The sequence below is a fragment of the Agathobaculum sp. genome, from assembly GCF_022775115.1.
Classification (GTDB): domain Bacteria; phylum Bacillota; class Clostridia; order Oscillospirales; family Butyricicoccaceae; genus Agathobaculum.
On record NZ_JALFLA010000010.1, the window covers coordinates 1 to 51,618 of the forward strand.

Sequence of the window (51,618 nt, forward strand, 5' to 3'; positions counted from 1 at the left end):
GGATATCACCGAGGAGACGATCACGGCGCGGCTCTATACCGCACATATGCCTGACCCCGATCTCATCATCCGCCCGTCGGGCGAGGTGCGTACCTCCAACTTTCTGCTGTGGCAGTCGGCCTATGCGGAATACTATTTTACCGATGTGCTCTGGCCGGATTTCAAAACGAGTGACATGGATGCGGCGATTGACGTGTTCAATCGACGAAACCGCCGGTTCGGCGGCGTATGACCGAGGAGTGGGGATGCAACGATATGAAAACAAGAGTGTTGTTCGGTGTGTTCGGCTTTGTTTTTGTGCTGCTGGCGTTGTATGTGCTGCCACCGGTGGTGCTCGAGCTGCTGCTCGCCGTGCTGTGTGTGCTGGCGACGTTTGAGCTGCTCGGTTCGACCAAGCTGGTGTCCAACCGGCTGCAGCTGCTGCTGTGCAGTGTGGTTTCGCTTGGCTTGGCCGCGGGGCATTCCTCGCTCGTGCCGTTTGACCTGACCGCGGTTTGGCAGGGGCTGGTGCTCGTGCTGCTGATCGGCTCGTTCGCCATCGAGCTGCGCTTTCACGACAGCATGAGCACCGCGCAGGTCGCGTGGAGCTTTTTCGGCGCGCTGATCGTGCCGTATCTGCTGCTCAGCCTGCTGCGTATTTTCCAGATGGAATACCACCACGGGCCGGTCATCGTGCTGCTGCCGCTGCTGGCCGCGTGGGGCGCGGACACCTGCGCGCTGTTTGCCGGCGTTTTGTTCGGCAAGCACAAGCTCGCGCCGGTCGTCAGTCCGAAGAAAACGGTCGAGGGCGCGGTCGGCGGCGTGCTGGGCGGTGCGGTGCTCGTGCTGCTGGCAAGCCTGCTGATGAACGCGATCTTCAAACTGCAGATACCGTTGTGGGCAGCGGTGCTGCTCGGCGGTCTGGGTGCGGTGCTGGGTGAGATCGGCGACCTGTCGTTCTCGGTCATCAAGCGGCAGGCGGGTATCAAGGATTACGGCAGCATTTTCCCTGGACACGGCGGCGTGCTCGACCGGTTTGACAGTGTGATCTTTGTAGCGCCGCTGGCTGAGATACTGTTCCGTATTATTTGGTGAGTGGCGGGGCGCAGCCCCAAAGGGCCGCGGATAAAGGACGGTTATGGATGAAAAAAATTGCAATTTTAGGATCGACGGGGTCAATCGGCACGCAAACTGTCGATATTCTGCCCTCAATTAATGCCGAAGTCGTTGCATTGACGACCAATAAACGCATAAAATTACTCGAGGAGCAGGCGCGCCTGCTACGCCCGAAAATGGTCTGCGCGTATGATGAGCAGGCCGCGCGTGCGCTCGCCATCGCCTTGGCGGATACCGATATCCAGGTGCTCTCCGGTATGGACGGCCTTGTGGCCTGTGCGGCCGCGTCGGGCGCGGATATCGTCGTGACCGCGGTGGTCGGTATGATCGGCCTGCTGCCGACGCTTGCTGCAATCGAGGCCGGGCTGGACATCGCGCTTGCCAACAAGGAGACACTGGTCTGTGCAGGCGAGCTGGTCATGCGCGCGGCGCGTGAGCGGGGCGTCAGGATATTGCCGGTCGATTCCGAGCACTCGGCCATTTTCCAGTGCATGCAGGCCGCGGGGTGCAACCGCGCCGATAAGCTGCTGCTCACCGCGTCGGGCGGGCCATTTTTCGGCAAAAGCGCGGCTGAGATGCGCAGCGTGACGCGCGAGCAGGCGCTGGCGCATCCGAACTGGTCGATGGGTGCGAAGATCACGATCGACTCGGCGACCATGATGAATAAGGGGCTGGAGCTGATCGAGGCGATGTGGCTGTACGACATGGCGCCCGAGGATATCGAAATCGTGGTGCACCGGGAGAGCATCGTCCACTCGGCGGTCGAGTTTGCGGACGGCTCGGTTATCGCGCAGCTCGGCCTGCCCGATATGCGCCTGCCCATCCAGTACGCGCTGACTTATCCGCAGCGCCTGCCCTGCAAGACGCCGCGTATGCATCTGACCGAGATAGCCAAGCTGACCTTTTACGCGCCTGACGAGGCAGCCTTTCCCGCGCTTATGCTGGCGAGGCGTGCCGCCGCGCAGAAGGGCGACCGGGGCGCGGTGCTCAACGGTGCGAATGAGGCCGCTGTCGGCCTGTTTTTACAGGACAAAATCGCCTTTGGCGAGATTGCCGAGCGCGTGGCAAAGGCGCTCGACGGCATATCATACCAGAAGAATGCCACGCTGGACGACCTGCTCGCGGCGGACAAAGCCGCGCGCGCGCTGGCCATGGCGTGAGCATCCGCAGACGGATCGGAGAGGAGACCTGAGTTGCTGCAAATCATTCTTGCAATCGCCGCGTTCGGTATGCTCATCATCGTGCATGAATTCGGCCATTTTATCACGGCCAAGCGCGGCGGTGTGCAGGTCAATGAATTCTGGGTCGGCATGGGGCCGACCCTGCTGAAAAAAGAATATCACGGAACGCTGTACCGCTTGAACCTGCTGCCCTTTGGCGGCGCGTGTGTGATGGAGGGCGAGGACGGTGAGAGCGAAAGCGAGCACGCCTTTGCCAAGGCCAAGCTGCCCCGACGTATTTTGATTGTTGCGGCGGGCGCGCTGATGAACTTTCTCGTTGGCTTTTTGATTTTTCTGGCGATCGTGCAGCCAAACGGAGCGAACGGCGGCTACATCATCTCGACGGTCGAGAGCGTCGACCCTGCCAGCACAGCGGCGGGCGCGGGCGGCTTGCAGGCGGGGGATGTGATTTTGAAGATCGACGGCTATCGCATCCTGCAGCGGCAGGATATCAGCACTGCGCTCGCCCGCGGGGCGGATACGGTATATGAGGTCGTCGTCCGCAGGGACGGCACGCGCGTGACGCTGCCCGGCGTGCGGCTGGAGGCTACGCTCGACGGCGCGGACGGACGCAAGCTGATCGGGCTGAACTTCGCCGAGCAGCCCGCGACTCTTGCGCTGCGGGTGAGTATGGCGGTGCGCACCTCGGTCAACTGTGCGCGGCTGGTTTGGTCGAGCCTTGGACAGCTCATCACCGGGCAGGTGGGCGTCGATCAGCTGTCCGGGCCGGTCGGCGTAGCCGAGGTGATGGCTGACACGGCAAAATACAGCATGCGCAGCTTTTTCCATCTGGTTGCGTTTATTTCCATCAACCTCGGCGTGATGAACCTGCTGCCGCTGCCCGCGCTGGACGGCGGCCGGCTGGCCTTTCTGCTGCTTGAGGGGGTTCGCCGCAAGCCGGTGCCGCCCAAGTACGAGGGCTATGTTCACGCCGCCGGTATGCTGCTGCTGCTCGCGCTGATGGTCTATGTGACCGGACAGGATATTCTGCGCATCATAACAAGAGGATAGCAAAATGAAACAGACAAAGCAAATCAAAATACGGGATGTGTTGGTAGGCGGCGGCGCGCCGGTCGCTGTGCAGTCGATGACCAATACCGATACCCGCGACGCAAAGGCAACGCTCGCCCAGATCGGTGCGCTGGCTGAAGCAGGCTGCCATATCGTGCGCTGCGCTGTGCCCGATATGCAGGCCACCGAGGCAATGAAGGAAATCTGCGCCAAAAGCCCGCTGCCGGTTGTGGCGGATATCCATTTTGACTACCGGCTGGCGCTTGCCTCGATGGAGGCCGGTGCGGATAAGATTCGCCTGAATCCCGGCAACATCGGCGGCGCGGAACGCGTGCAGGCGGTCGTCAAGCTGGCCAAGGAGCGCGGTGTGCCCATTCGCATCGGGGTCAATTCCGGCTCGGTTGAAAAGCATATTCTGGAGAAATTCGGCGCGCCGACGCCCGAAGCCATGGTCGAAAGCGCGCTTTACCACGTTGGTCTGCTGAACGACTGCGGTTTCGACGATATCTGCATCTCAATCAAGTCTTCATCGGTGCCGTCCACTATGCGCGCCTATCTGCTCGCACACGAAAGGACCGACTATCCGCTCCACCTCGGCGTGACCGAGGCGGGCACCGAATATATGGGTACGGTCAAATCGGCTGCGGGCATCGGCGGCCTGCTGGCGCTGGGCGTGGGCGATACGATCCGCGTTTCGCTGACCGATGACCCGGTCAAGGAGATCTACGCGGCAAACGCCATTTTGCGGGCGGTCGGCCGGGCGGAGGATGGCATAAACGTCGTCTCCTGCCCGACCTGTGGACGCACCCGCATTGACCTCATCGACATCGCAAAGCAGGTCGAGCAGCACTGCGCCGCCATCCATGGCAAAAAGCTCAAGGTCGCGGTCATGGGCTGCGCGGTAAACGGCCCGGGCGAGGCGCGTGAAGCCGATCTGGGCATCGCGGGCGGTGACGGCGTCGGTCTGATCTTCCGCAAGGGCGAGATCGTCAAAAAAGTGCCGCAGGAGCGTCTGGTAGACGAGCTGATGGCAATGATAGGAGAGACGTGACCACCGCTGCGCGGGCATGGCAAACAAATAGAAGGATGGGAGACTGTGGCTGGCAAACTAATCGATTTATTTGAAAACTGCAAAGCGATCGCCGCTGAACAGCACCTCGCCGCAGGCGAGGTGCGTTCGCTTGCGTTTGGGGATGATCGCACGGTCATGGTGGTTGAGGTGGGACTGAACGCGGTCGTCAGCCGCAGGACGCTGGCTGAGGTCGAAAAGCACCTTGCAGGACAGTATGGTCTGCACCGCGTCTGTATCGAGCCGCGCTATACCATGCCGGACGGGCCGACCACGGCCTATATCGAAACGCTATATGAGGATATGGCCGACCGTATGCCCTCGGCGCGCGGCTTGCTGGATTGCGCCGGGTGGCGGTATACGGATGGCGCGCTGCAAATCCCGATGGATGAGGTGAGCGAAAAGCATTTTGCTCATGCGCTGCAGCATCTGGAAGCGCGTATCCACCGTGAGCTGGATATCATCTGCCCGGTGCGGGCGGTGTGTATGGCGTTTCCGGACAGCGCGCCGTCCCCCGGTACGCCGGGGCGCGAGGAAATATTGCAGCAGGCGGCTGCCCAGGCGGCATCCGCCGCGCCGCGCGCGGCAAAGCCGAAAAAGCCGCGTCCCGCGCCCAAGCCGGAGAGCGGCGGCTACCAGCGCCCGCGCACGGAAAAGGTGCGCGAGGACGATTTGATCTTCGGCAAGCTGATACAAGATCCGATCGTATCGGTCAACGAGGCGATCGCAGCCTACGATATGGTCACCATTCAGGGAGAGGTATTTTTTACCGACAACCGGGAAATACACAGCAAAAAGACCGGCAAGGATTATGTCAAGCTCGCCTTTGACATGACCGACCGCACCAACTCGGTGCGCGTGTCCAAGTTCCTGCCTGCGGACAAGGCAGGGGACACGGCCGCGTCAATCAAGAACGGCCTGTACTGTACGGTGCAGGGCAGGATGACCTTTGACTCCTTCGCCAAGGAGATGGTGCTCGAGCCGACGGCTATCGTCAAGGCCAAAAAGCCGGTGCGGCAGGACAAGGCTGAGGGCATGAAGCGCGTCGAATTGCATCTGCACACCAATATGAGCGCGATGGACGGTATGTCGTCTACCGCGTCGCTGCTGTGCCGCGCGGCCAGCTGGGGACACCGCGCGATGGCGATCACTGACCACGGTGTGGCGCAGGCCTTTCCCGAAGCGCTGCACGCGCAGGAGGGCAAGCAAAAGGGCGTCATCGGCGATATGAAGATCATTTATGGTATCGAAGCGTATTACGTCAACGACGAGGACACGCTTTCGGTCGTGCGGGGGCGCTCGGCTGAGCCGCTGGACGGCACCTTCATTGTATTCGATCTGGAAACGACCGGTCTTAACCCCGCCAATGAGGAGATCACCGAGATCGCCGCCGTGCGCGTCACCGGGGGCGCGGTCGAGGATGCGTTCCAGACCTATGTCAACCCGCATAAGCCCATTCCGCCCCATATCACCGAGCTGACCGGCATTTCGGACGAAACAGTCGCAGACGCACCCGAGCTGAGCGAGGCGCTGCCGCGCTTTCTCGCATGGGCGGGCGAGGGCGCGTATCCGCTCGTCGCGCACAACGCAGGGTTTGACATGGGCTTTGTGCGCGCGGCGATGAAGCGGCTCTCCATCGAGCGGGAGCTGACCAGCATCGACACGCTGGAGATGAGTCGCATGATGCTGCCGCAGCTGAACAAATATAAGCTGAATATTCTGGCCAAGGAATTGCAGGTCGGCCCGTTTGAGCACCACCGCGCAAGCGAGGACGCGGCCGTGCTGGGGCGTATCTTTGTCAAGCTGCTCGCGCGGCTGCGGGAGGAGTGGCACGCGGTCACGACTGCGGACATCAACCCGGTGCTCGCAGCGGCGACCGACCGCAAAAACAAGCTCAAAAACCTGCCGCGCTACCATTTTATCATTCTGGTGAAAAATCAGGCGGGACTGCGCAATCTATATCAGCTTATCTCTAAGAGCTTTCTTGAATATTACAACAAGCGTCCGATCATGCCGCGCTCGGAACTGATCCGCCACCGCGAGGGGCTGATTTTCGGCTCGGCCTGCGAGGCCGGCGAGGTGTTCCGCGCGCTGACGGGCGGCGCGGAGGACGAGGAGCTTGCGCGGCTGGCCTCGTTTTACGATTATCTCGAGATACAGCCGATCGACAACAACCGCTTTATGATTGCCAAGGGCATCGCCCGGGACGAGGAGCAGCTGCGCGACTGGAACCGCAGGGTGCTCGCCCTTGCGGACAGGCTGGGCAAGCCCTGCTGCGCGACCGGCGATGTGCACTTCCTCGAGCCGGAGGACGAGGCGTTCCGCCGCATTCTGATGGCCGGGCAGGGCTTTGGCGACGCGGACAATCAAGCGCCGCTCTATTTGAAAACCACCGATGAAATGCTGCGCGAGTTCGCCTATCTGGGTGAGGAGCGGGCATATGAGGTGGTCGTGAAGAACACCAACCTGGTGGCCGATTGGTGCGAGGTGATCCGCCCCGTGCCGCGCGAGAATTACCCGCCGCACATCGATGGCTGCGAGGACGATCTGCGCAATATGTGCTACGAAAAAGCAAAGCGCATTTACGGCGATCCGCTGCCCGATGTGGTGCAGGCGCGCCTTGACCGGGAGCTGAACTCGATCATCGGCAACGGCTACGCGGTGATGTACATCATCGCGCAGAAGCTGGTCACCAAGTCGCTCGCGGACGGCTATCTGGTCGGCTCGCGCGGCTCGGTCGGCTCGTCGCTGGCGGCCTATATGTCGGATATCACCGAGGTCAACTCACTCGCGCCGCATTACCTGTGCCCGGATGATAAATATGTCGAATGGCATGAAGAGTATTCATGCGGCGTCGACCTGCCGGATAAGCGCTGCCCAACCTGCGGCAAGCCGCTGACCAAGCAGGGCTTCCACATTCCGTTTGAAACATTTCTGGGCTTTGAGGGCGATAAAGTGCCCGATATCGATCTGAATTTTGCGGGTGAATACCAGTCGCGCATCCATCATTACACCGGCGAGATTTTCGGCCACGACCATGTGTTCCGCGCGGGTACGATCGGCACGGTGGCCGAAAAAACGGCCTACGGCTATGTGAAAAAGTACATGGACGAGCGCGGCATCGAATGCTCGCGCGCCGAGGAAAACCGTCTGGCCGCGGGCTGCACGGGCGTGCGACGCACATCGGGGCAGCATCCGGGCGGTGTGGTCGTCGTGCCCAAGGAGATCGAGATTTACGACGTTTGTCCCGTGCAGCACCCGGCGGATGACCCCGATTCGGACATCATCACGACGCATTTTGAATATCATTCGATCGACGCCAATCTTTTGAAGCTCGACGAGCTGGGACACGACGACCCGACCATGATCCGCCATCTGGAAAACCTGACCGGCGAGAACGCGCAGCAGATTCCGCTGGACGACCCGGACACGATGAGCCTGTTCCACTCGTGCAAGGCGCTGCGGTATACGGGGGACAATCCCGATACCGACCCCATTCTGGGCGACCTCGGCTGTCTGGCTGTGCCCGAGTTTGGCACAAAGTTCGTGCGCGGCATGGTGCGGGAGACCCATCCCTCGACCTTTGCCGAGCTGGTGTCGATTTCCGGCCTGTCGCACGGCACGGACGTATGGCTGGGCAACGCGGCCGAGCTGGTGCGGCAGGGCATCCCGTTGTCGGGCTGCATCTGCTGCCGCGACGATATCATGAACTACCTGATTTTGCAGGGCGTACAGCCCAAGCTGGCCTTCAAAACGATGGAGTCCGTGCGCAAGGGCAAGGGACTGACCGAGGAGATGGAGAGCGCGATGCGCGCGCAAAATGTGCCCGAGTGGTATATTGATTCCTGCAAAAAGATCAAGTACATGTTCCCTAAGGCGCACGCGGTTGCCTATGTGATGATGGCTTTCCGCATCGCGTGGTTCAAGGTGCACCGGCCGCTCGCGTTCTATTCGGCGTATTTTTCCGTGCGCGCCAAGGGTTTTGACGCTTCCTGCATGATCCGGGGGGACAAGGTGTGCATCGACAAGATCAAGGAATTGCAGATGAAGGACCGCGAAAAGACGATTACCGCGGCCGAAAAGGAAATGATGACCACGCTGGAGGTCTGCCATGAGTTTTACCGCCGCGGTTTTACCTTTGCGCCGATGGATGTGTATACCTCGGACGCGGTCAACTTCCTTGTCACGGAAAACGGGCTGATTCCGCCGTTCACCTCGATGCCCGGCATCGGCGAGCAGGCCGCGCAGAACATCGTGGAGGAGCGGCAGAGGGGTAGGTTCCTCTCTGCTGAGGAGTTGGCCGTGCGCTGCCCCAAGGCATCCAAGGCGGTGATCGAGCTGCTCGACCAGATCGGTGCGCTCGGCTCGATGCCCAAGACAACACAGATATCGCTGTTTGCGTAAGGAGGTTTTGACACCATGGCAAAGTATGAAAAGCACCTTTCCGGCGATTTTGACGCGCTGCTCGCCCGGCTGAACGGAGGCATCTTGCACGGCAGCCTGTCCGCCTCATATGAGGATGGCTCGGACTGGCAAGCGGGCGGCGTGCGCTGCGCGGTGCGTGTGTATGAGCGGTACAGCATGATGGGTGGCAACCGCGTCAGCATGAACCTGACGCTGGTCGGCAGCGGGCGGTCGCTGTTTTTGTCGGCCATCACCGCGGGCGGCAGTCAGGCCGTGTTCTGGAAGCTCAACACGATCGGCGAGGAGAACTTTCTCGCCTGTGTGGAGGATATCGTGGAAGGGTACACCGGGGGAGTGTGAGCCGGTGTATTGGATCTGCTTTGGGGACAGTGCGAAAGGCTGTCTTTCGACGGTGCGCAAGGCGCTGGAGCCGGCATTGGATGCGGAGCAAATTCTTGCGTTGTCAGATGACTATGCACAAGGCGATATCTCTGACGTGACCGACCGCGCTGCGCGCGCCGATATCCTGATGCCGTGGCGTGGTGATCCCGCGCTGGACGGCGCGTGGGCGGAGGAATATCAGGCGCGGCATTGGCAGGCGCTGGAACAGTTGAATGAGGTTGATGAGGCGGTCGTTTGGTACGCGAGCGGCAGTGCGCGGGAGCAGTGCGGTTTGCGGTATGTGGTTGCCCGTCTGCAGGAAAGGCATATCCCGATATGGATGGCCGAGGTGGACGAAATACCGACGGAGGAGATTAAAGAGCCTGACAGCGCGCTCATCCGTGCGGAGACGGTCTGCGTGATTACATGCAGCCGCGCGCTCAATTTTCTTCTGCGCCTGCTGCCGCAGCCGCTGCTCCGGCGATATGCCGCGCGGTTAGAATGCCGCGACCGGGTAGAGCGTACCAGCGGCGGCAAAGTGCGCTATGGCCTCGTGGGCGAGATGGAGCCGGGTGCAGCGAGCTATTTCTACAGGCACCGCCGTCGGTTGACCGAAGCTGAGCAGGCTGCGCTTTTGGCCGAGTGGAAGCACGCACAGGCGGAGAATACGCCGCTGCGCGCAATGGTGAGCGGCAAAGTACGATCGGTACCCACGGATTTTTACGACCAAGCCATCCTGTCCTGTGTGCCGGAGGAGGAGAGCGTCGCCGCGATCACGGTCGGCAGGGCGCTGGCTTATATCGACCGGGAGATGGGCAACCGCATCGGCGATATGCAGATATTTGCCCGCATCCGCGCGCTGGGAGCGGCGGGACGGCTCGTGATCGTGCAGAGTGGCGCGAATTATCGTGAAATGACCATCCGCAAAATCAGGGATTGACAGCATAGGTCGAGTATGCTATCATTTTAATGCGATAAAGCAATAAAGGAGTTAACGGAGTTTACCTATGAACCGTTTGAGCATTTCCACCCCCGAAGGAACAAGAGACCTTCTATTCGCTTCCTGCCGCGCACTGCGGCAGACCGAGCGCGCCATCCGCGATTCGCTGGAAACGCGCGGCTACAGTGAGATCATTACGCCGGTGGTCGAGTATTTTGATGTGTTTGCGCAGGCTAATCCCGCGCTCGATCAGGAGCAGATGCTAAAGATCATCGACCGGTCGGGGCGCATCTGCGTGGCGCGGCCGGATAACACCACCCCGATTGCCCGCATCGCCGCCACGCGGCTGGACGACCGTGCACTGCCCGTTCGGCTGTATTACAGCCAGAAGGTGTTCCGCTCGGTCGCGGGCGGCCACGGCCACAGGGGCGAATTTCTTCAGATCGGCGCTGAGCTGATTGGCGCGGACGGGCTGGAGGCCGACCGCGATATCCTGTCGGCGGCGTTCGGCGCGCTGGCGGGTACGGGCGCGGCGCATTTTCGTATTGAGCTTGGCCACGGCGAGATATACAAGGCGCTGATCGAGGAGTTGGGCGTGGGCGGCGCGGTGGCTGAGTCCATCCGCCGTTTAATCGAAAACAAGTCGTTTGCCGCCTTGGGAGACGCGCTTGAGCCATACAGCGACCGCCCGGCGGCCAAGGCGCTCGGCGCGATGCCGCAGCTTTTCGGCGGCGTGGAGGTGCTCGACGAGGTCGAGACGCTGACCGGCAATGTGCGCGTGCTTGGCGCAGTGGCCTATCTGCGCCGGCTGTATCAGGCGCTTGACGGGGCGGGTTATGGCGACCAGATCATGATCGACCTTGGCCTTGTGCACGAGATGGATTACTACACCGGCGTGATGTTCCGCGGCTATGTCGGCGGCGCGGGCGCGGCCATTCTCGCGGGCGGGCGGTATAATGCGCTGTGCGCCAAATTCGGCAGGGATATGCCCGCGGGCGGCTTTGGCATCGACGTGGAAAGCGTGGCCGAAAGCCTGCACGGTGCAGCGCAGCCTGAGGCCGCTGACCGGCACGGCACGGTGCGCATCGCGCTGACCAAGGGACGGCTGGAAAAGAAAACGCTCGCGCTGCTGGGCGCCGCAGGCTATGATATCTCCGAGCTGGAGGCCGGTTCGCGCAAGCTGATCTTTGCCCTGCCGGGCACCAATGTTGAAATCGTACTGGCCAAGGCGGCGGACGTTATCACCTATGTCGAGCACGGCGTGTGCGATATGGGCGTGGTCGGCAAGGACACGATCATGGAAAAGGGCGGCAGCTTCTATGAGATGGTCGACCTTGGCTTTGGTAAGTGCCGCTTCGCCCTTGCCACCAAGGCGGGCAAGGATGTATACGGCGGCTATAAAACGCCGGTCATTGCGACCAAATATCCGGCGGTGACCAAGGCGTTTTTCAATAAGAAAAATATGGATGTGGAGACCATCAAGATCGAAGGCTCGGTCGAGCTTGCGCCGCTGCTCGAGCTGGCCGACGCGATTGTCGATATCGTCGAGACTGGCACGACGCTCAAGGAGAATGGCCTCGTCGTAATCGAGGATGTAGCGCCGATTTCAGCGCGCGTGATCGTCAATCTCGCCTCGGCGAAGATGAAGAAAGCCGCCATCCAAAGGGTCATTGCCGAGATGGAAAGCGGATTGGAGGGATAGTCATGTTTTTGAAAACTGTGCTGGCGGACGGGCAGGCCGAACAAGCCGTCATCCGCGAGATGCAGGCGCGCGCCGCGGGTGCGCGCGGCGACATTGAGCAGACTGTGCGCGGTGTGATGGACGATGTGCGGACGCGCGGCTGGGACGCGGTCGTCGATTATGCCGAGCGGTTTGACGGAAAAGCGCCGTATATTGTCGAGCCGGCCGCGCTGGACGAGGCGTACCACGCCTGCGACCCGGCGCTGATCGCGGCGCTGGAAAAGGCCGCGGCCAACATCCGTGATTACCATGAAAAGATGCTGGTCAAATCGTGGGAGTGGCAGCGGCGTCCGGGCGAAACGCTCGGGCAGACCGTGCGCGGGCTTGCCAAGGTCGGCATCTATGTGCCGGGCGGCACAGCGGCCTATCCCTCGTCTGTACTGATGAACGCCATCCCGGCTAAGGTCGCGGGCGTGGGCGAGATCATCATGGTCACCCCGCCCACCGAGAATATGAGCAACGAGGTGCTGGCCGCGGCCAAGATCGCGGGGGTGGATACCGTGATCGCCGTCGGCGGCACGCAGGCTGTCGCCGCGCTGACCTATGGCGCGGGGTTTATCCCGCAGGTGGATAAGATCGTCGGCCCGGGCAACGCCTATGTCGCAGCGGCCAAAAAGCTGGCCTTCGGCGTGGTCGATATCGACATGATCGCAGGCCCGTCCGAGGTGCTTGTCATCGCCGATCACACGGCTAATCCGACCTACGTCGCGGCTGACCTGCTTTCGCAGGCCGAGCATGACAAACTGGCTTCAGCCGTGCTGCTGACCGATTCTATGGCGCAGGCGCAGGCCATCTCATGCGAGATGGAGCGCATGGCGCGTCAGCTGCCGCGCTGGGAGATCATTCGGGAGAGCGTCGCTGCCTACGGCTGCGCCATTGTGTTTGACGAGCTGGCCGACGCGTGTAAGATGGCCGATGTGGTCGCGCCCGAGCACTTGGAGATCGTCACCGCCGCGCCGCGCGAGTGGCTGCCGCATATCCACAATGCGGGGGCGGTCTTTCTCGGCCCGTACGCACCCGAGCCGCTGGGTGACTATATGGCTGGGCCGAGCCATGTGCTGCCCACTGCGGGCACGGCGCGGTTTTTCTCGCCGCTCTCGACCGACACGTTCCTGAAAAAAACCAGCGTCATCGAATACACACGCGACGCGCTTGCGGTATACGCACCGGACATCATCGCACTGGCTGAGGCCGAGCATTTGCGCGCGCACGCGCGCTCGGTCGCGGTGCGGTTTGAGGAGGAGACAGACCATGCGAAAGGCTGAGATCACGCGCAAAACCAAGGAGACTGAGATCGAGCTGACGCTTGACTTGGACGGCGGCACGCGCAGCATCGAAACCGGCATTGGCTTTTTTGACCATATGCTGGACAGCTTTGCCGTGCACGCGGGCTTTGGCCTGGCGGTTCGCTGCAAGGGCGACCTTGCGGTGGACGGCCACCACACGGTGGAGGACACCGGCATCGTGCTCGGGCAGGCGCTCAGCCGCTGCTTGGGGGATAAGGCGGGCATTGCCCGCTTCGGGCAGGCGTTTGTGCCGATGGACGAGGCGCTCGGCTTTTGCGCGCTCGACATCTCGGGCAGACCGTTTCTGGTGTACAACGCGCCCATGCCGCAGCCGATGTGCGGACAGTACGACACCTGCCTGACGGTCGAGTTCATGCGCGCGCTGGCGGTCAACGCGGGGCTTACCCTGCATCTGAAGGCCGAATACGGCGACAATGCGCATCACATCACCGAGGCGCTGTTCAAGGCGCTCGCCCGCGCGCTGCGGCAGGCGGTCACCGTGACCGGCGGCGGTGTGCTGAGTGCAAAAGGGGTGCTGTGATGGGCTATATCGCAATCGTGGATTACGGCGCGGGCAACCTGATGAGCGTGCGCAATTCGCTGGATTTCCTGGGTTATGAAAGTAAAGTCGCGGACAAGCCGGATGTGCTGCGGCAGGCGGCGGGGGTCATCCTGCCCGGGGTGGGCGCGTTTCCGGACGCGATGGACGCGCTCACGCGCTCCGGACTGCGGGACGCGACCGTGCAGGCGGCAAAGGAAAAGCCCTTTCTCGGTATCTGTCTGGGTATGCAGCTGCTGTTTGAGCAGTCGGATGAAGTGCGCCCCTGCAAGGGGTTGGGGCTGCTGTCCGGCCGCATCGGGCGCATTGAGACCGCGCTCAAGCTGCCGCAGATCGGCTGGAACGCACTCGAGATCGTGCGCCCGAACGCGATGACGGCAGGCTTGCAAAGCGGCGACCATGTGTATTTCGTCCACAGCTTTATGGCAAGTCCAGCGGACGAGGACGACCTTGCCGCCGTGACCGACTACGGCGCACGTGTACCCGCCATGGTGGCGCGCGGCAGCCTGTTTGGCTGCCAGTTCCACCCGGAAAAGAGCGGGGACGTGGGGCTTGCCATGCTGAAAAACTTTGCCAAATTAACGGAGGTGGGGCAATGAGGATTCTCCCGGCGATCGACCTGAAAGACGGCCAGTGCGTGCGCCTGCAAAAGGGCGACTATGGCACGGCGCACAAGGTAGCCGAGGATGCGGTCGAGACGGCCAAAGGCTTTCTCCGCGCGGGCGCAAAACTGATCCATATGGTCGATCTGGACGGCGCGAAGGACGGCTCGCACGCAAATTATGCGGTGGTCAAGCGGGTAATCGAGCAGACCGGCGCGGCAGTCGAGCTGGGCGGCGGCATCCGTTCGATGGAGGGTGTCGAGGCTGTGCTCGCGCTGGGTGCCGCGCGTGTCATCATCGGCTCGGCGGCGGTCAAGGATCCGCCGCTGGTCAAGGCCGCAGTCGAGCAATACGGTGATAGAATTGCCGTCGGCATCGACGCGCGCGGCGGCACGGTGCGCACCGAGGGCTGGCTGCGCGACAGCGGTGAGGATTACCTCGCCTTTGCAAAACAGATGGACGCTTTTGGCGTGCAGACCATCATCTTCACCGATATCGACAAGGATGGTATGCTGGCAGGGCCGAACTTTGACCAGCTTGCCGCGCTGCGCGGGGCAGTGTCCTGCGGCATCGTCGCGTCGGGCGGTGTGTCGTCGATCGAGGATGTGAAAAGGCTCAAGGCGCTTGGTATTGACGAGGCCATTGCGGGCAAGGCGGTCTATACAGGCGCGCTCGATCTGGCGGCGGCCATTAGGGAGGCGGAATAATGCTGGCAAAACGTATCATCCCTTGTCTGGACGTCAAGGACGGTCGTGTGGTCAAGGGCGTTAACTTCGTCGGCCTGCGGGATGCGGGCGATCCGGTCGAGCTGGCCAAGGCCTACTCACAGGCGGGCGCGGATGAAATCGTCTTTCTCGATATCACAGCGACGAGCGATGAGCGCGATACGATAGCCGACGTGGTGCGCCGCACCTGCCGGGAGGTGTTCGTGCCGGTAACGGTCGGCGGAGGCATCCGCACGGTGGACGATTTTCGGGATATCCTGCGCGCGGGCGCGGACAAAATTTCGGTCAACTCCGCGGCGGTTAAAAACCCGGAGCTGGTCAGCGCCGCCGCCGCGCGGTATGGCAGCCAGTGTGTTGTCGTGGCGATCGACGGGCGGCATACCGGCAACACCCCCTCCGGGTTTGAGGTATATGTCGCGGGCGGCCGCACGCCGACCGGCATCGACGCGGTCGCGTGGGCAAAGGAGGTTTGCGCGCGCGGCGCGGGCGAGATATTGCTTACCTCGATGGACAAGGACGGCACCAAGTCAGGCTTCGATTTGGAGCTGACCCGCGCGGTCGTAAACGCGACGGATATCCCGGTCATCGCCTCGGGCGGCTGCGGCGCGCTCGCGCATTTTTCCGAGGTGTTCGAGCAGACCGGCTGCGACGCGGCACTGGCCGCCAGCCTGTTTCATTATGGGGAGCTGACGGTCGGTCAGGTAAAGGCGCATTTGCAGAGCAAAAATATTCCGGTGAGGTTGTGAAGAATGGAACTGCGTAAATTTTTTGTCAAAGCCGAACTGGTGCCGGTCATCTGTCAGGATGAGCGCAGCGGCGCGGTTTTGATGCTGGGATATGCCAACGAGGAGGCGCTGCGGCGGACGATGGACACCGGCACGGCGTGGTTTTTCTCACGTTCGCGGCAAAAGCTGTGGAATAAGGGGGAGACTTCGGGCAATTTTATTTTCGTCCGCAGGATATTGTCCGACTGTGACGACGACACGCTGATCTATGTCGGCACGCCCAAGGGGCCGGTGTGCCACACCGGGCATCCCACCTGCTTTTTTACCACTTTATGGGAAAAGAATGAAGCGTAATTTGTTGACAGCGTGGCTACTTTTTGATATACTGGCTGTACTATAAGGCATAGTACGGGAGGAAGCGCGTATGGCAATGCTGCCATTGATGTGGATTGTCGCGGCGGGTGTGGGTATAGCCGTTGTGATCGCGGCGATCGTGCTGCTGGTCAGCCGCCGGTAAGGAAAGGGGCTATGGGTTTGAATGCATCCTATCTTGTCGTCATGATCGCGGTGGTCGGGGCCGTTTCGCTTCTGCTGGTCAATCGCCGCCGATAAAGAAAGGAAAGGGATATTATGGATTCGTTTGATCGTATGGAAGCAGTCATTGCGCAGCGCCGCGCAACACCACAGGAGGGCTCATACACCTGCTATTTGTTTGAGCGCGGGCTGGACAAGATCCTCAAGAAGATCGGAGAGGAGTGCGCAGAAGCCATCATTGCCGCCAAAAACGGGGATAAGGCCGAGTTGGTCGGCGAGATCAACGACGTGTTCTATCACATGATGGTGATGATGAACGAATGCGGCGTGACGCTCGACGATGTGTGCAAGGAAATGGACAAGCGTGCGCAGAAGATATGCAATCTGAAGCAGTTTCATGTTTCCGACCACGATACATAACGCCTACAAACGCCACAGGGAGAGCAGGCCTCTTTCTGTGGCGTTTTTTTGCGCCGCTTGCGCTGGGGGCGAATGCCGGCAGCTTTGTCAGTAGTGAAAAACAAATCATAAAATAAATTACATGAAAAAACGGATTTCTGTAAAATAAGAATTGACAGACCAGAAAGAGGCGTGTACGATAAAAATAAAGACAAGGAGGGGATCCGCGTGAAGCAATTGGAACAAGAGTCGATCCACCTGACGAGCGAATGCCTGCGTCATTTTTGGCAGGGAGACTGCGGGTTCGTGCTAGAGCGCTGCGCGGAGGATGTGACGTGGGTTGGCGCGCAGCAGGAGCAGTTCCGCATCGGGCTGGCCGATATGGAGGCCGACCTGCGGGCAGTCACCCGCGAGATGCAGCCCTGCCATTTGGTCAGTGCGGAGTTTTTCCCGGCCGCGTGTGACCGGAGGTTCTGCACGGTCGTGGGGCGGTATCTGGTGACTACCGACCAGGAGGCTGCGTATTTTCTTCAGGCACAGCAGCGCTGCACGATGGTATGGGAAAAGCGGGAGGAGGGATTGCGGCTCAAGCACGTTCATATCTCCAACCCGATGAACGAGCTACAGGTGGCCGAGCAGGAGCAGTTCCCCAATCTTGTGGGCAAAATGGCGCACCAATACCTGCTGCACCACATCCGCAAGGCGGGTGAGACGGTAACGCTGGCCGCGCTGGGCGCAGGCGGCTCGCTGCATTTTGTGCGGCTGACCGACATCCTCTATATCGCGGCCAAGGGCAAATTCGCGGTGATCCACACGAGCTACCGGGATATTGCGGTCAAGTCCAGCATCGCTGAGCTGGCCGAGCAGGCGGGAAACGCGCTGGTGGCCGTCCACCGAAGCTTTTTGGTCAATCCGGATTATATGGTCTCCTTGGTGCGCTACAAGCTGACCCTGTTGGACGGCACGCAGCTTCCCATCCCGGTCAAAAAATTCAACGATCTGCGGGCAATGCTGCTCAGCCGTCATCAGCTGGACGAGACTTGAGCAGGCAAAAGGCATACCGGTCAGAATGCAAATAAGGCGGGGCGGCAAATTGCCGTCCCGCCTTGCGCTTTCTTTGGTCGTTTTTCTGCGCAGACCGCACCTGTGTCTGCGTGATTTGCACCTGTGCGGCAGTTGGCCGCATGGCACGGCTTGTCCTGCGTGCGGGACTGGCGGGATTGACAAAGACGCGGCGGTGTATTATACTATTTGCGATTGATTCGCAAATTGGAGGTGCGACAGTTTGTCAAGATACAGCACGAAACAACGTAAGAGCCTGCTGGCTTATTTGAGCGCGCATCCGGACGAGCTGCTGTCCACCCGCCAGATCGCGGATGCCTTGCAGCATGAAAAAATCAGTCTGAGCGCGGTATACCGCAACCTTTCTGAGCTGGAAGCCGAGGAAAAGGTGCGGCGGTGCGCCAAAAGCGGTACGCGCGAGGTATTTTATCAGTATATCGCGGCGGACGCTTGCAGGGGTGCGCTGCATATGACCTGCATACAATGTGAAAAAACCTTCCACATGGCCGATGAAAACGCGGCGCTGCTGGTCAAGCATCTGGCGCAGAGCGAAAAGTTCACGCTGGATATGGCCGATACAGTGCTGTACGGCACCTGTGGCGCTTGCAGGGAAAGGGGGCGGACAACATGACAAAGCGTCTTCGCGGCTTTCGGATGCTGCTGGCGGGAGTGCTGACTATCGCGGTGTTGTCCGCCGCTGTCTATATCGCGCTTGCGGCCGAGCATGACTGCACCGGCGAGTGCTGCACGGTCTGCCGCCAGTGCAGCATCTGCGAAAATATGCTGCGCAGCCGCGCGCCGGCCGCCGTGACTGTGGCTGTTGCGGCAGCACCGGCGGATACGCTGTGCGAGACGGCTTTGCCGCGGGCGGTGCACCTGCCGGCGGATACACTGGTCTCGCGTAAGGTCAAACTCTCCGATTAAAGCGGCGCGGCTGGCAGGGGTGCGGCGCTGATTCTAGCCGCGCCCGCTTGGAATAGATGATGATTCGGAGGTTTGATTTTACCCATGAAAAAATTGATTGCACTTTTGCTTTGCCTGCTGACGGTGGGCGCACTGGCGGGCTGTGGCGGCAAAGATGCCCCCGCCGCAGGCGTGGATGCCAATACGAACGCTGACGATCAGCTGCGCATCGTCACCACTATCTTCCCCGAGTACGACTGGGTGCGGGAGATATTGGGAGACAAGGCGGGTGACACGGAGCTTACCATGCTGCTCGACAACGGTGTAGATCTGCACAGCTACCAGCCCTCGGCAGAGGATATGCTTACCATTGCTGACTGCGATCTGTTCATCTATGTAGGCGGTGAGTCGGACAGCTGGGTGGACGACGCGCTGCGTTTTACCGCAAACGATAATAGAAAGATCATCAAATTGCTGGACGTGCTGGGTGAGCGCGCCAAGGAAGAAGAAATGGTCGAGGGCATGGAGGAGGAAGCTGACGAGCACGCCGATGAGCATGGCGATGAGAACCACGAGGAACATGCATATGACGAGCACGTCTGGCTGTCCCTGAAGAATGCCGAGACACTGTGCGCGGCTATCGCCGGTACGCTTGGGGAGCTTGACCCGGCAAACAAGGCGGTTTACGACGCCAACCTTGCGGCCTATACCCAAAAGCTGAAGGATATGGACAGTGCCTACCAGCAGGCGGTGGATGCCGCCGCGCGCAAAACTGTGCTCTTTGGCGACCGTTTTCCCTTCCGCTATCTGGCGGATGATTACGGTCTGCGCTATTACGCGGCGTTTGTCGGCTGCTCGGCCGAGACCGAGGCTAGCTTTGAGACCGTCACCTTCCTTGCCCAGAAGGTGGATGAGCTGCAGCTGCCGCGCGTGCTGACCATCGAGGGCACAAAGCACAAAATCGCGGAGACCGTCGTTGCCAACACGGCGGAAAAGAACCAGGAGGTTGTGGCGATGGATTCCATGCAGGCCATCATGTCGGACGATGTGGCAAATGGCGTAACGTACCTCGGCGTGATGGAAAAGAACCTTGACGTGCTCAAGGCAGCACTGAATTAAGGGGGCGGGGATATGGCGCAGCTCACTTGCCAAGACCTCTCGGTTGGATATGAGGGGGAAATCGTGCTGCAAGGACTGGATTTTGCAGTTCACGCGGGCGATTACCTGTGCATTGTGGGGGAGAACGGCTCGGGTAAGAGCACGTTAATGAAAACCCTCCTCGGCTTGCAGCCGCCGCTCGGCGGCAGGGTGCTGATGGGCGACGGCCTGACGGCAAACAGCATCGGCTATCTGCCGCAGCAGACAGTCGTGCAAAAGGATTTCCCGGCCTCCGTGCGGGAGATCGTGCGCTCGGGCTGTCAGGCGCGCTGCGGTCGCCGCCCCTTTTACAGCCGGGCGGAAAAGCGCCTTGCAGCGGACGCAATGGACAAAATGCAGATCAGCGCCCTTGCGGGGCGCTGCTACCGCGACCTGTCCGGTGGCCAGCAGCAGCGTGTGCTGCTCGCCCGTGCGCTGTGCGCAACGCAGACCATGCTGCTGCTCGATGAGCCGGTCTCCGGCCTTGACCCGCGCGTGACAGCCGAGATGTATCGCCTGATCGCCGAGCTCAATCAACGGGATAAAATCACCATTCTCATGATCTCCCATGATATTGCGGCGGCTGTGCGGTACGCCAGCCATATACTGCATATCGGTGAGACGGTGTTCTTCGGCACGACACAGGAATATCTGCACAGCCCGCAGGGGCGGATGTTTGCGACACAGGAAGGCGGTGAAGACGATGAGCGCGATCTTTGAAAAGCTGGCGCTGTACTGGCAGTATCCCTTTGTCCGCTATGCGCTGATTGTCGGCGTGCTGATCGCACTGTGCTCGTCGCTGCTGGGCGTTACGCTGGTGCTCAAGCGCTTCTCCTTCATTGGGGATGGATTGTCCCATGTGGCGTTCGGCGCGATGGCCATTGCCGCCGTGCTCGACCTGACCAACGATATGCCGCTGACGCTGGCAATCACGGTGCTCTGCGCCGTGCTGCTGCTCCGCACCGGGCAGAACACCAAGATCAAGGGCGATGCGGCGGTCGCCATGCTCTCGGTAGGCTCGCTGGCGATTGGCTACCTGCTGATGAATCTGTTCTCCACGTCGACCAACCTGTCGGGCGATGTTTGCAGCACGTTGTTTGGCTCGACCTCTATCCTGACGCTGACGCAGACCGAAGTGCTTCTGTGCGCGGTGCTGTCAGTGGTGGTCGTGGCGGTGTTTCTGCTGTTTTACAACAAGATCTTCGCCGTCACCTTTGATGAGAACTTTGCCCGCGCCGTCGGCACAAAGGCCAGCTTCTATAACCTTCTGATTGCGATTGTCGTAGCGGTGGTCATCGTGCTGGCCATGAACCTTGTCGGCTCGCTGCTGATCTCCGCGTTGGTGATCTTCCCGTCGCTGTCGGCCATGCGGGTGTTTAGGAGCTTCCGCTCGGTGACGATCTGCTCGGCGGTGCTCTCGGTGTGCTGCGCGGTGCTCGGTATCCTGATCTCGATCCTCGCCGGTACACCAGTCGGATCGACCATCGTTGCGGTGGATATCATAGCGTTTTTTGTATTTTATGCGGCAGGCCGGGTGCTTGGTGCTGCCGGGATTGGAGCTGTTGGAAAATGAAGCGATTGTTATGCTGCCTGCTGGCGGGCACGCTGCTGCTCGCCCCTACCGCGTGCGGAAAGAGCGGGGACCAGGCTGCCGCCCCGGCGGGCGACCGCGCCGCCGAGACCCTTTCGGCCGCGCCCGGCGGGAGCGCCGGGGTGGACGTTGACCTGACCGCGCTGAGCAGCACCATGGTCTACTCCGAGGTGTATAACATGATGAGCGCGCCCGATGGGTATATCGGCAAGTCGGTCAAGATGCGCGGCGAGTTTGCCATGTACCAAGCGCCCGGGCCGGACGGCGCCGAGGGAGAGGGGCCGATGTACTTTGCCTGCATCATTGCGGACGCGACCGCCTGCTGCTCGCAGGGGTTGGAGTTCGTGCTGGCAGGCGAGCCCGCCTACCCGGACGGCTACCCCGCGCTGGGCGAGGAGATCACCGTTGTCGGTGAGTTCCAGACCTACCCGGAGGATGGCTTCACCTATTACCATCTCGTCAATGCAACGATAGAATAAGCCAAAAGAGCGGCGCTTTACGCGCCGCTCTTTTTTCGTGCGAACGATGTTTTCCCATCCAAAAGAAAAAACATTGGAATTTTTTGGAGAACAGGCGTATAATAAAGGCAGATATTACGGTTATGCCCGCATAGCAGCAAGCACAGCTTGCATTGTGCGGGCGTTGTGGAGGTAAAAAATGCTGATATACGCCGTCGATGATATGAAAGGCTTTCTGGACGCACTCGTGCGTGCGGCGCAGGGCGCGCAGCCGCAGGCTGAGATAGAGGGCTTCACGCGCGGCGCGCAGGTGCTCGCCCGCATGGCCGAGCGACCCTGCGATATCCTGCTGACCGATGTGGACATGCCGGGGATGAATGGCATCGAGCTGGCGCAGGCCGTACATGAGCAGAATCCGGCAACTGAGATTGTCTTTGTGACCGGAGAGGCCGCATATAATCTAAAGCAGATGGGGGTGCAGGTAGAGCGCTGCGTTTACAAGCCGGTAACAGCCGAGCGCCTTGCGCAAAGGCTGGACGAGCTATCTGTTCTGCCGCCCTTTGCCATCATCCCGCCGCAGGAGGAGCGGCAGGCTGCGCGCCCGGCTGGCGGCCTGCTTGGCTGGCTGTGGCAGCATTTTCTGCACTGATGCAAGAAAATGAGAAGATATATCATCTTGGGAAAAGAAGAGAAGAAGCAGTGGAACGAACAAGCCCGAAAAATCGGGTGCCGGCAAGGCTGCTGGCCAATAACAGCTTTACCCGCGACAGGTATTATTTCACCGGCTGGGCGGCCAGCGCGGGCAGTGCGTGCCGGATATGCAGTGAAAGGAGCTTGTGAAATGGAGCTGAAAAGAATCGCGCACGACCTGACGGTATGTAAAGTGCGCTCTGCACAAGAGATTGATTGGAGCAAGGCGTTCTACTTTGTCGGCAAGACCGAGGACGAAATCTCACTCGTGTGCATCACTGAGGATACACCGGTGCATACCATCGCGCGAGAGGATGGATGGAGAGCCTTCCGCATACAGGGGGTGCTGGATTTTTCGCTGATCGGGATCCTTTCCAAAATATCCACCATCCTCGCTGAGAACAAGATAGGTCTTTTTGCGGTATCTACCTACAACACAGACTATATTTTGGTCAAAAAAGAGCAGTTCGATGCCGCCCTGGTAACGCTGGAGGCGGCAGGCTATACCGTTGTATGACGGACAAGGCGATATCGAACACACCGCGTATGATTTGCTATTTTTTTGTTTTCCGCAGCAGGAGGGTCACAGCGGTGCAGCCGAGCACATAGCAGGCCGCGCCGGGCAGCGGAAATAGCAGATAAGCGCGCGCGGCAAGCGCTGTGGGCAGCCGCAGCCACAGCCATTCCCACAGGTGCGCGGGCACGAGCTGCACCGCCAGCGCAGCCAGCCGGGTCAGCGGCAGCGGTGCGACCAGCCACACGCCCACGCGCCAGAAGGCGCGGATAAAGTCTATGCCGGACTGCTTTAGTCTGCGCCCGCGCAGATATAGGCCAAAGCCCATGGCGAACGAAGCGGCGAGCAGCTGCAGCAACAGGCCGCACAGCGCGGGGAGCGCGCTGGCTGAAACAAAGCGGCCATACAACAGCAGTAGCAGTCCGGCGGCGCAGACACCGAGCAGGGCGCACAGTAGCATCGGCGCGATAGCCTCCGCCCGCGCGGACGAGGAGGGAGTGGCCACGCCGGCAGGCGCGGCCTGCGGCGCCACATCGCGCAGCAGCCAGTCGGTCGTCACGCCGAAGTGGTCGGCCAGCGCGACCACCTTGTCGATATCGGGCATGGCAGCACCGGAGTAACAAAGTTAAAGAAGTCAATCAATCTTACCGACAAAGCGATAAATAATCTCTATTTCCTGTGTCCTGCTTCCGTCTGCCTCTTTTACCGCTTCATGGACAAGGATTTTTTCAATCAGTGTGTTTAATAGTTCAGCTGTCAGTTCGGACGGGTTAGAAAACTGTTTGATTAAATCAACCCATTTCCCTATGCCGTCCTCCTGCTCCTTTTCGCTGACAAGTTGAGCCGTTAACGCCTCTATCCGCTGTTCCTGTTCCTCCTGCTCCTGCTGGTACTTTTGGGACAGCATGGAGAAATTGCGCTCTGTGATTTTTCCGCTTACTCTGTCCTCGTATAACTTGGCTAACAGGTTATCCAAATCGGAAAGCCGTTTTTCAGCCCGCTTTTTCTCCTGTGCGGCCCGCTTGCTTGCGGTGGCCTGTTCTGCAAGATTGGACTTTGAAAGCCGCTGTATAATAGTCTGCTCGTCTTGGTGTACTGCTTTAATCCAGTATTGCAGACGGGAGAGGACAAAGTTATAAAGCACATCATAACGGATATAGTGCATGGAACACTGTCTAAGGCCCTGCCCGTTCTTGCTACAATGGTAATAACTGTACGGGGCCTTTTTCCGCTGGTTTGTGGCGTAGGCCAGCGACCACCCGCAATCCGCACATTTCACAAGCCCAGCGAAAATCTGCGTTGTTCCGTCCTTCTGCTTCCTGCGGCGGCTGGCGATCTGCTCTTGCACCCGGTCAAAATCGCTCTTGGATATAATCGCCTCGTGGGTGTTCTCCACTCTCCACCATTCTTCTTTTGGCTTGCGGATTTTCTTCTTGCACTTGAAAGATACATTGGTTTGCTTGTTGTGTACGCTGTTCCCGATGTAATTTTCATCCTGCAATATCTTTTTGACCTGTGCTATCGTCCATGCGTACCGTTTGCTCTCTGGCTGGCCCTCATAGACATGGGCAAACGTGCCGTATCTCTGGAAGTTCAGCCATGAGGGGGTGGGTATTTGTTCGCTTGCCAGTATGCGGGTTATCTTGGCCGCCCCCACCCCTTGCACCGCCAATGAAAAAATCTTTTCCACTATCCACCGGGTTTCCTCGTCTATCAGCAAATGTCCGGTTTGCTCTGGGTCTTTCCGATAGCCTAACGGGGCATAGGCTCCATAGTGCGCCCCGTTTTCAAACCGTGTCCGCATGGCCTTTGTCACCTTGCGGGAAATATCACGGGCATACCATTCATTTATCACATTGAGGAACGGGGTAAACTCGCTGGATTGCTGGTTGATACTGTCCACACCGTTATCTATGGCGATATAGCGTACACCGTGGGCAGGGAAATACAACTCTATATACTGTCCGGTCAACAGGTAGTTGCGGCCCAGCCGTGAAAGGTCTTTTGTCACCACACAGTTTATCCGCTTCGCCTCTATATCCTCTATCATACGTTGAAAATCCGGGCGGTCAAAGTTCGTCCCACTATACCCATCGTCTATATATTCATCTACTACGAAAAGCCCGTTTTGCTCTGCATAGCGTCGTAGCATCATGCGTTGTGTACTGATGGAATTACTTTCCCCGGCGTTTTCATCATCACGGCTCAAGCGGAGATAAAGAGCGGTGTTATATATGGGCTGTTTCATAAAAATCCTCCTTCCAAGAAACAGCCCCCGCACTTGTGGGTACACTTCCTAACAAGGATATTTTACCACAAATGCGGGGGATTTTCAATATTTTAAGACGATTTTGATGTATTTATCGCACCTTTTCTTTGATTTTATTTGTTACAAATTCTGCTATAAGTTCATCCATTTGCTTCCCAGCGGCGGGAAAATGTTCCGTTATTTTTATTCGTATATTGTTCAAAATGAAGTATTCTTGTCCATCTTTCTTTATCGTCTTGCCCCGTACCCCTTCCGGGGTGGGCTGGTTCATACTCGTACCCCCTTTCGCTTTCTCTTTTCAGCGGTGTGCCCTGCGGGGCACTCGTGGGATTGATAGGGGAGTCTGACTTGTCAGCCCCTACTTCTTATCCATCCGTGAAATATGTTAAGGCTTCTTCCAATGCGCGGACGGTTTTTATCTTTACATATTCATTACTGTAATCTTCATCTAATTCCCGGCTTAATGGCCCTTGATACAATTTTTCAGCCCGTTTCAATCCTTGCGAACAGTAGTATAAGTGGTCGTTCAAATCAATTCTTGTGTCGTTCAAATCTTTTGTTATATACTTCGTTATATATTTGGATACGGCTTCGCCGTTTCTTATTTTCGAGATTGTGATATAGCCAAACGCCTTTTCATATGCTGGCCAGTGATATATTTGATTTCCTCGTTTTAGTTCAATTAGTATTTGTATGGGTAATTTTTCTTCTTCTCTAAATGCCTCTAAATGCGCTTGTGGCAGGCCCATCATTAGCCCATGCATATGCCACGATATTTTATCGTTGTGTAATTCTGGTATCAAAAGATATTTTATAGCGGTCTGGTTCAATCTATTGTAGTTTTTCAAAAATGCGGATAGTTTCTTTTTATAACTTTTCAGGTCTTTTCTATCGTGAAATTCTGGATTTAAAGTCAGTGTAACAAACCATTCCCACGGATTACACAGCGCCAATTCGAAAATAGCCGCTCTCGTCCGGCTCAGGCTCTCAGAAAGTTTTCGCTTGTTCCCCGCCGTATTCTTTCGGCGTCGCTCTCCGTCTACTGCCTCATATCCTGCTCGGCGCAAGGTCTTGTGCAGAGTAATTTTGAAGTAGTCCGGTCGGTACTGCTCCAATACTGCTATGTCCCGCTCATAGACCTCGTTCCCGTTCACATACAGCCCATTCAATAGGCATCACCTCTCGATATTTGAATTTCCTAGAAATTCAAGCGTCGTTTTTGTAGCCAAATATGTTATTTAGTCAAGTATCCCGCCGCCAGAGGCGGCGGGACGCAAGGGGGCGGTTTCCGCTCCGCTGCACCGTCCCCCTTGCGCCTCTTATTCCTCCGGGCCGGGCTTTTGAGCAGGCGGCATATAATACACCTGGGTTTCTTCATCCCCTACGATGAAACGGCCTTTGATTTCAGTCGGTAGCTGTGTAGCCCGGTCATTGTCCAGGACAATCCGGGAGGCCGACGGATCAGAAAAATAACCGCAGGCACGCCATAGCAGGTTATTCTTGATTTGCCCATCAAGCACGTCAGCAGACGGGCGGATAATGTTCATGAGGATATGTATCCCTGCCGCTCTCGTTGTCCGGGCCAATGTACGGAGATCGTGGTCTATCTCGGAATACATTTCCTTTTCGGCTTTGTCTTTGGGCTTTACGTCCAGCAGTTCCGCCGCCTCGTCTATCACGACCAGCCACGGGACAAAGTGCCCCTGGCCGCTCTCGTTGTACTCGTCAATATTTGCTACCCCGGCTTTTTTGAATATCTCCAATCTGCCTTTGGCTTCAACGGTGAGCGCCATTAACAAATCACGAGCCTTCTTCGGGTCACTGATGAGAATAGTTCCATATCCTTTTTCTAAATCACGGTACTTCTCGGCGGCTTCTCGTTCAACATCTGTGAAGTCACCCCCGCCTTTGAAATCGAGGACATTTATATTCCAATATTTTTTAATAGCCTGATGGATGATACAACGGTGTATACCCGTCTTGCCGCTCCCGGTGGAACCGGCAATCAGACCGTGTGGCATCGTGGAAGCGTCCCAGATTATCGGCCCCTTATAACTCTCGCCAATGGCAAACTTGGCCCCGTCTGTGAGGTACTTATCATCCCACGGAATGAATTTGGGCAGATTCTTTTCAATGACAAATACAATAATCACAGTTATATCCTCCTTATCACGTTCGATAGAATAAATTTCCTTCTTGAAAGAAACTTCCAACTGGCCTTGAATTTTCTTCCAATCATCCAGAGGAATGCCAGACCTGAAACGCAGTTCCTTAATATAAGGGGATATTGCATGTTTCCCCAAATATTTCGGATACTTCCCATCTACCTTCCCTCGGAAGTCCATCCGCTCCCATAACTTGACGAACCGTTGCTTAGGCAGGGTAATTAGGATTACAATGAGAGAGAACAGTAGTGAAAAAATTACGCATACTTTTATAACCAACACGCTATCTATCATTCAGACCACTCCTTTTGTGGGGAGGCGGGAGGTAATGCCGTCCCGCCTCCTCCTGTATTATTGCGGGGCTTTTGTGCTTACAGACGCGATGATGTTAAGTTGGTTTCGGTACTCTCCAAAAATGGAAACGTGTTCGACATCGCAAACAAACACTTCTGTTTCAAGGGGCGTCCATTTATCGAAGGCAGAGGGGGCAATGTTGCGGACTTTTATGGTTATCTGCTCGCCGAAGTTGTCCATATCGGACTTTAGATACTGTGTATTGTCCTCTAGAATCTGCGTGATTACTTTGCTTCCAAGCACATCTGTTTGGTCGGTTTTTTTATCTGTTTTTGTCCACTGAACTGCTTTGACAAAGAAAAGACGCTTATCTTGCAGAAACTCATGGAGATCAAACTTGTTGAACTGGGATAATGATTTGAGTGCCATCTTTTTTCCTCCTTGTAGGCGGGGTGGAGGACAGGGGAACCCTGCCCCCCACAATAGGTTACTTCTCAATAAAATAAGTGGGGTAGATTTGGCTTAAGTCCAATCCAATGGTCTTTGGCACACCATTTTCAAAATGGATAGACAAGCACCCTAAATCCACATCTGGAACAGTGATTTCAAACACCGTTAACGGGCCATCATCTGCCCATGTGGTGTCATCGGCGTATATCGCCAAATACCCAGGGTCCCAGGGGATAAACCGCAGTGTAGCGTTTTGTGAGTTGTCCATTTCAAATACTCCTTTCACCGCTTGACGGCATTATAATGAGAACTACTAATACTCCGTAGCTCTAACTAAAAGGGCATTCATAAGGTGCGGCCTTATTACTTGCCCTTAAAGTTCAAGAATGCTTTCTGTATCGGCTTACGTTAGAGGATGATCTGCCGACCATACTTATATTTCCGTATTCACCACTGGTTACTTTTTTATTGAACAGGCGTGCAACTGATAACTTCTCAGAACGGTTCAATGTAGACCATTTTTCCTGTCCCATAATAACCGCTACATCAAAATCTATGCCCGCTGGAAATACTTTGAGTTTTTCTGAAAATTCTTCCCATATTTCTTCGAAATCTGTTTTTTGGGGGAGTACCTTGCTTACCACATATTGCGATATACTCATACCGCTGGCTTTGACTTCTTGCTGAAATACCTCGTATTGTTCATCTGTCAACACGAATTGAATACGATGCCCCATAATTCCATCATCTCCTTTGCATCACCTTTGTGAGGCTTTCTATTGATATACACAGTATACTCCGGAGCTACACTCACGTCAATAGTATTTTGATATTTCACTTTATTTTGTTCAATTTATACATATTAGCCGCCATATCTTGATATATTTTGACAGTGATATGATAGTGAAAGCCTCCTGCCTATTCACAAGCAGGAGGCTTTGCTAGTCTATTCGGCAAAAGCCCGATATAGGAAAGTTACAATCTGAGCGCGGGTACAGGTTTCGAGGGGGGAAAATGTGGTCTGGCTTGTGCCGCTGGTGATACCCTCTTTCACGGCCCACGCCACAGCTTCAGCATACTCCGCATTGGCGAAAACGTCAGAGAAGTTTGCCAGAGAAGCGTCTGGGCTTCCCGCCAGCTTCCACAGATAGGTCACAGTGGCGGCGCGGGTGGCGGGTTCGTCAGCGTTGAAATTGTCCGTCAGCCCGTTTTCCAATGCCCAATTGGCCGCATTAGAAAAATACTGACCAGAAGGTACAGATTCATCACTTCCCATAGGAGCAGGGGAGCCATTTGCACGCCACAAGAATGTTAAAATCTGTGCCGTGGTACAGGTGGTATCAGGGGAAAACGAGGCCGCGCTGGTGCCGCTGGTGATACCCTCATTTACGGCCCACAAAACTGCATCTGCAAAGTAGTCGGTTTCCAACACATCATCAAAACCACCAACCTTTCCCACAATCGTAGCGGGGGTGGACAGTTTGGTCGTTACGCCCGGAAGTTGGACAGGAACCGTCTGCACGGGTATTCCATTCAATTGTGTAGCGTTACTTAACGTACTATAACCGTCTATCATGCCACACACCCAAATAGAGCCGTCTTTTTTTACAATTACAGTATTATTGTAGCCACAAACAACGAACGATACATTATCTGTAATAAAATCCGGCTCCAATTGCAGAGGAGTACCATCGTTAAAATGATGTGTCGCATTATGATTGTTCCCCAACTCGCCACTTGTATTATCTCCCCATGCCCAAAGAGAACCATCCGCAGTTACAGCAGCCACATATCCACTGCCTCCCGAAGCCGAAACCACATTGTCCATCACCTTGCGCGGCTCCGTAGAATATCGAAATGTACCAGCATAGCCATCTAGCAACTGTCCATGGGAATTTTGTCCCCATATCCATAATGAACCATCTGTTTTAATCGCCAGAATATTTGTAGGAGTACAATTAACAGAGAGAACATCTTCCATGACCTTAATAGGGACGGTTTGGTAATAGTAATAATGATCTGAGCCAGCATAATAGGATGTTCCGCGGCTATTGCAAGCCTCGCCCTCAATGGTCAACATCCCACCACCAGCATTACCGCAAAGCCAGAGCGAACCATCCGTTTTAATCACGGCAGTTACAATATTGTTGCAACTAACAGCGGCAACATCCTCCATTACTTTAACAGGGGTTTTAGAACTTTCCGTAGTTCCGTTGCCAAATTGTCCATTACTATTATCCCCCCACATCCAAAGGGAACCGTCCGTTTTGATTGCGGCGATACGATTGATTCCATCAGCAGTGGCAAAGACTACGTTATCCATCACTTTTCGAGGCGTTAAAATTGATTCAACTTGGGGTGTGTTGATGGTCGTTATATCTATTCCCCATGTCCACAAGGAACCATCTGTTTTAACAGCAAGTACAATACTATCACGGCATTGTACTGTATTTACATTGTCCATTACTTTTACAAATTCAGTGATACTGTCCGTAGTTCCTCCGGTTCCTAATTTTCCAGAACCATTACTGCCACGCATCCACAAAGAACCGTTTGTGTCGATTACTCCAATATGGTTACCACCCGCACTGACAGTTACACCCTGCCCTACCTTACTTGTTTCGTATGCGGCGGCTTGACCTGTCAAGCCCAAACACAAAGACAGTACTAGTACAAAAGATAAGATGTATTTTCTCATAAAGTACCCTCCGTAATAAATAAATGGATTTTCTACATTTTAGCATGAACCTAAAAAAATAACAAGCAATTTATCTGCCAATAGCACACATACTTTGCTGACACTGGCGGGTATAATTTTTACGGTGATTACTTAGATGGGACGTTCCGGTTTTGACAATGAAATATTTTTCGATACGATACGGAAAAATATTAAAAAATATCGGGCGCAACAGGGTTTGACTGCCGCCCAACTTTCAGAAAAGGCTGGGCTTGGACATGACTATTTGCGGCAAATCGAAAGTGAGAAAGACCGGCATCATGTTTCATTGGTGTCGCTTTATAAAATTTCAATGGCGTTAAGGCGTTAGCATGGATGATTTGGTAACGCAACAAGATAATCAATAACTGGCTGGTGATCTAAAAGACCACCAGCCTTTTTATTGTTGACAAGGCGGTGTGTGTAGGACGGAGCCGAGGAAGCCGCCGACGTGCGTACCTCTGGCGTAAAATGAAGGCGAGAGGAACGGCGGGAATAAGGTTTGGTACGGGCCATCGAAAATCCTTTGGATTTTCTGCGCCCTCTGATGCCCTGCGGGGCATAGGATTTTGAATGGTGTCGGGGCAGCTGGTGAATACGAAAAAGCAGGGGGCCGGGGGCCTCCTGCTTTTCATGTACTCGCTTCTTACTCCGGGCGGCTGTTAGTAAAGTGTATGTGGGGGGCTGTCCTTGTTTCCGTATCTTTAAGTATGGGAAAGCCCAAGCTCCCATTTGCTCACCGCCTGACGGGATACTCCCAGTGTGATGGCCAGATCCTCCTGTGACAGTCCACCGGCCTTGCGTAGAGAGCTGATTTTTTCTCCGAGTGTCATATTGACGTACCTCCTTGCTTGTTAAGGCCAGTTTAACGGAAAATGAAGCAGAATGCCACCAAGCGGGGCTGGAAATTACGCAACCGGCGGTTGCAAAAGCAAGGACCGGCGTGCTTTTGGGTAAAAACACGCCGGTCAGATCAAAAGCCGAGAGGCTCACCAATGAGCACGATCTCGCACTTGTCCATTCGGGAAGGGGGTGCCATGTGCACGACCAGCGCGCGGCAAATGCGCTCCGGACTGCGGCAGTCATGGCATTTGCCATCCACCGCGCATGGGGTTTTCCGGTGCAGGCGCTGCGCGTTGCGCGGCGCGGCGATGCTGCGCGCCCGCTCAATCGCGCTTTGCAGATCGGGGCACAGCTTGTTGATGCCGCAGATAAAGATGCAGCGCTTGGGGCCGAACAACGTACCGGCCACGCGGTTGCAGCTGCCGTCGATGTTGACGACCTCGCCGGTCTCGGACAGGCCGTTGGCCGAGCAGATGTAAATATCAGGGTCTTGCTTAAAGTCGCCGGGTGTGACCGAGTGGGAGTGCACCTCTGTGTCCTGCGCTGTAAGCGCTTCGTACAGACCCAGCTCCTTGGCGGTCTGGCTGCCGCCGAGGGTGACTACCTGACCGGCGCAGGCCTCGAGCAGATAAGCAAGCGCCTGCTCCTTATCGGCAAAATAGGTAAAGCCAAAGCCGTGCCCGGTGAACGCCTTACAGATCGCGTCTATGCTGAACAGGCCGCGTGCAAACAGCGGCAGCAGCTCGGCAGGCTGGCGGACGATGGCGGACGCACCCGCTTGGCGCAGCGTCTCGGCGGGGCGGAAGCCCCATGCCACGCCGACGGCAGTCAGGCCGGCGCGGCGCGCGGTCTCCATATCGGTCGCACTGTCACCAATATAAAGGGTGGTGGATGGGTCGCCGCCGAGCGCGCGGAGCAGCGTGAGCGCGCTGGTCGGGTCAGGCTTGCGCGGCACATCAGGCTTTTCGCCGCAGGTCAGCTGCACCAGATCGCCGAAATAATGGCGGATCAGGCTCTTGGCCGCCAGATCGTACTTGTTGGACAGAACACCCACCGAAACGCCCGCCTTCTTCAGCTCTCGCAGCAGTGGAAGGATGCCGTCATACGGGTGGGTACGGTTCATCATGCGCTGCTCGTACGCCGTGCGGAAGTCATCCAGACACTCGTCGATCAGCGCTTCGGTGCGCTTATCCTCCGGCAGGCTGCGCTCGATCAGCTTGCGGATGCCGTTGCCGACGCGCTCGCACGTCTGCTCCTCGGTGGCGGCGGCAAAGCCGCGGCGCGTGAGGACGGCGTTGACGCTGTCGGTCAGATCACCGAGTGTGTTGAGCAGCGTGCCGTCTAAATCAAAAATGGCTGTTGTAATCTTCATGCTATCCTCATCCTTTGTGTTGATGGGTCAAACGGCCAAAGGCCGCTGTTTTGGATATATTTTGCAGACATGGCGCACAGTTTGCGCGGCAGACTCAGCCGCGCAGGTAGGTCTGGGTGATCTCGGCCAGCATGGCGGACACGGTCGGGTTGAGCGCTTCCTTGCGCACCCGCCAGCGCCAGTTGCTGCCGCCGATGGTGGCGGGGGTGTTCATGCGCGCATCCGCGCCGAGCGAGAGCAGATCCTGCAGGGTGGTCATGGCGATGTGCGCGGGGGAGGCCCATACGCTTTTGATTGCGCTCCAGCCCATGGCCTCGGCGTGCGAGGTGCGCAGATAGCGGTAAGCGAACAGCTTTTCCGGCTCGGTACAGATATCCATAATCTGCTCGCACACAGTCTGTGAGTCGTGGGTCGAGGTATAGACGATCGAATGGGGCGCATAGTTGTGCGGCAGGTGTTCATTATCATATCCCGGCGTAAAGCCAAAGATGAGCACCCGCATACCGGGCAGTCCGCTGTCGGCGAGCAGGTGGCGCACCTCGTCGGTCATCACGCCGAGATCCTCAGCGATCAGCCGCATGGGGCCGAGGGCGTTTTCGAGCGCATGAAACAGCTCCATGCCCGGCCCCTTGCGCCATTTGCCCTTGATGGCGTTCTCCGAACCAGCCTTTACCTCCCAAAAGCTCTCAAAGCCGCGGAAGTGGTCGAGACGGACGACGTCAAACAGCGCCATGTTGCTCTGCATGCGCCAGATCCACCAGGCGAAGTTTTCCGCACGGTGCGCGTCCCAATCGTAAACCGGGTTGCCCCAAAGCTGGCCGGTGGCCGAATAGTAGTCGGGCGGCACGCCCGCGACCAGCTTGGGACTGCGGTCGGCCTTTAGCTGGAACAGTTCCGGATGCGTCCACACATCGGACGAGTCCGCCGAAACGTAGATCGGGATATCACCGATGATCTGGATGCCCTTTTCGTTGGCGTAGGCGCGCAGTGCCTTCCACTGGCTGAAAAAGATGTATTGCAGAAAGATACGAAAGTCAATCTCGTCCCGCAGCTCGTCAGTCACCCGAGCGAGCGCCTCGGGCTGGCGGTCGCGCACAGCCTTATCCGGCCACATGTAGACCGGCATATCGTGGTACTTTTCCTCCTTCAGCGTCATGAACAGCGCGTAATCGGGCAGCCAAGCGGCGTTCGCCTCGGTAAAGGCAGCTATCTTGCCGCGCAGCGTCTCGTCCACGCGCGCATAGGCCGCGCGGAACAGCGGCCAGCGGGTGTCGGCAAGCTGCTCAAAGTCGACCGCGTCGGGCGGCGCCTGAAAGTCGCCCGCCTTGACCTCAGCGGCGGTCAGCAGGCCGTCCTCGACCAGCAGGTCAAGGTCGATCAGGTAGGGGTTGCCGGCCGCGGCCGAAAAGCACTGGTACGGCGAATCCCCAAAGCCGGTATGGCCGAGTGGCAGCACCTGCCAATAGGTCTGGCGCGCATCGGCTAGAAAATCAACAAGGTCATACGCGGTCTTGCCCATCGTGCCCACGCCGTGCGGCGAGGGCAATGAAGTAACGTGCGCGAGCACGCCGCTGGAGCGGCTGAACATCATTTTCTCATCCCCCAATTCTGTTGTCACTTTATTATAAACTGCAATATTATAGACTGCAAGACGCAACTTTTATTTTTCCCTCTGCTGCCATGCGGCGTGGCGGCATAAAGGGGATTGCCAAGCGCGCCAAGGCCGTTTATAATGGATAAGCCGAAAGAAATATAGGGAAAAGGGGAACACAACGCATGAGAATGCGCAAAAAGAAGAATTTAGACCTGCGCTTTGCGGCCTGCGCGGAGGTGATGGTCTTCGAGCCGCGCCGTCTGCGGGGCGGTTGGCGGCAGATGTTTGCGGGCGAGGGGCCGCTGCACGTCGAGATCGGCTGCGGCAAGGGACGGTTTGCCATCGGCATGGCCGCGCTGCACCCGGAGGTCAATTATATCGCGGTCGAGCGGGAGGAGGGCGCGCTTATCATGGCGGCCGAGCGCTGCCGGCAGCAGCCGCTGCCCAATCTGCGCTTTGTTTCCTGCGATGCGGCTGCGCTGCGCGAGGTGTTCGCGCCCGGCGAGGTCGACCGTATTTACCTGAATTTTTCCGACCCGTGGCCACCCAACCGCCAGCGCAAGCGCCGCCTGACATGGCGCGCCTATTTAGAGGTGTATGACGAGCTGCTCACGCGGCAGGGCGACCTGTGCTTCAAGACCGACAACCAGCGTTTTTTTGAGTGGACGCTGCAAGAGATCTGCCAGTTCGGCTGGCTGGTGCAGAACATCTCGCTCGACCTGCACCACTCGGATTTTGAGGGCAATGTAATGACCGAATACGAGGAGAAATTCTCGGCCGAGGGCGCGCGTATCTACCGCTTGGAGGCGCGCCGCCGCCTGCCGGAGTTTTTGCGGAAATGAGCAGGTCGCCGCGCGGGCGGGGCGCGCTTTTCGCGCTTGTGCCCGGCGGCGAAATCTGGTATACTGGTATCATGCATTGGGAAGGTGGAAAAATTTATGCTGTCAGCACAGAAAAAAGAGTTTATCGAGTTTATGATGGGCGCGGACGTGCTGCGCTTTGGCGATTTTACGACCAAATCCGGGCGCAAGACTCCGTATTTTATCAACACCGGCAACTACAAGACCGGCTTGCAGAATGCAAGGTTGGGCGGATTTTACGCCGCGTGCATCAAGGAGGCCATCGGCGACGGATTTGACGCGATGTTCGGCCCGGCCTACAAGGGCATCCCGCTGGCAACCTCGACAGCCGGCGCGCTTGCGCGTGAGTACGGCATCGACAAGCCCTTTTTCTTCAACCGTAAGGAGGTCAAGGATCACGGCGAGGGCGGCAGCATCGTCGGCTACAAGCCGGCCGACGGCGACCGCGTCATCATCATCGAGGACGTTATCACCGCCGGCACGGCCATTCGGGAAACCATGCCTGTGCTGCGCGCGTGCGCGGATGTGCAGGTGACCGATATGTTTATCTCGGTCAACCGCTGCGAGGTCGGCACGACCCCGGGCAAGACGGCCGTCATGGAGGTGGGCGAGGCATTCGGGATCAAGGTGCATGCGCTCGTCACCGTGCAGGACATTCGCGAATATCTGGCCGATAAGGCTGAATATGCGCACCTGCTGCCGCTGATGGACGCCTATATGGCGCAGTACTGCGTTTTCTGAGCAGGATAAGCAAAGCCCGCATGGCGTGCCGTGCGGGCTTTTTGATATCACAGCGTCTGTAAAAAGTCGCGTATGCGCAGGCAGGCCTCGCGCAGATGATTCATCGAATACGAGTATGAGATGCGCACATGTCCCTCGCCGCTTTGGCCGAAGGCGTTGCCGGGCACAACGGCCACGCGCTGCTCCTGCAGCAGCCGCTCGCAGAAGGTTTCGGACGACAGCCCGGTCGAGGCGATGGACGGGAACATATAGAACGCGCCGCGCGGCTCAAAGCAGGTCAGCCCCATGCCGCGCAGCTCGCCCAGCAGAAAGCGGCGGCGCATATCATATTGCGCGCGCATCCGCTCGATATCATCCTCGCCGGTGCGGATGGCCTCGATGCCCGCGAACTGCGCGGTCGTCGGCGCGGACATGATGCCGTACTGATGGATCTTGCAGATATGGCGCATCAGCTCCTTTGGGCCCATTGCCCAGCCCAGCCGCCAGCCGGTCATCGCGTAGGACTTGGAAAAGCCGTCGACCACGATGGTGCGCTCCTTCATGCCGTCCAGCTCGGCAAAGCAGACGTGCGATTCGTCGCCGTAGACAAGGCTACAATAGATCTCGTCCGACAGCACAAGCACATTGGTATCGCGCAGCACGGCGGCGATTTCCTCCAGCTCGCCGCGCGTCATGATCGCACCGGTCGGGTTGTTGGGGTAGGGCAGGATGAGCAGCTTGGTGCGCGGGGTGATGGCCGCGCGCAGCCGTTCGGGGTCGAGCTTGAACTCATCCTCGGCAAGCGTCGGCAGCGCGACGGGCACGCCGCCCGCAAGCTGGGTCAGCGGAGTGTAGCAGACAAAGCTCGGCTCGGGGATGAGCACCTCGTCGCCCGGGTCGACCAGCGCGCGGATGGCGTTGTCGATTGCCTCCGAGCCGCCGACGGTGATGAGTATCTCGTTGTCAGCGTCATAGCAGAGCTGGTATTTGCGCCGGGTCAGCGCCGCGATCTGGCTGCGCAGCTCGGCAAGTCCCCAGTTGGAGGTGTAGAACGTCCGCCCTTTCTCCAGCGATTGGATACCCGCGCGGCGTATCTGCCACGGAGTCTCAAAATCCGGCTCGCCCACGCCGAGGGAGATCGCGTCGGGCATGGACGCGGCCACGTCGAAGAAGCGGCGTATGCCCGAGGGCTTTACCTGTCGCACGCGGGCGGAAAGCAGGTTTTCGTAGTTTACCATGCCAGCATGACCTCTCTCTTATCGTTTACCGAGGGGTCGTACTCCACGCCGTATTCCTTGTATTTTTTCAGGATAAAGTGCGTGCCGGTCGAGAGCACGTTTTCCATCGGCGCGAGCTGCTCGGAGACAAAGCGCGCCACCTCGCGCATCGAGCGCCCGGTGATGATGACCGTCAGGTCAAAGCCGCCGGACATCAGATAGACGCTCTCCACCTGCGGGTGCGAATAGATCAGGCGGGCGATCTCGTCGAACCCCATGCCCTGCTGCGGGGTGATCTTGACCTCGATCAGCGCGGTAACGCTCTCCTTGGCGGTCTTGTCCCAGTCGATCACCGTTTTGTAGCCGAGTATTGTATCGTTCTTCTCGAATGCGCGGACAGCCTCGGTGACCGCCTCCTCGGTCTCGCCCGTCATGGCGGCGAGCTGCGCGGGGGTCAAACGTGCGTCCTGACAGAGCAGGTCGAGCAGCTTTTCGGGATGTTGCATCCTTCTATTCCTCCCAATTTCAAAAGATGGATTCATTATACACCATGTATACGGGGCTTGTCCATGCCCTTGCGCGCCGCTTTGCGTCACGGGGTGGAAAAAGCAGCGGCGCACCACAAGATTTTGCGTATTTTGCGGCGAGAAGCGGCAAAATACTGTTGCGAAAACCAGCAAAACGCGGTACAATAATAAATAAGAAAGCATTGGCTTCTTGCGCGCCGACGCGGCGCGATATCGACAAAGGTGGTACCCGTTTCATGGCATTCACAGGCTTTCACGCTGCGGGCATTGACCTGCTGCAGCTCAACCGCCTGCAAAACAGCAAGGAATTTTATCAAGCGCATAAGGATGAGATCAAACGGTTGGCCATCCAGCCGTATTACGAGCTGATCGAGGAGATGACCCCGACGATGCTCGAGATCGACCCGCTGTTCGTCGTCACGCCTTCGCGCATGGTGTCGCGCGTGCGGCGGGATACGCGCTATACTAAGGACAAGACACTTTACCGCGCCAATTTGTGGCTGTTTTTCCGCCGCCCGCGCAAGGAGCGCGAGAGCGTCCCCAGCTATTATTTTGAGCTGCACCCCGAATACTGGTCTTATGGCTGCTGGGGTTCGTGCGAGCGGGGCGAGATGGAGGCGCTGCGCGGCATGATCCTGCGCGAGGATAAGCGTTTTCTGGAGGCGTTTGCGGCGGTGCGCGACTGTCCGCAGGTCGCTCTCGGCGGAGAGATGTACAAGCGCCCCAAATACCCGGACGCCAAGCCTGCCTACCAGCCGTGGCTGAACCGCAAGGAGATCGGTGTGGGGTTTACCGAATACGGTGATTTTGCACCCGTGCTGGACGGCTCGTTCGTCGCGCCCATGCTGGATACCATGCGGCGGCTCGCGCCCTTCTATCAGCTGCTGCTCGCGGCCAAGGAAAGCGCCGCTGCGCCTGAGCAGGGAGGTGCGCGATGAGGTATGTCGCGCTGGATTTTGAGACCGGCAACGCCTCGCCACTCAGCGCGTGCGCGCTCGGCGTGTCCGTGTTTGAGGATGCCATACCGGTGCGCGAGCAGGTATCGCTTATCAAGCCGCCGGACTGCGTGGGAAAATTCCACTGGGGCAACATTCGTGTCAACCATATCAAGGAGAAAACGGTGGCCGGTGCGCCCGCGTTTGACGAGGTCTGGCGCGGCCTTGCAGACGAGGCCGAGGGCAGCGTGCTTGTCTGCCACAATGCCATGTTCGACACGGCCGTGCTCTGCGCGTGTCTTTCGCACTACCGCCTGCCCATGCCGGAATGCCGGTATATCTGCACGGTCAAGGTGGCGCAGCGCGTCTGGCCGGAGCTGGCCAACCACAAGCTGGATACCGTGGCCGGCGCGCTCGGCATCGCGCTGAACCACCACGAGGCCGGTTCAGACGCGCGGGCGGCTGGGTTGATCCTGCAGGCCGCGCTGCGGCACACCGCAAGTGCCGACGCGGATGTGCTGGCGGAAAAGATCGGTATGCGGCTGGGCCGCATCTCCTGCATGGGGGTTGTCCCGTGCAGCATCGCTAAGGAGGCAAGGGGCGGCAAAATCGCCCGTTTATCCCGTTACACCACACATAAAGGAGAGTAAACGCTATGAAAAACTATCTCGATTCGATCGACCGCGAGGCGCTGCGCGCCCGCGCCGAGCAAATGCTTGACTGCGCAAACGAGGCGCGCAGCTGCGCCGCCCGCTGGACGGATTACGCCATGGGCAAGGCACACAGCTTTTCCGTGTTTGATTTCGCCGTGCTCAAGGTATGTATGCTGTCGCTCGGCCTGTGGCTGGGCAGCTGCTTTGCCAAGTTCTTCAAGAAATTCCGCGGCGCGCTGTTCGTGCTGTTCGCGGCAAGCTGGATGTATCTGTTCTGGCGTATCTTTTTCGACTGCGAGGAAGAATAAAGCCAAAAGCCGTGGTTGCTGAAGCGGTGTTCAGCAGGAGAGGAGCGTGTCCGTGCAGGATCCAACCCAGCGCAGCAGGAGATTTTTACGCGAGCAGCCCCATTATTTTCAGTGGGGGCTGACCGCCTTTCTCGTCATTTTAGCGTGTGTTTTTGTCGTTTACCTCTTGAACTGGCTGCCCATTTTGTGGAGCATGTTCAAAAAGCTGCTCGGCATACTCAGTCCGTTCATATACGGCTTTGTCATGGCTTATCTGCTCATGCCGATCTTCAACGGCTTGTACCGGTGGATTGCACCGCGCTGGTCAAAGCGCGTGAAGGGCGGCGCGATCTTTGTCAAGGGGCTGTGCAGCGTGCTGACGCTGCTGATTGGGCTGGCCACTGTTGCGGCGCTGCTCTCGATGGTGCTGCCGCAGCTGATCGTGAGCATTTTCTCACTGCTCGAATCACTCGACGGCTATCTGGAGGAGATATCCGGCTGGGCGGCTACGCTGTTCCGGGATAACCCGGTGCTGGAGCGCAACTTCATGCAGATATACGACCAGTTTTCCGCGCAGGTCGTCGGATGGGTGGAGAATATTGCGCTGCCGCAGCTGGTGTCGCTCATGACCGGCGTGGTGACGACGGTATCCGTGCTGTTCGATCTGCTCATCGGCATGATTATCGCGCTCTATATCCTCAACAGCAAGGACACCTTTTGCGCACAGGCCAAAAAGGTCACATACAGCCTGTTCCGGATCGAGACTGCCAACCGTATCATCAAGCGCGTGGCGCATATTCACCGGATATTCGGCGGCTTTATTACCGGCAAGCTGATCGACTCGATGATCATCGGTGTGCTGTGCTTTGCTGGTCTGCGTGTGCTCATGGCCTTCCATCTGCTGACGATCGACCAGTCCTATGCGCTGCTGATCTCGGTCATCATCGGCGTGACCAATATTATCCCATTTTTCGGGCCGTTCATCGGCGCGATTCCGAGCGCGATTCTGATTATGGTTATCAGTCCGCTCCAGACCGTGTATTTTGTGCTGTTCATCCTGCTTTTGCAGCAGTTTGACGGCAATATCCTCGGGCCCAAGATACTCGGCAACTCGACCGGACTGTCCAGCTTCTGGGTCATGTTTGCGATCCTGCTGGCGGGTGGCGTGTTCGGCTTTGTGGGCATGGCGGTCGGTGTGCCGCTGTTCGCCGTGCTGTACAGTGTACTGACCGAGACCTTCAACAATCTGCTCAAAAAACGCGGTCTGTCAACTGATACCAACGACTATCGGGGCACGAAACGGCTTGACCCCGAGACTAAGGCGTTTGTTGAGAGTACGGATGAGATGCCGCCGGTATCCGCCAAGGAGCGGCGCGCAGCCGCAGAAAAGGCGCGCGCCGAGCAAACGGTGCAAGCTGAAACGGATGCCGCGCCATGACCGGTATGTCATGCAAAAAACGGAGGGTGGATGCCCTCCGTTTTGTTGTGCGCATGGCAGGGGAAAGCGGGCTTCAGGATATCCTGAAGCCCGCTTGCTAAGTATACGCGGTGTGTCCGCGGCTTACTTCAGGCCGGCGGTGATGATGGCCATCTGGTAGACTTCGTTCGCGTCGCAGCCGCGAGACAGGTCGTTGATCGGCGCATTCAGACCTTGCAGGATCGGGCCGTAGGCCTCAAAGCCGCCCAGACGCTGAGCGATCTTGTAGCCGATGTTGCCCGCGTTGATATCCGGGAAGATGAAGGTGTTGGCCTGACCGGCGACCGGCGAGCCCTTGCACTTGGTAGCGGCCACGACCGGGGAGAACGCTGCGTCAAATTGCAGCTCGCCGTCCACGGCAAGCTCGGGTGCAGCGGCCTTGGTCTTTTCGGTGGCGTTCTTCATCATGTCAACAGTCTCACCCTTGCCCGAGCCTTTGGTCGAGTAGGACAGCAGGGCAACCTTGGGGTCGATACCGAAGGCCTTGGCGGTCTTGGCGGTCTCGACGGCGATCTCTACCAGCTCATCCTCGTTCGGCTGGATGTTGATCGCGCAGTCACCCATCGCGTACAGCTCGTCGCCGCCGTCCTTGCCGTCGCGGCGCAGGATGAAGCACGAGCTGACGATCTTGTTGCCCGGCTTGGTTTTGATAATCTGAAGCGCGGGGCGAACGGTGTCGGCGGTCGAGTAGGTCGCGCCGCCGAGCAGCGCATCAGCCTTGCCCAGCTTGACCAGCATGGTGCCGAAGTAGTTGCCCTTGGAGAGCGCCTTGCGGCAGTCCTCCTCGCTCATCTTGCCCTTGCGCAGCTCGACCATGGCGGCGACCATCTCGTCCATGCCGTCGTAGGTGAGAGGGTCGATGATTTCCATGCCGTCGATATCAAAGCCGCCGGCGGCTGCGGCCGCCTTGACCTCGTCCACATTGCCAACCAGAATGGAATCGAGCAGGCCGTCCTTCTTCAAGCGGGCGGCAGCCTCGAGGATGCGGGGATCGGGGCCTTCGGTGAACACGATCTTGCGCTTGTCCGCTTTCAGGGTTGCAATCAAACTTTCAAACATAGTGCATTCTCCTTTTCTTGTCTGCCGGGCAAACAATGATTTGATTTTATTATACACCCGTAAGGTCGCTCTTCTCAAGTATTAATTTGGAATACGCTGGATATCGGGCGGGATAAAACTCTTGGCAAGATGCACAGATTGCTCTTGACCAAAAAGGTATAGTATAGTATACTGAAACAAATACTTGCAAATCAAGAAATAAACGGAGGTTTTGGCAGATGGATTACGCAGCACTTTATCAGCAGAAACTGACGACGGCGGACGAGGCCGTCAAGGCGGTCAAATCGGGTGACTGGGTCGACTACGGCTGGTGCACCGGCACACCCATCGCACTGGACAAGGCACTTGCCGCGCGTATGGACGAGCTGACGGACGTAAACTTCCGCGGCGGCGTTCTGATGTGGACGCCCGCGGTCTTCCAGATCCCGGATGTGGCGAGCAAGATCACTTGGAACTCGTGGCACATGGGCGGTATCGAGCGTAAGGCCTGCACGGCGGGCTTCGGCTTCTACGGTGCGCTGCGTTATTCCGAGCTGCCCCGTTGGTATCGTGAGAACGTCGGCCGTGTCAATGTGGCCATGTTCCAGGTCGCGCCGATGGATGAGCACGGCTACTTCAGCTTTGGCCCGAACGCCTCGCACCTGCGGGCGGTCTGCGAAGTATCCGATGTGGTCATTGTTGAGGTCAATAAGAATATGCCGCGCTGCCTTGGCGGCTTTGAGGATGCTGTGCATATCTCGCAGGTGGATATGATCGTCGAGGGCGAGAATCCGGCGATGGGTCAGCTGGGTGCGGGCGGCGCGCCGACCGATGTTGACCGTGCGGTGGCCAAGCTGATCGTTGAGGAGATTCCGAACGGGGCCTGCCTGCAGCTTGGCATCGGCGGTATGCCCAACACGGTCGGCTCGATGATCGCGGACTCCGACCTGAAGGATTTGGGCGTACATACGGAGATGTATGTCGACGCGTTTGTCGATATCACGGCTGCGGGCAAGATCAACGGCTCGAAAAAGACGATCGACAAGGGTCGTCAGGTGTTTGCCTTTGGCGCGGGCACTCAGAAGCTGTATGACTTTGTCAATAACAACCCGGAGTGCATGTCCGCCCCCGTGTCGTACACCAACGACGCGCGCACCATCGCGCAGCTCGATAACTTCATCTCGATCAACAACGCGGTCGATATCGACCTGTTCGGTCAGGTCAACGCGGAGACCTCGGGCGTCAAGCAGATATCGGGTGCGGGCGGCCAGCTGGACTTTGTTCTCGGCGCATATCTGTCCAAGGGCGGCAAGAGCTTTATCTGCTGCTCGTCCACCTTCAAGAACAAGGACGGCTCGATCGCTTCCCGCATCCGGCCGACGCTTGAGCATGGCTCGGTCGTGACCGACGCGCGTCCGTGCGTACACTGGTTTGTTACCGAGTACGGCAAGGTCTGCCTGAAGGGCCTGTCCTCGTGGCAGCGCGCCGAGGCGCTGATCTCGGTCGCACATCCTGACTTCCGCGAGCAGCTGATTGCGGACGCGGACAAGATGCATATCTGGAAGCGCTCTAACAAGCGCTGAGGGTAAGCATTCTCGCGCATTACAAACCGCTATGGCTTGGCCATAGCGGTTTGTTTTTACGAGATAGATACATATTGCTGTGGGTCAACTTTTTCATCGTTGACCATCACCTCAAAGTGCAGGTGCGGTCCGGTCGAGTTGCCCGTATTGCCGGAAAGCGCGATGCGCGCGCCTTTGTCAACCACGTCGCCCACCGAGACGAGCAGTGCGGTGTTGTGCGCATACAGCGTTTTGAAGCCGTTGCAGTGGTCAAGGATGACATACCAGCCATAGCCGCCGCCCTCTCCGGCGAAGATGACCTTGCCGTTATCCGCTGCGTATACCGGCGTGCCCTCCGGGGCGGCAAGGTCGACGCCGCCGTGCAGCCGTCCCCAGCGCCATTTGAAGGCCGAGGTAAAGGTATAGCTGGTCAGCGGTGTCTGGAACTCGCCCGTGCCGATGCCGATGTTGCGTGTGCCGACCTCGACGATCTCGGTGACTGCATCGCTCAAAACCGTGCGCTCGACGACCGTGCGGCCGTGCTCCTGTCCGTCCACCGTGGTGATCTCGGCGGTAACGACGGCCTCGCCCGGGCGGCCCTGCTGCACGGTCTCCCGGTAGGTCTGCGCAAGCTGGTCGTTTTCACGGGTGACAGTCTCAAACGGGATCTCCTCACTGTATGTCACCGAGCGGGTCGCGGTCACATCAAGGCGCGGGCTGAGGTAGTCATACAGCGCGCCCAGCTCGGATACGAGTGTGGTTTCCGCGATCACGCGGTCAACGCGCACCTGCTGCATGAACTGCGTGTTTTCGTCGGACGCAGTGGTGTACTGCGCCTTGACGCGGTCGAGCAGCGTCTGTGCGTCGTTGGTCGTGCGGCATAGCCCCGCGGGCGCACCGTCGATCGAGATCAGGGCGAGCACGTCCAGCTCGCCGGACTCGTTGACCAGAAGGTCGCGCAGCTCGGTACCCGTCAGGAATTGATTGGCCGTGCCGCTGCTCGGGTGGGCGTCCAACGTGATTGGCAGCGCATAGGTATGGCCGGACAGGGTCGAGGCGCTCTGCTCGATCTCGCTGACCGCAGTGGTCAGCATGTCCCGGCTTTCGATCAGCCCAAGCGGACGGCCATTGGCCGTGACCAACAGACCGGGCTGGGTCAGCAGCGCGCCGGGCAGCAGAAAGAACGGCACAAAGGCCGCCAAGGCGCAGGCAAGACGGTACCGCCCGGCGGCGTGCAGCTTATGGCGGATATGTTCCCAGACAGCAAGCGAGCGGACGCGGCCAATCAGCCGGTCAAGCGCGAGCACGAGCCGCGCCAGCAGATACAGCAGCGCGGAAAACAGGCCGAAGCAAAAAGATAACAGATTTCGCATGACAATAGTATGGAGCGCGGATGGACGGCTTATGCAGCCTCCTCCGGAAATATGCTCCATGATCCCTCCTTTCACAGTCCAAAGGTTACAGTTCGGTAACAATGAACAGGATAGACCCTTGAAAGGGAGAAGTCATACGAAATCTGTCGATAAGTTTTCAGTTTTTTAATTTTCCGGTCTGTGTCCGGTGAAATCGGTGGGGAAAAAGCGCGAATCGAGAGGTTTTTGCTGATAATATCGGTCGAGCACCGCACGCTGAAGTGAGACGGCGAGCGGCACGGCCGCGTCAAACAGGTCGCAGAAGGACTCGCTACGCTCCCCACTGGGAGAAGGCCACGGGCGGTGCGCCTGATTGGCGCAGTCGGCCGGCAGCGGCGCGGGGGGACGGATGAGCGAGGAGGCAAGGCCGGCTTTGCCAGTCAGATGCTCAAAGCGTTGGAGACGGGCGCGCACGCTCACCCCGCTGTGCGCCAGACGGAGCACGCGGCGCATATCGTGCAGCGAACGGTAAACGGCCGCGGGCGACAGGCGCACGCCGTATACGCGCCGGACGGCGCTGGCCAGCACGCGGGAGAGCACGGTGCATTCCGCGGCGGTCGGGTCGAGCAGGCGGAAGGCTTCGAACTGCGCCGCATCGGGCGAGATATAGTGCGAGATCAGAATGCCGTCCAGATCGCTTTTGACCAGCTGCCGCCGTGCTTCCGCCGAGTAGCCGGTCATGAACAGCGCCAGCCGGTCGGCCTGTGCTTCGATAAAGGAATACGAGACGCGGTCGAGTGCATAATGGGTGCAAAAGCCGAACACATACACCAAAGCGGCGGTATCGTGCTGGGTGAGCGCGGCATCACACAGGGCTTCAAACAGCGCACCGGGCGGCTCGTTGTGCATTCGGCGAGCCAAGCGCCCCATCGCGCCCGAAAAGGGCGCGTGGTAAAAGGCAAGCGGGTCGGGGCCTTGCGCGCCCCAGCGGTAGCCAGCGGGGTATAGCTCAATGAGGTGCGCGGCAGCGTCGCAGGTGACGCGCTGCACAGTGGTGGCAAAGATGTGGTGCGTGGCAAAAGCGGGCATGGAAACGACCTCCTGACGCAAGCTGTTAAGCATAGTATACTCCAAACAGCCGCAAAATGCCAGAGAAAGTATGCGGTTTTCCACGCATGGAGATGGATTTTCAAAGCAGGCTGTCGAACAGCTTGCGTGATTTGATAAATTATCTGCTTGAGGATAGCCGACCGCTGTGTTATAATAGCCGCAAAGCCGCTATTATAACGACTATTTGATAATGATATCACCGGCGGCACAGCTTGGGTGCTTTCGCCCTATAAGCGTTTGCCGCTGTGATGTCATCAGAACATATGAGAAAATGGCGTAAAACCTTAGAACGCGCTGATAAATAAAGGAGAGACAAGAATATATGAAATTAGGTATCGACGTATCCGAGCCGGTTTCATAAGGATCTCCGTCTCTGTGATGAAAGCCGCCGACGCTTGAAAACATTGACTTTTATAGAAGACCGGGCGGAATAAAACCCACCGGTTTTCACTGCGGATCCATACGCCAATGGCGTAAAAATGGAGTAGAAAATTTAACGGATTTACAGGGCAAAAAGGCCACCACTACACAAGTGATAATGAACGACAACAGGCATGACCGAAGCCGGTCATGCCTGTTGCTTTCCTATCAGGGAAGTTGAAAATAAAAGATTACATCTTCAGAAAAAACAATCAGGAAGTTCTTCGTCTTCGGAGGCTTCTCCAGTCTTTTCCTCGGTGATTTCAGTAATTGTCTTTCGAATGGATGAAATATCTGGATCACCAGAATCTTTGACACTCTTTTTCTCTATCAGGCCTTTATAAAACTCATAGACATCATCATCGGATAAGATCCAAGAAATTTGACGGTTATGTATAGCGGCGGAACAAATATCTTGAATTTGACGCACAGTTAAATCCGAAAAAGCTGACAGCTCCTTGACAATGGCGTGAGTTGTAGCAAAACTGCTGCTTCTGGCCAGTTTTTCAATCAATTCATCCTTTTCCTTTTCCACGCGAAGCTCGATGTCCTTGAAGTGCTTCTTCAGGAACTCACCCAGTGATTTGAAGAAGATAATTTTAGGCGATTTCTTTTTCTCCCATTCTTGAGCCAAAACGGATGAAACTGCTTATCATCAAAGATCGAAGCATAGTCCTTATCTGCTGAGATAAAGAAAAGATCTTCACCACAGGGAACACTTTCTAACAGGGTTTCCCAGTTGATTGCATCACCGTACTTACGATCTTTCCCAGGCGGATTTCCTGTATTAAAGCGAACAATAGCCCTATTTACTAATTCTTCAGAGCTTGAAATGAACTCAAGACCATCGAAAAATCACGCAAAGCAATATCCGCCGGAGAACTTTGGCTGGCAATGTCCTTCTTTACTTTTCGAAGCCATTCTTTATGCGCATCTTTCAACTCTGTATGCAGGAAAAGCCTTATTCACATTACGATAGCGGCTTCGATGGTATTTGCCCGGAATGCCGGTCATGTCAGTTCCATGGTCCCTATTGGAAGTATCAGTCCTGCGTCTTTGCGGAATGTCCTTATTCCCCGCACACGCTTTCCACACGGAGGTTGAAGCCTTATGAGAAAGAGAGCTAATCAGGAATCGAAGATTGGAGTCCACAAATACGAAGGCTTTACGATGATGCAGAATCATCATCTCAGGAACAAAGGACTTTCTCTTAAAGCTGTGGGATTACTGTCAAAGATACTCAGTCTTCCTCCTGATTGGGATTATTCGCTTCGAGGGCTTGCTACTTTGAACACTGATGGCATAGACGGCGTTCGAAGTACAATGAAGGGTTACCACAATGTCAAGATCATATCGCATTTCCATCTTCCTCGGTTTGTGCGCTGTACTGCATGGGTGTAAACCGCAGGCCATCAACGGTTTGCTCTTCTCCCGTCGGGACAAAGCCGAGATGACGGTAGACCTCCACCGCGTAGGGGGAAGAATTGACCGTGAACACCTGTCGTGCATAATCCTGCCGCATGGCCTCGAACAATCGCCTGCCGATCCCCCGGCGGTGATAGACCGCATCGACAAAGAAACCGCCGATATGCTGCGGCGCTCTCATACAGAGTGTTCCAACAAGTTTGTCGCCATCAAAAGTGCCATAAAAGGTCAGCATGGGAATTCGCTCTTGATCTCCCAGACTTGTCCGGAAATGGTCAATGCCCTCCTGTGAGTACTCCAGCGCTTCAAACTCCAGGAACACCCGCCAGCACAGCTCCAATGCCACCGGGATCTCTTCTTTGGTGAGTCTGCGGACAGGGTACGGCTCCATGGTGCGGGTCAGACTGTAGAGAGCCATATCCAGAACCTTGCCGTTCTTCACGGCGTTATTTTTCATGGTGCCCTCATAGCAAAATCCCGCCTTCTCCAGTGCCCGCCGGGAGCCGGTGTTGTAGGCGAAGGGCTCGGCATAGATGCGCAGGATATCGGTCGTATCAAAGATGATTGCACAAAGCTGCCGGATGGCCTCCGTCATGATACCCCGGCCCCAGTATTCCTCCGCCAGATAGTAGCCCAGCTCTGCCGTTTGTCTGTGGATATTGCTCTGCCGGAAGGCGCCGATGCTGCCGATGGCACGGTCATTCTGCGTGATGGCATAGGCAAAGGTGCCGGTTTCGTCCGCAGAGAGCATTGCACAGATGTAGTCACGGGCATCCTGCTCTGTGTAGGGATAGGGAAGTCCGTCCCGCAGATTGTTGAGGACTTTTTTTGTTGTTCAATGCTGCTGCCAGATCCGCTGCGTCCGACAGCCGCCATTTTCTCAAAATACAGTTCATGTATACCGCTCCTTCCATGGCACTGGGTTTACAACACTTAATTTGGAAGTCCCTCTGTTATAGCGTTCTCCACGGCTTTGCGAATGACCTTACTGGAGCAGGTAGCACCGCTGACGGCATCCACTGCTGTGGTCTGAGTGCGCACCATCTGGTCCAGAATTGCTTCCGCCGGAGTACCTCTTCCGTTTTCATGTTTCAAAAGTTCAATGCTTTCCAGCTGGTGGTCCCGGACAGTGACCTGAACCCTTGCCCGGACAACGCCGGTATCGCACTGACCTTCATATACGCCGTCTTCTACCTTTGTCAGGTCGATTTCATCAAAGGGAAGCGCGTTCACCTTCGCTTTATAGTCACCGATGGATTTGAGGTAGATTCCGCCTGCAAAAAGACCAATGACCAGAAGCACCGATACCACAATCAAGACTGCTTTCCCAGTTCATAATTTGTTCCTTTTAATAGTCAAATATTCCCATATGCTTTATCCCTTTAGATTCTTCAATGCCCCCGGGTTATCTGCGAGAATTATACCAACAGTCTGGCATTTTTCCAGTTCCCCGCAGTCTCCGCAGGTATGGGCGCCTTTTTTCAGCGCACACTGGCGGATCTGGCAAAGGCTGTCGCAGAACACCGTTTTGATTCCCTCCGCACGACAGCCCTGACAATTGATATGTTCCGGCAGAATCGGCGCTTGATTCAGCTCGGCCCATGCTTTTGCGGTTTTTTCGCGTAATGCCTGATCGTCGTGCACTGTTGCGATATACGCATCGCATTTCTCACAATCCAGCCCGCAATATGCAATCATTTTCTTCATCGTTATGTACCTCCTCAAAGTTCAGTTGCCTGTTTTCGCTTCCATATGTCATTTTTCTTCTGGTGTTATCTGCTTTTCCCTGTCTTTGGCACAGATCCAAGCCGCCAGCAAAACCATCGGCAGTCCACCCACCAGTCCGACCATCAGCGGTCCAAGCAAAAGCCGGTCTCCATATGCCGGATTTAGGAAAATTGTCGGAACGCCCACAAAAGCGTTGAACGCTCCATGGCACAATGCGGGAATCCAGATGCAGTTCGTCTTTTCGTAGAAGAAATCCAACAAAATACCCATGGAAGTTGCAATCAGGCAGAACAGCAGCGGCCCTGTCACGGGAGCGCCCCAATAGGAGGTGCCGTATTCATAGCCTGCCAGAAGCATGATCGGCCAGTGCCAGACTCCCCAGATGATCCCACCGGCAATTCTTCCCTTCAGAACTCCCCAGCGGCTTTTCAGCGCGGGATACAACACACCGCGCCAACCGGCTTCCTCTCCCACCGCAAAAAGCATATTCAGCCAGGGGGCATAGGTCAGGGATGCCACACAGCTGATGATGATGTACTGCTGGACCGACAGGCCACTGCTTTCCAGCTGCCGGATACCCTCTGCTCCCAATGTGTTGTAAATATACGAGAACGATGTGTCCAGCGCATCCGGCACCATCAGGAAATACAGCACGGCGCCTATGGTTCCCAGGATAGCCGGAACAAACCAGGCGCCCATGATCCAGCGGATGTTTCCTTTAATACGGGGCTTCCAGCCCATTCCTTTGACACCTGCTCCGGACAAAACTGCCGCAAGCAGCGGCGCGAACATGGAAACTGCCAATAGCCCCGAGTAGGCCAAGCTGGCCCCGGCTCGAAACATCATGCCTGCTGCAATTTGCAGGATCCACGCAATCCCGAAGGCCCAGAGCAGATAGCCCGCAAGGCGATCCTTTTTCCCGTTTTTCATAGTATTCTATCCCTTCCCCGAAAATAATTTCTCTGTGCGTATGTACATGCTTCTGCCATTTGTTCTGAAAACGGACGGATTATCAATAATATTGCTTCAATCATTACTGTCGATTGCCTCAATGATTTGTGATTTCTTTCGCATGCCACAGGTCTTTGCCTTTTTGATTCAATATGGTGTTTTCTGCATTCTTCACAGTCCCCATGACGAATACATTTTTCTTTTTTACAAGGGCAGCTTGTATTTTCCATTGCATACTCACCTCCGCAAATTCCTGTTTTCTGTCTTTTATTTCCGTATCCCTGCTTCTCTTTCATAGGGTCTGGCATCCAATTTTTCCTTGCAGCCCAGCTTCTTGGCAATATGACCCATAAAGAACCGGGAAATGTGCTTACCAACCAGATTGTACATGCGGATCTGCTTTTCCGGCATATATTCCGGCCCGGCAAAGGCATCCACAGCGGCCTTCTCAAAACAGCCGGTTTGAGCAAAGGTTCGTCCCATCTGCGTAAAAGGAGCCAGCATTTTCTCCCGGTTTTTTTCGTCCACCAGACTGGTTCCAAACATATCCCCCTTGATGAGGGTGCCGGCGTAATCACAGCCGAGCTGAGCGGGCAGTGTTTCCAGG

Annotated in this window: 59 protein-coding genes and 1 pseudogene; 35 read left to right on the forward strand and 25 right to left on the reverse strand. The window is 57.1% G+C overall.

What is annotated here, in order from left to right; all coding sequences use genetic code 11:
• The 27 genes and pseudogenes from MR935_RS01090 to MR935_RS01220 all read left to right on the forward strand — a co-directional run.
• Positions 1 to 232: undecaprenyl diphosphate synthase family protein (locus tag MR935_RS01090; protein ID WP_290570278.1), on the forward strand; the 232-nt coding region annotated here is incomplete at its 5' end.
• A gap of 23 nt (positions 233 to 255) precedes the next feature.
• Positions 256 to 1,074, forward strand: coding sequence for a phosphatidate cytidylyltransferase (locus MR935_RS01095; protein ID WP_290570280.1), 819 nt, complete (start codon positions 256 to 258; stop codon positions 1,072 to 1,074).
• A 47-nt stretch (positions 1,075 to 1,121) separates the two neighbouring features.
• Positions 1,122 to 2,255 carry a 1-deoxy-D-xylulose-5-phosphate reductoisomerase gene (locus MR935_RS01100; protein ID WP_290570282.1) on the forward strand — a complete coding sequence of 378 codons (1,134 nt, stop codon included), beginning with the start codon at positions 1,122 to 1,124 and terminating at the stop codon, positions 2,253 to 2,255.
• Between the two features lie 33 nt (positions 2,256 to 2,288).
• Positions 2,289 to 3,326: an RIP metalloprotease RseP gene (gene rseP / locus MR935_RS01105; RefSeq protein WP_290570284.1), complete on the forward strand. Its 1,038-nt coding sequence runs from the start codon at positions 2,289 to 2,291 to the stop codon at positions 3,324 to 3,326.
• A gap of 4 nt (positions 3,327 to 3,330) precedes the next feature.
• Positions 3,331 to 4,377, forward strand: coding sequence for a flavodoxin-dependent (E)-4-hydroxy-3-methylbut-2-enyl-diphosphate synthase (gene ispG, locus MR935_RS01110; RefSeq protein ID WP_290570286.1), 1,047 nt, complete (start codon positions 3,331 to 3,333; stop codon positions 4,375 to 4,377).
• Between the two features lie 45 nt (positions 4,378 to 4,422).
• The gene (locus MR935_RS01115) at positions 4,423 to 8,799 is read left to right on the forward strand and encodes a PolC-type DNA polymerase III (protein WP_290570287.1); all 4,377 of its coding nucleotides are present in this window, start codon (positions 4,423 to 4,425) and stop codon (positions 8,797 to 8,799) included.
• A gap of 15 nt (positions 8,800 to 8,814) precedes the next feature.
• Positions 8,815 to 9,159 carry a DUF6054 family protein gene (locus tag MR935_RS01120; RefSeq protein ID WP_290570288.1) on the forward strand — a complete coding sequence of 115 codons (345 nt, stop codon included), beginning with the start codon at positions 8,815 to 8,817 and terminating at the stop codon, positions 9,157 to 9,159.
• Between the two features lie 4 nt (positions 9,160 to 9,163).
• Entirely contained in the window at positions 9,164 to 10,120 is a 957-nt protein-coding gene (locus tag MR935_RS01125; protein WP_290570290.1) for a DUF3658 domain-containing protein, read from the forward strand.
• A gap of 67 nt (positions 10,121 to 10,187) precedes the next feature.
• A pseudogene (locus tag MR935_RS01130) lies at positions 10,188 to 11,141 on the forward strand (ATP phosphoribosyltransferase regulatory subunit); the annotation flags it as partial.
• 57 nt (positions 11,142 to 11,198) lie between these two features.
• Entirely contained in the window at positions 11,199 to 11,822 is a 624-nt protein-coding gene (gene hisG, locus MR935_RS01135; protein ID WP_290570368.1) for an ATP phosphoribosyltransferase, read from the forward strand.
• Positions 11,823 to 11,824: 2 nt separating this feature from the next.
• A complete protein-coding gene (gene hisD / locus MR935_RS01140) occupies positions 11,825 to 13,126 on the forward strand; it encodes a histidinol dehydrogenase (protein WP_290570292.1) in 1,302 nt (433 codons plus the stop codon).
• Positions 13,113 to 13,688: an imidazoleglycerol-phosphate dehydratase HisB gene (hisB, locus tag MR935_RS01145; protein WP_290570293.1), complete on the forward strand. Its 576-nt coding sequence runs from the start codon at positions 13,113 to 13,115 to the stop codon at positions 13,686 to 13,688. The genes hisD and hisB overlap by 14 nt, the downstream gene beginning before the upstream one ends.
• Positions 13,688 to 14,305: an imidazole glycerol phosphate synthase subunit HisH gene (hisH, locus tag MR935_RS01150; RefSeq protein ID WP_290570294.1), complete on the forward strand. Its 618-nt coding sequence runs from the start codon at positions 13,688 to 13,690 to the stop codon at positions 14,303 to 14,305. Before hisB ends, hisH begins: the two co-directional genes overlap by 1 nt.
• Positions 14,302 to 15,015: a 1-(5-phosphoribosyl)-5-[(5-phosphoribosylamino)methylideneamino]imidazole-4-carboxamide isomerase gene (gene hisA, locus MR935_RS01155; protein WP_290570296.1), complete on the forward strand. Its 714-nt coding sequence runs from the start codon at positions 14,302 to 14,304 to the stop codon at positions 15,013 to 15,015. Before hisH ends, hisA begins: the two co-directional genes overlap by 4 nt.
• On the forward strand, positions 15,015 to 15,779 hold the full coding sequence (hisF, locus tag MR935_RS01160) for an imidazole glycerol phosphate synthase subunit HisF (RefSeq protein ID WP_290570298.1): 765 nt from the start codon (positions 15,015 to 15,017) through the stop codon (positions 15,777 to 15,779). Before hisA ends, hisF begins: the two co-directional genes overlap by 1 nt.
• Before the next feature lie 3 nt (positions 15,780 to 15,782).
• The gene (hisI, locus tag MR935_RS01165) at positions 15,783 to 16,112 is read left to right on the forward strand and encodes a phosphoribosyl-AMP cyclohydrolase (protein WP_290570300.1); all 330 of its coding nucleotides are present in this window, start codon (positions 15,783 to 15,785) and stop codon (positions 16,110 to 16,112) included.
• Between the two features lie 276 nt (positions 16,113 to 16,388).
• On the forward strand, positions 16,389 to 16,712 hold the full coding sequence (hisE, locus tag MR935_RS01170) for a phosphoribosyl-ATP diphosphatase (RefSeq protein ID WP_290570302.1): 324 nt from the start codon (positions 16,389 to 16,391) through the stop codon (positions 16,710 to 16,712).
• 207 nt (positions 16,713 to 16,919) lie between these two features.
• Positions 16,920 to 17,735 (forward strand): LytTR family DNA-binding domain-containing protein, encoded by an 816-nt coding sequence (locus MR935_RS01175; protein WP_290570303.1) that lies wholly within the window; start codon positions 16,920 to 16,922, stop codon positions 17,733 to 17,735.
• Positions 17,736 to 17,976: 241 nt separating this feature from the next.
• A complete protein-coding gene (locus MR935_RS01180; RefSeq protein WP_290570304.1) occupies positions 17,977 to 18,384 on the forward strand; it encodes a Fur family transcriptional regulator in 408 nt (135 codons plus the stop codon).
• The gene (locus MR935_RS01185; RefSeq protein ID WP_290570305.1) at positions 18,381 to 18,677 is read left to right on the forward strand and encodes a hypothetical protein; all 297 of its coding nucleotides are present in this window, start codon (positions 18,381 to 18,383) and stop codon (positions 18,675 to 18,677) included. The genes MR935_RS01180 and MR935_RS01185 overlap by 4 nt, the downstream gene beginning before the upstream one ends.
• Positions 18,678 to 18,761: 84 nt before the next feature.
• Complete coding sequence (locus MR935_RS01190) at positions 18,762 to 19,775, forward strand: metal ABC transporter substrate-binding protein (RefSeq protein ID WP_290570306.1); 1,014 nt, start codon at positions 18,762 to 18,764, stop codon at positions 19,773 to 19,775.
• Between the two features lie 12 nt (positions 19,776 to 19,787).
• Entirely contained in the window at positions 19,788 to 20,513 is a 726-nt protein-coding gene (locus MR935_RS01195; protein WP_290570308.1) for a metal ABC transporter ATP-binding protein, read from the forward strand.
• The gene (locus MR935_RS01200) at positions 20,497 to 21,366 is read left to right on the forward strand and encodes a metal ABC transporter permease (protein WP_290570310.1); all 870 of its coding nucleotides are present in this window, start codon (positions 20,497 to 20,499) and stop codon (positions 21,364 to 21,366) included. Before MR935_RS01195 ends, MR935_RS01200 begins: the two co-directional genes overlap by 17 nt.
• Positions 21,363 to 21,863 carry a hypothetical protein gene (locus MR935_RS01205; RefSeq protein WP_290570311.1) on the forward strand — a complete coding sequence of 167 codons (501 nt, stop codon included), beginning with the start codon at positions 21,363 to 21,365 and terminating at the stop codon, positions 21,861 to 21,863. The genes MR935_RS01200 and MR935_RS01205 overlap by 4 nt, the downstream gene beginning before the upstream one ends.
• A gap of 178 nt (positions 21,864 to 22,041) precedes the next feature.
• The gene (locus MR935_RS01210; protein WP_290570313.1) at positions 22,042 to 22,491 is read left to right on the forward strand and encodes a response regulator; all 450 of its coding nucleotides are present in this window, start codon (positions 22,042 to 22,044) and stop codon (positions 22,489 to 22,491) included.
• Between the two features lie 50 nt (positions 22,492 to 22,541).
• On the forward strand, positions 22,542 to 22,682 hold the full coding sequence (locus tag MR935_RS01215; protein WP_290570315.1) for a hypothetical protein: 141 nt from the start codon (positions 22,542 to 22,544) through the stop codon (positions 22,680 to 22,682).
• Position 22,683: 1 nt separating this feature from the next.
• Positions 22,684 to 23,049 carry an ACT domain-containing protein gene (locus MR935_RS01220; RefSeq protein WP_290570317.1) on the forward strand — a complete coding sequence of 122 codons (366 nt, stop codon included), beginning with the start codon at positions 22,684 to 22,686 and terminating at the stop codon, positions 23,047 to 23,049.
• A 37-nt stretch (positions 23,050 to 23,086) separates the two neighbouring features.
• Here the strand turns inward: MR935_RS01220 and MR935_RS01225 are convergent, their stop codons facing one another.
• The 9 genes from MR935_RS01225 to MR935_RS01265 all read right to left on the reverse strand — a co-directional run bounded on the left by MR935_RS01225 (position 23,087) and on the right by MR935_RS01265 (position 30,922).
• The gene (locus MR935_RS01225) at positions 23,087 to 23,650 is read right to left on the reverse strand and encodes a hypothetical protein (RefSeq protein ID WP_290570319.1); all 564 of its coding nucleotides are present in this window, start codon (positions 23,648 to 23,650) and stop codon (positions 23,087 to 23,089) included.
• Positions 23,651 to 23,680: 30 nt separating this feature from the next.
• On the reverse strand, positions 23,681 to 25,294 hold the full coding sequence (locus tag MR935_RS01230; RefSeq protein WP_290570321.1) for a recombinase family protein: 1,614 nt from the start codon (positions 25,292 to 25,294) through the stop codon (positions 23,681 to 23,683).
• A 112-nt stretch (positions 25,295 to 25,406) separates the two neighbouring features.
• The gene (locus MR935_RS01235; RefSeq protein WP_290570323.1) at positions 25,407 to 25,586 is read right to left on the reverse strand and encodes a hypothetical protein; all 180 of its coding nucleotides are present in this window, start codon (positions 25,584 to 25,586) and stop codon (positions 25,407 to 25,409) included.
• 94 nt (positions 25,587 to 25,680) lie between these two features.
• Positions 25,681 to 26,484: a rolling circle replication-associated protein gene (locus MR935_RS01240; RefSeq protein WP_290570325.1), complete on the reverse strand. Its 804-nt coding sequence runs from the start codon at positions 26,482 to 26,484 to the stop codon at positions 25,681 to 25,683.
• Positions 26,485 to 26,634: 150 nt separating this feature from the next.
• A complete protein-coding gene (locus MR935_RS01245; RefSeq protein WP_290570327.1) occupies positions 26,635 to 27,774 on the reverse strand; it encodes an FtsK/SpoIIIE domain-containing protein in 1,140 nt (379 codons plus the stop codon).
• Between the two features lie 57 nt (positions 27,775 to 27,831).
• Entirely contained in the window at positions 27,832 to 28,203 is a 372-nt protein-coding gene (locus tag MR935_RS01250) for a hypothetical protein (protein WP_290570329.1), read from the reverse strand.
• A 58-nt stretch (positions 28,204 to 28,261) separates the two neighbouring features.
• Positions 28,262 to 28,492, reverse strand: coding sequence for a hypothetical protein (locus MR935_RS01255; RefSeq protein WP_290570330.1), 231 nt, complete (start codon positions 28,490 to 28,492; stop codon positions 28,262 to 28,264).
• 112 nt (positions 28,493 to 28,604) lie between these two features.
• Positions 28,605 to 28,961 carry a DUF1413 domain-containing protein gene (locus tag MR935_RS01260; RefSeq protein ID WP_290570332.1) on the reverse strand — a complete coding sequence of 119 codons (357 nt, stop codon included), beginning with the start codon at positions 28,959 to 28,961 and terminating at the stop codon, positions 28,605 to 28,607.
• 209 nt (positions 28,962 to 29,170) lie between these two features.
• Complete coding sequence (locus tag MR935_RS01265; RefSeq protein WP_290570333.1) at positions 29,171 to 30,922, reverse strand: S-layer homology domain-containing protein; 1,752 nt, start codon at positions 30,920 to 30,922, stop codon at positions 29,171 to 29,173.
• Between the two features lie 136 nt (positions 30,923 to 31,058).
• Between MR935_RS01265 and MR935_RS01270 the strand changes: the two genes are divergently transcribed.
• Entirely contained in the window at positions 31,059 to 31,271 is a 213-nt protein-coding gene (locus MR935_RS01270; protein WP_290570335.1) for a helix-turn-helix domain-containing protein, read from the forward strand.
• Between the two features lie 373 nt (positions 31,272 to 31,644).
• On the opposite strand, the gene MR935_RS01275 is transcribed toward MR935_RS01270, so the two are convergent.
• The 3 genes from MR935_RS01275 to malQ all read right to left on the reverse strand — a co-directional run bounded on the left by MR935_RS01275 (position 31,645) and on the right by malQ (position 34,746).
• Complete coding sequence (locus MR935_RS01275; RefSeq protein WP_442862997.1) at positions 31,645 to 31,773, reverse strand: helix-turn-helix transcriptional regulator; 129 nt, start codon at positions 31,771 to 31,773, stop codon at positions 31,645 to 31,647.
• 140 nt (positions 31,774 to 31,913) lie between these two features.
• Positions 31,914 to 33,155: an HAD-IA family hydrolase gene (locus MR935_RS01280; RefSeq protein ID WP_290570337.1), complete on the reverse strand. Its 1,242-nt coding sequence runs from the start codon at positions 33,153 to 33,155 to the stop codon at positions 31,914 to 31,916.
• A gap of 94 nt (positions 33,156 to 33,249) precedes the next feature.
• Positions 33,250 to 34,746 carry a 4-alpha-glucanotransferase gene (malQ, locus tag MR935_RS01285; RefSeq protein ID WP_290570339.1) on the reverse strand — a complete coding sequence of 499 codons (1,497 nt, stop codon included), beginning with the start codon at positions 34,744 to 34,746 and terminating at the stop codon, positions 33,250 to 33,252.
• Between the two features lie 185 nt (positions 34,747 to 34,931).
• Between malQ and trmB the strand changes: the two genes are divergently transcribed.
• Together trmB and pyrE are read left to right on the forward strand one after the other, a co-directional pair.
• Positions 34,932 to 35,591 carry a tRNA (guanosine(46)-N7)-methyltransferase TrmB gene (gene trmB, locus MR935_RS01290; RefSeq protein WP_290570341.1) on the forward strand — a complete coding sequence of 220 codons (660 nt, stop codon included), beginning with the start codon at positions 34,932 to 34,934 and terminating at the stop codon, positions 35,589 to 35,591.
• Positions 35,592 to 35,687: 96 nt separating this feature from the next.
• Positions 35,688 to 36,350, forward strand: coding sequence for an orotate phosphoribosyltransferase (gene pyrE / locus MR935_RS01295; protein ID WP_290570343.1), 663 nt, complete (start codon positions 35,688 to 35,690; stop codon positions 36,348 to 36,350).
• Positions 36,351 to 36,397: 47 nt separating this feature from the next.
• On the opposite strand, the gene MR935_RS01300 is transcribed toward pyrE, so the two are convergent.
• Both MR935_RS01300 and MR935_RS01305 read right to left on the reverse strand, forming a co-directional pair.
• Entirely contained in the window at positions 36,398 to 37,567 is a 1,170-nt protein-coding gene (locus MR935_RS01300; protein ID WP_290570344.1) for an aminotransferase class I/II-fold pyridoxal phosphate-dependent enzyme, read from the reverse strand.
• Positions 37,561 to 38,052 (reverse strand): Lrp/AsnC family transcriptional regulator, encoded by a 492-nt coding sequence (locus tag MR935_RS01305; RefSeq protein WP_290570346.1) that lies wholly within the window; start codon positions 38,050 to 38,052, stop codon positions 37,561 to 37,563. The genes MR935_RS01300 and MR935_RS01305 overlap by 7 nt, the downstream gene beginning before the upstream one ends.
• 257 nt (positions 38,053 to 38,309) lie before the next feature.
• On the opposite strand from MR935_RS01305, the gene MR935_RS01310 reads away from it, so the two are divergent.
• The 4 genes from MR935_RS01310 to MR935_RS01325 are packed head-to-tail and all read left to right on the forward strand — an operon-like array spanning position 38,310 to position 41,386.
• Positions 38,310 to 39,011 (forward strand): DUF2461 domain-containing protein, encoded by a 702-nt coding sequence (locus MR935_RS01310; protein WP_290570347.1) that lies wholly within the window; start codon positions 38,310 to 38,312, stop codon positions 39,009 to 39,011.
• A complete protein-coding gene (locus MR935_RS01315) occupies positions 39,008 to 39,658 on the forward strand; it encodes a 3'-5' exonuclease (RefSeq protein WP_290570349.1) in 651 nt (216 codons plus the stop codon). Before MR935_RS01310 ends, MR935_RS01315 begins: the two co-directional genes overlap by 4 nt.
• Positions 39,659 to 39,663: 5 nt before the next feature.
• Positions 39,664 to 39,969 carry a hypothetical protein gene (locus tag MR935_RS01320; protein ID WP_290570350.1) on the forward strand — a complete coding sequence of 102 codons (306 nt, stop codon included), beginning with the start codon at positions 39,664 to 39,666 and terminating at the stop codon, positions 39,967 to 39,969.
• 52 nt (positions 39,970 to 40,021) lie between these two features.
• A complete protein-coding gene (locus MR935_RS01325; RefSeq protein ID WP_290570352.1) occupies positions 40,022 to 41,386 on the forward strand; it encodes an AI-2E family transporter in 1,365 nt (454 codons plus the stop codon).
• 123 nt (positions 41,387 to 41,509) lie between these two features.
• Here MR935_RS01325 and pta read toward each other — a convergent pair whose 3' ends face one another.
• Positions 41,510 to 42,484, reverse strand: a complete 975-nt coding sequence (gene pta, locus MR935_RS01330; protein ID WP_290570353.1) for a phosphate acetyltransferase — start codon at positions 42,482 to 42,484, stop codon at positions 41,510 to 41,512.
• A 218-nt stretch (positions 42,485 to 42,702) separates the two neighbouring features.
• Here pta and MR935_RS01335 point away from each other — a divergent pair, with 218 nt between their 5' ends.
• A complete protein-coding gene (locus MR935_RS01335) occupies positions 42,703 to 44,046 on the forward strand; it encodes a butyryl-CoA:acetate CoA-transferase (RefSeq protein WP_290570355.1) in 1,344 nt (447 codons plus the stop codon).
• Between the two features lie 56 nt (positions 44,047 to 44,102).
• On the opposite strand, the gene MR935_RS01340 is transcribed toward MR935_RS01335, so the two are convergent.
• The 10 genes from MR935_RS01340 to MR935_RS01385 all read right to left on the reverse strand — a co-directional run.
• Positions 44,103 to 45,458, reverse strand: coding sequence for a M23 family metallopeptidase (locus tag MR935_RS01340; protein ID WP_290570357.1), 1,356 nt, complete (start codon positions 45,456 to 45,458; stop codon positions 44,103 to 44,105).
• Positions 45,459 to 45,563: 105 nt separating this feature from the next.
• Entirely contained in the window at positions 45,564 to 46,499 is a 936-nt protein-coding gene (locus MR935_RS01345; RefSeq protein ID WP_290570359.1) for a hypothetical protein, read from the reverse strand.
• Positions 46,500 to 47,106: 607 nt separating this feature from the next.
• Positions 47,107 to 47,541 carry a hypothetical protein gene (locus MR935_RS01350; RefSeq protein WP_290570360.1) on the reverse strand — a complete coding sequence of 145 codons (435 nt, stop codon included), beginning with the start codon at positions 47,539 to 47,541 and terminating at the stop codon, positions 47,107 to 47,109.
• Positions 47,472 to 47,741, reverse strand: a complete 270-nt coding sequence (locus MR935_RS10755; RefSeq protein ID WP_442862998.1) for a hypothetical protein — start codon at positions 47,739 to 47,741, stop codon at positions 47,472 to 47,474. The genes MR935_RS01350 and MR935_RS10755 overlap by 70 nt, the downstream gene beginning before the upstream one ends.
• 514 nt (positions 47,742 to 48,255) lie before the next feature.
• Positions 48,256 to 49,143, reverse strand: coding sequence for a GNAT family N-acetyltransferase (locus MR935_RS10760; RefSeq protein WP_442862999.1), 888 nt, complete (start codon positions 49,141 to 49,143; stop codon positions 48,256 to 48,258).
• Positions 49,144 to 49,265: 122 nt separating this feature from the next.
• The gene (locus MR935_RS01365) at positions 49,266 to 49,643 is read right to left on the reverse strand and encodes an FMN-binding protein (protein WP_290570372.1); all 378 of its coding nucleotides are present in this window, start codon (positions 49,641 to 49,643) and stop codon (positions 49,266 to 49,268) included.
• A gap of 63 nt (positions 49,644 to 49,706) precedes the next feature.
• Positions 49,707 to 50,039: a DUF3795 domain-containing protein gene (locus tag MR935_RS01370; RefSeq protein WP_290570362.1), complete on the reverse strand. Its 333-nt coding sequence runs from the start codon at positions 50,037 to 50,039 to the stop codon at positions 49,707 to 49,709.
• 48 nt (positions 50,040 to 50,087) lie between these two features.
• Positions 50,088 to 50,990 carry a CPBP family intramembrane glutamic endopeptidase gene (locus MR935_RS01375; protein ID WP_290570364.1) on the reverse strand — a complete coding sequence of 301 codons (903 nt, stop codon included), beginning with the start codon at positions 50,988 to 50,990 and terminating at the stop codon, positions 50,088 to 50,090.
• Positions 50,987 to 51,307 (reverse strand): hypothetical protein, encoded by a 321-nt coding sequence (locus MR935_RS01380; RefSeq protein WP_290570366.1) that lies wholly within the window; start codon positions 51,305 to 51,307, stop codon positions 50,987 to 50,989. The genes MR935_RS01375 and MR935_RS01380 overlap by 4 nt, the downstream gene beginning before the upstream one ends.
• The coding region (locus MR935_RS01385; RefSeq protein WP_290570367.1) for a hypothetical protein at positions 51,279 to 51,618 on the reverse strand (340 nt) is incomplete at its 5' end. The genes MR935_RS01380 and MR935_RS01385, both read right to left, overlap by 29 nt.

What these genes read in the sequence shown, in the direction of transcription:
- MR935_RS01095 (WP_290570280.1), top strand. Translation starts at nt 256, where the DNA reads ATGAAAACAAGAGTGTTGTTCGGTGTGTTCGGCTTTGTTTTTGTGCTG.
- MR935_RS01100 (WP_290570282.1), top strand. Translation starts at nt 1,122, where the DNA reads ATGAAAAAAATTGCAATTTTAGGATCGACGGGGTCAATCGGCACGCAA.
- ispG (WP_290570286.1), top strand. Translation starts at nt 3,331, where the DNA reads ATGAAACAGACAAAGCAAATCAAAATACGGGATGTGTTGGTAGGCGGC.
- MR935_RS01120 (WP_290570288.1), top strand. Translation starts at nt 8,815, where the DNA reads ATGGCAAAGTATGAAAAGCACCTTTCCGGCGATTTTGACGCGCTGCTC.
- hisD (WP_290570292.1), top strand. Translation starts at nt 11,825, where the DNA reads ATGTTTTTGAAAACTGTGCTGGCGGACGGGCAGGCCGAACAAGCCGTC.
- hisB (WP_290570293.1), top strand. Translation starts at nt 13,113, where the DNA reads ATGCGAAAGGCTGAGATCACGCGCAAAACCAAGGAGACTGAGATCGAG.
- hisH (WP_290570294.1), top strand. Translation starts at nt 13,688, where the DNA reads ATGGGCTATATCGCAATCGTGGATTACGGCGCGGGCAACCTGATGAGC.
- hisA (WP_290570296.1), top strand. Translation starts at nt 14,302, where the DNA reads ATGAGGATTCTCCCGGCGATCGACCTGAAAGACGGCCAGTGCGTGCGC.
- hisF (WP_290570298.1), top strand. Translation starts at nt 15,015, where the DNA reads ATGCTGGCAAAACGTATCATCCCTTGTCTGGACGTCAAGGACGGTCGT.
- hisI (WP_290570300.1), top strand. Translation starts at nt 15,783, where the DNA reads ATGGAACTGCGTAAATTTTTTGTCAAAGCCGAACTGGTGCCGGTCATC.
- hisE (WP_290570302.1), top strand. Translation starts at nt 16,389, where the DNA reads ATGGATTCGTTTGATCGTATGGAAGCAGTCATTGCGCAGCGCCGCGCA.
- MR935_RS01185 (WP_290570305.1), top strand. Translation starts at nt 18,381, where the DNA reads ATGACAAAGCGTCTTCGCGGCTTTCGGATGCTGCTGGCGGGAGTGCTG.
- MR935_RS01190 (WP_290570306.1), top strand. Translation starts at nt 18,762, where the DNA reads ATGAAAAAATTGATTGCACTTTTGCTTTGCCTGCTGACGGTGGGCGCA.
- MR935_RS01195 (WP_290570308.1), top strand. Translation starts at nt 19,788, where the DNA reads ATGGCGCAGCTCACTTGCCAAGACCTCTCGGTTGGATATGAGGGGGAA.
- MR935_RS01200 (WP_290570310.1), top strand. Translation starts at nt 20,497, where the DNA reads ATGAGCGCGATCTTTGAAAAGCTGGCGCTGTACTGGCAGTATCCCTTT.
- MR935_RS01205 (WP_290570311.1), top strand. Translation starts at nt 21,363, where the DNA reads ATGAAGCGATTGTTATGCTGCCTGCTGGCGGGCACGCTGCTGCTCGCC.
- MR935_RS01210 (WP_290570313.1), top strand. Translation starts at nt 22,042, where the DNA reads ATGCTGATATACGCCGTCGATGATATGAAAGGCTTTCTGGACGCACTC.
- MR935_RS01220 (WP_290570317.1), top strand. Translation starts at nt 22,684, where the DNA reads ATGGAGCTGAAAAGAATCGCGCACGACCTGACGGTATGTAAAGTGCGC.
- MR935_RS01225 (WP_290570319.1), bottom strand. Translation starts at nt 23,650, where the DNA reads ATGCCCGATATCGACAAGGTGGTCGCGCTGGCCGACCACTTCGGCGTG.
- MR935_RS01230 (WP_290570321.1), bottom strand. Translation starts at nt 25,294, where the DNA reads ATGAAACAGCCCATATATAACACCGCTCTTTATCTCCGCTTGAGCCGT.
- MR935_RS01235 (WP_290570323.1), bottom strand. Translation starts at nt 25,586, where the DNA reads ATGAACCAGCCCACCCCGGAAGGGGTACGGGGCAAGACGATAAAGAAA.
- MR935_RS01245 (WP_290570327.1), bottom strand. Translation starts at nt 27,774, where the DNA reads ATGATAGATAGCGTGTTGGTTATAAAAGTATGCGTAATTTTTTCACTA.
- MR935_RS01250 (WP_290570329.1), bottom strand. Translation starts at nt 28,203, where the DNA reads ATGGCACTCAAATCATTATCCCAGTTCAACAAGTTTGATCTCCATGAG.
- MR935_RS01255 (WP_290570330.1), bottom strand. Translation starts at nt 28,492, where the DNA reads ATGGACAACTCACAAAACGCTACACTGCGGTTTATCCCCTGGGACCCT.
- MR935_RS01260 (WP_290570332.1), bottom strand. Translation starts at nt 28,961, where the DNA reads ATGGGGCATCGTATTCAATTCGTGTTGACAGATGAACAATACGAGGTA.
- MR935_RS01265 (WP_290570333.1), bottom strand. Translation starts at nt 30,922, where the DNA reads ATGAGAAAATACATCTTATCTTTTGTACTAGTACTGTCTTTGTGTTTG.
- MR935_RS01270 (WP_290570335.1), top strand. Translation starts at nt 31,059, where the DNA reads ATGGGACGTTCCGGTTTTGACAATGAAATATTTTTCGATACGATACGG.
- MR935_RS01275 (WP_442862997.1), bottom strand. Translation starts at nt 31,773, where the DNA reads ATGACACTCGGAGAAAAAATCAGCTCTCTACGCAAGGCCGGTGGACTG.
- MR935_RS01280 (WP_290570337.1), bottom strand. Translation starts at nt 33,155, where the DNA reads ATGAAGATTACAACAGCCATTTTTGATTTAGACGGCACGCTGCTCAAC.
- malQ (WP_290570339.1), bottom strand. Translation starts at nt 34,746, where the DNA reads ATGATGTTCAGCCGCTCCAGCGGCGTGCTCGCGCACGTTACTTCATTG.
- trmB (WP_290570341.1), top strand. Translation starts at nt 34,932, where the DNA reads ATGAGAATGCGCAAAAAGAAGAATTTAGACCTGCGCTTTGCGGCCTGC.
- pyrE (WP_290570343.1), top strand. Translation starts at nt 35,688, where the DNA reads ATGCTGTCAGCACAGAAAAAAGAGTTTATCGAGTTTATGATGGGCGCG.
- MR935_RS01300 (WP_290570344.1), bottom strand. Translation starts at nt 37,567, where the DNA reads ATGGTAAACTACGAAAACCTGCTTTCCGCCCGCGTGCGACAGGTAAAG.
- MR935_RS01305 (WP_290570346.1), bottom strand. Translation starts at nt 38,052, where the DNA reads ATGCAACATCCCGAAAAGCTGCTCGACCTGCTCTGTCAGGACGCACGT.
- MR935_RS01310 (WP_290570347.1), top strand. Translation starts at nt 38,310, where the DNA reads ATGGCATTCACAGGCTTTCACGCTGCGGGCATTGACCTGCTGCAGCTC.
- MR935_RS01315 (WP_290570349.1), top strand. Translation starts at nt 39,008, where the DNA reads ATGAGGTATGTCGCGCTGGATTTTGAGACCGGCAACGCCTCGCCACTC.
- MR935_RS01320 (WP_290570350.1), top strand. Translation starts at nt 39,664, where the DNA reads ATGAAAAACTATCTCGATTCGATCGACCGCGAGGCGCTGCGCGCCCGC.
- pta (WP_290570353.1), bottom strand. Translation starts at nt 42,484, where the DNA reads ATGTTTGAAAGTTTGATTGCAACCCTGAAAGCGGACAAGCGCAAGATC.
- MR935_RS01335 (WP_290570355.1), top strand. Translation starts at nt 42,703, where the DNA reads ATGGATTACGCAGCACTTTATCAGCAGAAACTGACGACGGCGGACGAG.
- MR935_RS01340 (WP_290570357.1), bottom strand. Translation starts at nt 45,458, where the DNA reads ATGGAGCATATTTCCGGAGGAGGCTGCATAAGCCGTCCATCCGCGCTC.
- MR935_RS01345 (WP_290570359.1), bottom strand. Translation starts at nt 46,499, where the DNA reads ATGCTTAACAGCTTGCGTCAGGAGGTCGTTTCCATGCCCGCTTTTGCC.
- MR935_RS01370 (WP_290570362.1), bottom strand. Translation starts at nt 50,039, where the DNA reads ATGAAGAAAATGATTGCATATTGCGGGCTGGATTGTGAGAAATGCGAT.
- MR935_RS01375 (WP_290570364.1), bottom strand. Translation starts at nt 50,990, where the DNA reads ATGAAAAACGGGAAAAAGGATCGCCTTGCGGGCTATCTGCTCTGGGCC.
- MR935_RS01380 (WP_290570366.1), bottom strand. Translation starts at nt 51,307, where the DNA reads ATGAAAGAGAAGCAGGGATACGGAAATAAAAGACAGAAAACAGGAATT.